This is a genomic window from Pseudomonas sp. G5(2012), assembly GCF_000408945.1.
Taxonomy (GTDB): domain Bacteria; phylum Pseudomonadota; class Gammaproteobacteria; order Pseudomonadales; family Pseudomonadaceae; genus Aquipseudomonas; species Aquipseudomonas umsongensis.
In genome coordinates this window covers 173,014-230,118 of the sequence record NZ_APIO01000039.1, presented here as the reverse complement: position 1 = coordinate 230,118, position 57,105 = coordinate 173,014, and the positions used below count along the sequence as shown (strand labels likewise).

Annotated in this window: 51 protein-coding genes, 2 tRNA genes and 1 pseudogene (2 of these 54 cut by a window edge); 40 read left to right on the top strand and 14 right to left on the bottom strand. The window is 57.4% G+C overall.

The genetic code is table 11. The features are described from left to right. The 10 genes from PG5_RS13685 to PG5_RS13640 all read left to right on the top strand — a co-directional run. Positions 1-1,250, top strand: the 3' portion of a protein-coding gene (locus tag PG5_RS13685) for an N-acetylmuramoyl-L-alanine amidase (protein WP_371106611.1). Its footprint begins 133 nt before the window's first position; the window shows 1,250 of its 1,383 coding nt (coding positions 134-1,383); the start codon falls outside the window, past its left edge; the stop codon is at positions 1,248-1,250. Beyond that, complete coding sequence (gene mutL, locus PG5_RS13680; protein ID WP_020797710.1) at positions 1,247-3,157, top strand: DNA mismatch repair endonuclease MutL; 1,911 nt, start codon at positions 1,247-1,249, stop codon at positions 3,155-3,157. Before PG5_RS13685 ends, mutL begins: the two co-directional genes overlap by 4 nt. Further along, positions 3,157-4,128: a tRNA (adenosine(37)-N6)-dimethylallyltransferase MiaA gene (gene miaA, locus PG5_RS13675; protein ID WP_020797709.1), complete on the top strand. Its 972-nt coding sequence runs from the start codon at positions 3,157-3,159 to the stop codon at positions 4,126-4,128. Before mutL ends, miaA begins: the two co-directional genes overlap by 1 nt. Positions 4,129-4,222: 94 nt before the next feature. Next, a complete protein-coding gene (gene hfq / locus PG5_RS13670; RefSeq protein ID WP_007902656.1) occupies positions 4,223-4,483 on the top strand; it encodes an RNA chaperone Hfq in 261 nt (86 codons plus the stop codon). Positions 4,484-4,495: 12 nt separating this feature from the next. Beyond that, a complete protein-coding gene (hflX, locus tag PG5_RS13665; protein WP_008064113.1) occupies positions 4,496-5,797 on the top strand; it encodes a ribosome rescue GTPase HflX in 1,302 nt (433 codons plus the stop codon). Between the two features lie 96 nt (positions 5,798-5,893). Then, positions 5,894-7,066, top strand: coding sequence for an FtsH protease activity modulator HflK (hflK, locus tag PG5_RS13660; RefSeq protein WP_020797708.1), 1,173 nt, complete (start codon positions 5,894-5,896; stop codon positions 7,064-7,066). Next, complete coding sequence (gene hflC / locus PG5_RS13655) at positions 7,066-7,935, top strand: protease modulator HflC (protein ID WP_020797707.1); 870 nt, start codon at positions 7,066-7,068, stop codon at positions 7,933-7,935. Before hflK ends, hflC begins: the two co-directional genes overlap by 1 nt. Positions 7,936-8,246: 311 nt before the next feature. Continuing rightward, complete coding sequence (locus PG5_RS13650) at positions 8,247-9,434, top strand: ATP phosphoribosyltransferase regulatory subunit (protein ID WP_020797706.1); 1,188 nt, start codon at positions 8,247-8,249, stop codon at positions 9,432-9,434. Positions 9,435-9,488: 54 nt separating this feature from the next. Beyond that, positions 9,489-10,778, top strand: coding sequence for an adenylosuccinate synthase (locus PG5_RS13645; RefSeq protein WP_020797705.1), 1,290 nt, complete (start codon positions 9,489-9,491; stop codon positions 10,776-10,778). Positions 10,779-10,929: 151 nt separating this feature from the next. Continuing rightward, the gene (locus PG5_RS13640) at positions 10,930-12,864 is read left to right on the top strand and encodes a methyl-accepting chemotaxis protein (protein WP_033040616.1); all 1,935 of its coding nucleotides are present in this window, start codon (positions 10,930-10,932) and stop codon (positions 12,862-12,864) included. A 98-nt stretch (positions 12,865-12,962) separates the two neighbouring features. Here the strand turns inward: PG5_RS13640 and PG5_RS13635 are convergent, their stop codons facing one another. From PG5_RS13635 to PG5_RS13620, 4 genes are all read right to left on the bottom strand, one after another. Further along, the gene (locus PG5_RS13635) at positions 12,963-14,528 is read right to left on the bottom strand and encodes an iron ABC transporter permease (protein ID WP_042955394.1); all 1,566 of its coding nucleotides are present in this window, start codon (positions 14,526-14,528) and stop codon (positions 12,963-12,965) included. Beyond that, positions 14,528-15,538: an extracellular solute-binding protein gene (locus PG5_RS13630; RefSeq protein WP_020797702.1), complete on the bottom strand. Its 1,011-nt coding sequence runs from the start codon at positions 15,536-15,538 to the stop codon at positions 14,528-14,530. The genes PG5_RS13635 and PG5_RS13630 overlap by 1 nt, the downstream gene beginning before the upstream one ends. A gap of 241 nt (positions 15,539-15,779) precedes the next feature. Beyond that, positions 15,780-15,866: transfer RNA gene (locus PG5_RS13625), tRNA-Leu, on the bottom strand. 167 nt (positions 15,867-16,033) lie between these two features. Continuing rightward, a tRNA-Leu gene (locus PG5_RS13620) sits at positions 16,034-16,120 on the bottom strand. Positions 16,121-16,345: 225 nt separating this feature from the next. Between PG5_RS13620 and rnr the strand changes: the two genes are divergently transcribed. From rnr to PG5_RS13565, 11 genes are all read left to right on the top strand, one after another. Next, positions 16,346-18,973, top strand: a complete 2,628-nt coding sequence (gene rnr, locus PG5_RS13615; protein WP_020797701.1) for a ribonuclease R — start codon at positions 16,346-16,348, stop codon at positions 18,971-18,973. Then, on the top strand, positions 18,970-19,737 hold the full coding sequence (gene rlmB / locus PG5_RS13610; protein WP_020797700.1) for a 23S rRNA (guanosine(2251)-2'-O)-methyltransferase RlmB: 768 nt from the start codon (positions 18,970-18,972) through the stop codon (positions 19,735-19,737). The genes rnr and rlmB overlap by 4 nt, the downstream gene beginning before the upstream one ends. 303 nt (positions 19,738-20,040) lie before the next feature. Next, positions 20,041-20,463, top strand: a complete 423-nt coding sequence (gene rpsF / locus PG5_RS13605) for a 30S ribosomal protein S6 (RefSeq protein WP_003217491.1) — start codon at positions 20,041-20,043, stop codon at positions 20,461-20,463. A 28-nt stretch (positions 20,464-20,491) separates the two neighbouring features. Further along, positions 20,492-20,722, top strand: coding sequence for a 30S ribosomal protein S18 (gene rpsR / locus PG5_RS13600; RefSeq protein ID WP_002551829.1), 231 nt, complete (start codon positions 20,492-20,494; stop codon positions 20,720-20,722). Between the two features lie 36 nt (positions 20,723-20,758). After that, positions 20,759-21,652 (top strand): hypothetical protein, encoded by an 894-nt coding sequence (locus tag PG5_RS13595; RefSeq protein WP_020797699.1) that lies wholly within the window; start codon positions 20,759-20,761, stop codon positions 21,650-21,652. 19 nt (positions 21,653-21,671) lie between these two features. Next, positions 21,672-22,118, top strand: coding sequence for a 50S ribosomal protein L9 (gene rplI, locus PG5_RS13590; RefSeq protein ID WP_008058981.1), 447 nt, complete (start codon positions 21,672-21,674; stop codon positions 22,116-22,118). A 134-nt stretch (positions 22,119-22,252) separates the two neighbouring features. Then, positions 22,253-23,650 carry a replicative DNA helicase gene (gene dnaB / locus PG5_RS13585; protein WP_008058980.1) on the top strand — a complete coding sequence of 466 codons (1,398 nt, stop codon included), beginning with the start codon at positions 22,253-22,255 and terminating at the stop codon, positions 23,648-23,650. Between the two features lie 189 nt (positions 23,651-23,839). Further along, on the top strand, positions 23,840-26,143 hold the full coding sequence (locus PG5_RS13580) for a YgiQ family radical SAM protein (protein ID WP_020797698.1): 2,304 nt from the start codon (positions 23,840-23,842) through the stop codon (positions 26,141-26,143). 372 nt (positions 26,144-26,515) lie between these two features. Beyond that, the gene (locus PG5_RS13575) at positions 26,516-29,791 is read left to right on the top strand and encodes a DUF2126 domain-containing protein (RefSeq protein ID WP_020797697.1); all 3,276 of its coding nucleotides are present in this window, start codon (positions 26,516-26,518) and stop codon (positions 29,789-29,791) included. 88 nt (positions 29,792-29,879) lie between these two features. Then, complete coding sequence (locus PG5_RS13570) at positions 29,880-32,366, top strand: circularly permuted type 2 ATP-grasp protein (protein WP_020797696.1); 2,487 nt, start codon at positions 29,880-29,882, stop codon at positions 32,364-32,366. Then, on the top strand, positions 32,366-33,256 hold the full coding sequence (locus PG5_RS13565) for a transglutaminase family protein (RefSeq protein WP_020797695.1): 891 nt from the start codon (positions 32,366-32,368) through the stop codon (positions 33,254-33,256). The genes PG5_RS13570 and PG5_RS13565 overlap by 1 nt, the downstream gene beginning before the upstream one ends. 205 nt (positions 33,257-33,461) lie before the next feature. Here PG5_RS13565 and PG5_RS13560 read toward each other — a convergent pair whose 3' ends face one another. Then, the gene (locus PG5_RS13560) at positions 33,462-33,653 is read right to left on the bottom strand and encodes a hypothetical protein (protein ID WP_020797694.1); all 192 of its coding nucleotides are present in this window, start codon (positions 33,651-33,653) and stop codon (positions 33,462-33,464) included. Between the two features lie 69 nt (positions 33,654-33,722). After that, positions 33,723-34,310: a TIGR00730 family Rossman fold protein gene (locus PG5_RS13555; RefSeq protein WP_020797693.1), complete on the bottom strand. Its 588-nt coding sequence runs from the start codon at positions 34,308-34,310 to the stop codon at positions 33,723-33,725. A gap of 343 nt (positions 34,311-34,653) precedes the next feature. Here PG5_RS13555 and azu point away from each other — a divergent pair, with 343 nt between their 5' ends. Then, positions 34,654-35,100 (top strand): azurin, encoded by a 447-nt coding sequence (azu, locus tag PG5_RS13550; RefSeq protein WP_020797692.1) that lies wholly within the window; start codon positions 34,654-34,656, stop codon positions 35,098-35,100. Between the two features lie 188 nt (positions 35,101-35,288). On the opposite strand, the pseudogene nadE reads toward azu, so the two are convergent. Further along, a pseudogene (gene nadE, locus PG5_RS13545) lies at positions 35,289-35,594 on the bottom strand (NAD(+) synthase); the annotation flags it as partial. A gap of 307 nt (positions 35,595-35,901) precedes the next feature. Between nadE and PG5_RS13540 the strand changes: the two are divergent. Continuing rightward, the gene (locus PG5_RS13540; RefSeq protein WP_042955392.1) at positions 35,902-37,557 is read left to right on the top strand and encodes an NAD+ synthase; all 1,656 of its coding nucleotides are present in this window, start codon (positions 35,902-35,904) and stop codon (positions 37,555-37,557) included. 68 nt (positions 37,558-37,625) lie between these two features. On the opposite strand, the gene PG5_RS13535 is transcribed toward PG5_RS13540, so the two are convergent. Next, complete coding sequence (locus PG5_RS13535) at positions 37,626-38,105, bottom strand: helix-turn-helix domain-containing protein (protein ID WP_146023687.1); 480 nt, start codon at positions 38,103-38,105, stop codon at positions 37,626-37,628. A gap of 229 nt (positions 38,106-38,334) precedes the next feature. Here PG5_RS13535 and PG5_RS13530 point away from each other — a divergent pair, with 229 nt between their 5' ends. The 4 genes from PG5_RS13530 (at position 38,335) to PG5_RS13515 (ending at position 40,448) form a co-directional block, all read left to right on the top strand. Continuing rightward, on the top strand, positions 38,335-38,715 hold the full coding sequence (locus PG5_RS13530) for a hypothetical protein (protein ID WP_020797688.1): 381 nt from the start codon (positions 38,335-38,337) through the stop codon (positions 38,713-38,715). 85 nt (positions 38,716-38,800) lie between these two features. Continuing rightward, on the top strand, positions 38,801-39,529 hold the full coding sequence (locus PG5_RS13525) for a metallophosphoesterase family protein (RefSeq protein ID WP_042955391.1): 729 nt from the start codon (positions 38,801-38,803) through the stop codon (positions 39,527-39,529). 108 nt (positions 39,530-39,637) lie between these two features. Then, positions 39,638-40,039 (top strand): hypothetical protein, encoded by a 402-nt coding sequence (locus PG5_RS13520; protein ID WP_042955390.1) that lies wholly within the window; start codon positions 39,638-39,640, stop codon positions 40,037-40,039. A 52-nt stretch (positions 40,040-40,091) separates the two neighbouring features. Then, a complete protein-coding gene (locus PG5_RS13515) occupies positions 40,092-40,448 on the top strand; it encodes a hypothetical protein (RefSeq protein ID WP_020797686.1) in 357 nt (118 codons plus the stop codon). Between the two features lie 651 nt (positions 40,449-41,099). Here PG5_RS13515 and PG5_RS33465 read toward each other — a convergent pair. Continuing rightward, positions 41,100-41,276 (bottom strand): type II toxin-antitoxin system CcdA family antitoxin, encoded by a 177-nt coding sequence (locus PG5_RS33465; protein ID WP_256228289.1) that lies wholly within the window; start codon positions 41,274-41,276, stop codon positions 41,100-41,102. 571 nt (positions 41,277-41,847) lie between these two features. Here PG5_RS33465 and PG5_RS13510 point away from each other — a divergent pair. Further along, positions 41,848-42,549, top strand: a complete 702-nt coding sequence (locus PG5_RS13510; RefSeq protein WP_042955389.1) for an RES family NAD+ phosphorylase — start codon at positions 41,848-41,850, stop codon at positions 42,547-42,549. A 47-nt stretch (positions 42,550-42,596) separates the two neighbouring features. On the opposite strand, the gene PG5_RS13505 is transcribed toward PG5_RS13510, so the two are convergent. The 3 genes from PG5_RS13505 to PG5_RS13495 form a co-directional block, all read right to left on the bottom strand. After that, a complete protein-coding gene (locus tag PG5_RS13505) occupies positions 42,597-43,244 on the bottom strand; it encodes a hypothetical protein (protein WP_020797684.1) in 648 nt (215 codons plus the stop codon). A 441-nt stretch (positions 43,245-43,685) separates the two neighbouring features. Beyond that, complete coding sequence (locus PG5_RS13500; protein WP_052024688.1) at positions 43,686-44,570, bottom strand: ImmA/IrrE family metallo-endopeptidase; 885 nt, start codon at positions 44,568-44,570, stop codon at positions 43,686-43,688. 2 nt (positions 44,571-44,572) lie between these two features. Beyond that, the gene (locus PG5_RS13495; protein ID WP_042955404.1) at positions 44,573-44,893 is read right to left on the bottom strand and encodes a helix-turn-helix domain-containing protein; all 321 of its coding nucleotides are present in this window, start codon (positions 44,891-44,893) and stop codon (positions 44,573-44,575) included. A gap of 502 nt (positions 44,894-45,395) precedes the next feature. Between PG5_RS13495 and PG5_RS13490 the strand changes: the two genes are divergently transcribed. The 7 genes from PG5_RS13490 (at position 45,396) to PG5_RS13465 (ending at position 52,421) form a co-directional block, all read left to right on the top strand. Further along, entirely contained in the window at positions 45,396-46,481 is a 1,086-nt protein-coding gene (locus PG5_RS13490) for a multiubiquitin domain-containing protein (RefSeq protein WP_020797681.1), read from the top strand. Beyond that, positions 46,478-47,872, top strand: a complete 1,395-nt coding sequence (locus tag PG5_RS13485) for a ThiF family adenylyltransferase (RefSeq protein ID WP_020797680.1) — start codon at positions 46,478-46,480, stop codon at positions 47,870-47,872. Before PG5_RS13490 ends, PG5_RS13485 begins: the two co-directional genes overlap by 4 nt. Beyond that, the gene (locus tag PG5_RS34885; protein ID WP_081648157.1) at positions 47,872-48,207 is read left to right on the top strand and encodes a DUF6527 family protein; all 336 of its coding nucleotides are present in this window, start codon (positions 47,872-47,874) and stop codon (positions 48,205-48,207) included. The genes PG5_RS13485 and PG5_RS34885 overlap by 1 nt, the downstream gene beginning before the upstream one ends. Positions 48,208-48,368: 161 nt before the next feature. Next, a complete protein-coding gene (locus tag PG5_RS13480) occupies positions 48,369-49,358 on the top strand; it encodes a hypothetical protein (RefSeq protein WP_042955388.1) in 990 nt (329 codons plus the stop codon). Positions 49,359-49,609: 251 nt separating this feature from the next. Further along, positions 49,610-50,110, top strand: a complete 501-nt coding sequence (locus tag PG5_RS13475) for a KilA-N domain-containing protein (protein WP_042955387.1) — start codon at positions 49,610-49,612, stop codon at positions 50,108-50,110. A gap of 511 nt (positions 50,111-50,621) precedes the next feature. Then, positions 50,622-51,902 carry a DUF5623 domain-containing protein gene (locus tag PG5_RS13470; RefSeq protein WP_020797678.1) on the top strand — a complete coding sequence of 427 codons (1,281 nt, stop codon included), beginning with the start codon at positions 50,622-50,624 and terminating at the stop codon, positions 51,900-51,902. A 45-nt stretch (positions 51,903-51,947) separates the two neighbouring features. Further along, positions 51,948-52,421 carry a hypothetical protein gene (locus tag PG5_RS13465; RefSeq protein ID WP_042955386.1) on the top strand — a complete coding sequence of 158 codons (474 nt, stop codon included), beginning with the start codon at positions 51,948-51,950 and terminating at the stop codon, positions 52,419-52,421. 358 nt (positions 52,422-52,779) lie between these two features. Here the strand turns inward: PG5_RS13465 and PG5_RS13460 are convergent, their stop codons facing one another. Beyond that, on the bottom strand, positions 52,780-52,941 hold the full coding sequence (locus tag PG5_RS13460) for a type II toxin-antitoxin system CcdA family antitoxin (protein ID WP_020797677.1): 162 nt from the start codon (positions 52,939-52,941) through the stop codon (positions 52,780-52,782). A gap of 299 nt (positions 52,942-53,240) precedes the next feature. Here PG5_RS13460 and PG5_RS13455 point away from each other — a divergent pair, with 299 nt between their 5' ends. Together PG5_RS13455 and PG5_RS13450 are read left to right on the top strand one after the other, a co-directional pair. After that, complete coding sequence (locus PG5_RS13455) at positions 53,241-53,843, top strand: hypothetical protein (protein WP_042955385.1); 603 nt, start codon at positions 53,241-53,243, stop codon at positions 53,841-53,843. A 269-nt stretch (positions 53,844-54,112) separates the two neighbouring features. After that, positions 54,113-54,478 carry a histone-like nucleoid-structuring protein, MvaT/MvaU family gene (locus PG5_RS13450; protein ID WP_020797675.1) on the top strand — a complete coding sequence of 122 codons (366 nt, stop codon included), beginning with the start codon at positions 54,113-54,115 and terminating at the stop codon, positions 54,476-54,478. Between the two features lie 111 nt (positions 54,479-54,589). On the opposite strand, the gene PG5_RS13445 is transcribed toward PG5_RS13450, so the two are convergent. After that, on the bottom strand, positions 54,590-54,781 hold the full coding sequence (locus tag PG5_RS13445) for an MbcA/ParS/Xre antitoxin family protein (protein ID WP_020797674.1): 192 nt from the start codon (positions 54,779-54,781) through the stop codon (positions 54,590-54,592). A 195-nt stretch (positions 54,782-54,976) separates the two neighbouring features. Here PG5_RS13445 and PG5_RS13440 point away from each other — a divergent pair, with 195 nt between their 5' ends. The 3 genes from PG5_RS13440 to PG5_RS13430 form a co-directional block, all read left to right on the top strand. Continuing rightward, entirely contained in the window at positions 54,977-55,318 is a 342-nt protein-coding gene (locus PG5_RS13440; RefSeq protein WP_020797673.1) for a hypothetical protein, read from the top strand. 98 nt (positions 55,319-55,416) lie between these two features. After that, positions 55,417-56,673 (top strand): TolC family protein, encoded by a 1,257-nt coding sequence (locus PG5_RS13435; protein ID WP_020797672.1) that lies wholly within the window; start codon positions 55,417-55,419, stop codon positions 56,671-56,673. Beyond that, positions 56,670-57,105, top strand: partial view of an efflux RND transporter periplasmic adaptor subunit gene (locus PG5_RS13430; RefSeq protein ID WP_020797671.1) — the start only. The gene runs 1,049 nt beyond the window's last position; 436 of the gene's 1,485 nt are visible here — the first part of the coding sequence; its start codon is at positions 56,670-56,672; the stop codon falls past the right edge of the window. Before PG5_RS13435 ends, PG5_RS13430 begins: the two co-directional genes overlap by 4 nt.

Sequence of the window (57,105 nt, the reverse complement as noted above, 5' to 3'; positions counted from 1 at the left end):
CGGCCCCGGATCGCCTGGTCATCGACATCAATGGCGCGAGCCTCGGTGCGCCGTTGAACGTCAACTCGTCCAACACCCCGATCACCGCGATGCGCTCGGCACAACGTACGCCGATCGACTTGCGGGTGGTCATCGACCTGAAAAAGGCGGTGACGCCAAAAAGCTTCTCCTTGGCGCCCAACGCCCAGTATGGCAATCGCCTGGTGGTCGATCTGTTCGATAACCCGGCCGATGCCGCGCCACCGCCACCAGTGCCGACGCCATCGGTGGCCACGGTGCCGGCCGTTCCGGTCACGCCATCCGAACCTTCGATCAAGCTGCCTCCCGCACCGGCCGGCAAGCGCGACATCGTTGTGGTAATCGATGCCGGTCACGGTGGTGAAGACCCGGGCGCCTCCGGCTCCCGTGGTCAGCGCGAGAAGGACGTGGTGCTGCAGATCGCCCGTGAAACGCAGCGCCAGGTCAATGGCATGAAAGGCTTTCGCGCGGAGCTGACGCGCACCGGCGACTATTTCATTCCATTGCGTGGCCGTACGGAAATTGCCCGCAAGAAAGGCGCCGACCTGTTTGTCTCGATTCACGCCGACGCCGCGCCTTCTGCCGCGGCGTTCGGTGCCTCGGTGTTCGCCCTGTCCGATCGTGGTGCCACTTCGGAAACCGCGCGCTGGCTGGCTGACAGCGAAAACCGTTCGGACCTGATCGGGGGTGCCGGCAACGTCAGTCTCGACGATAAGGACCGCATGCTGGCTGGCGTATTGCTCGATCTGTCGATGACCGCGTCCCTGACCTCCAGCCTGAACGTCGGCCAGAAAGTGCTGAGCAACATCGGCCGGGTCACGCCACTGCACAAGCAACGCGTCGAGCAGGCCGGGTTCATGGTGCTGAAGTCGCCGGACATCCCGTCGATCCTGGTCGAAACCGGGTTTATCTCCAACGCCAACGAAGCCTCGAAGCTGGCTGCGTCGAGCCACCAGCAGGCGCTGGCGCGCTCCATCAGCAGCGGCGTGCGCCAGTTCTTCCAGCAGAATCCGCCACCGGGCACTTACATTGCCTGGCTGCGTGATTCCGGAAAAATCGCTCAAGGTCCTCGTGACCATCGGGTAAACCCGGGCGAGACGCTGGCGATGATCGCGGTGCGCTATCAAGTGTCCCCAGCGACCCTGCGCAGTGCCAACAACCTGTCGAGCGATGAGCTCAAGATCGGCCAGCACCTGACCATCCCAGGCACTGAACTGGCGGCCAAGGAATGAACGAAGTCGTGAACAACAGCGCTCGCATCGAGCTGCTCAGCCCACGGTTGGCGAACCAGATCGCCGCTGGCGAAGTGGTTGAACGGCCGGCTTCGGTGATCAAGGAGTTGCTGGAAAACAGCCTCGACTCCGGCGCCAAGCGCATCGATGTCGACGTGGAGCAGGGTGGCGTCAAGTTGCTCCGGGTGCGCGACGATGGCAGCGGCATTTCCGCCGATGACCTGCCGCTGGCCCTGGCGCGACACGCCACCAGCAAGATCCGCAACCTGGAAGATCTTGAACAGGTCATGAGCCTGGGCTTTCGCGGTGAGGCATTGGCATCGATCAGTTCGGTTGCGCGCCTGACCCTGACGTCGCGCACCCGCGATGCCGAGCAGGCCTGGCAAGTCGAGACCGAGGGCCGTGACATGGCGCCGCGGGTGCAGCCTGCGGCTCATCCGGTGGGTACCTCGGTCGAGGTGCGCGACCTGTTCTTCAATACTCCGGCACGCCGCAAGTTTCTCAAGACCGAAAAAACCGAATTCGATCATCTGCAGGAAGTCATCAGGCGCCTGGCCCTGGCGCGGTTCGACGTGGCCTTTCATCTGCGTCATAACGGCAAGACCATCCTCAGCCTGCACGAAGCCCGCGACGATGCAGCTCGCGCCCGGCGCGTGGCGGCCATTTGCGGACCCGGGTTCCTGGAGCAGGCGCTACCGATCGAAATCGAGCGCAATGGCCTGCATCTGTGGGGCTGGGTAGGGTTGCCGACCTTCAACCGCAGCCAGGCGGACTTACAGTATTTCTTTGTCAATGGTCGTGCCGTGCGCGACAAGCTGGTGGCACACGCCGTGCGCCAGGCTTATCGCGACGTATTGTTCAACGGCCGGCATCCGACGTTCGTGCTGTTCTTCGAGGTCGACCCGACGGGCGTCGATGTCAACGTGCACCCCACCAAGCACGAAGTGCGCTTCCGTGAAGGGCGCATGGTTCACGATTTTCTCTATGGCACCCTGCACCGTGCCTTGGGCGATGTGCGGCCGGACGATCATCTGGCAGCACCGGTTGCGACAGCCGCAGTGCGGCCTACCGGCCTCGAGGCCGGTGAGTTCGGCCCGCAGGGTGAGATGCGCCTGGCCGCCAATGCGCTGCTGGAACAGCCTCAGGCACAGCCTTCGTTCAATGCGCCCGCCGGTTCGGGGGCAGGGGCTGGATATCAATATCAATACACCCCGCGTCCCCAGTCAGCTGTTCCGGTTGCAGAAGCACAGGCCGCCTATCGCGAATTCTTCGCGCCGTTGCCCGAGGCCAATGCGGTAGCGCTGCCAGCTGGTCAGGACGACATTCCGCCGCTGGGCTACGCGCTGGCGCAGCTCAAAGGCATCTACATCCTTTCGGAAAACGCCCAGGGGCTGGTGCTGGTAGACATGCATGCCGCTCATGAGCGGATCATGTACGAACGCCTGAAAGTCGCCATGGCCAGCGAAGGCTTGAGCGGGCAACCGCTGCTGGTGCCCGAAACCCTGGCACTCAGTCAACGTGAAGCCGATTGCGCCGAAGAGCATGTTGCCTGGTTCCAGCGCCTGGGCTTCGAACTGCAGCGCCTCGGCCCGGAAACCCTGGCCATTCGGCAGATACCAGCCTTGCTCAAACAGGCTGAGGCCAATCGACTGGTGGGTGACGTGTTAGCCGACTTGATGGAATATGGCACCAGCGACCGGATTCAGGCGCACCTCAACGAATTGCTCGGCACCATGGCCTGCCATGGCGCGGTCCGGGCCAATCGGCGCCTGGCCCTGCCGGAAATGAACGGTCTGCTGCGCGACATGGAAAACACCGAGCGCAGCGGTCAATGCAACCATGGCCGACCGACCTGGACCCAGCTGGGCCTGGACGATCTGGACAAACTGTTCTTGCGCGGTCGTTGATGAACCAGTTCCCCCCTGCGATTTTCCTGATGGGCCCGACCGCCGCCGGCAAGACCGACCTGGCCATCGAGCTCACCAAAGTGCTGCCCTGCGAGCTGATCAGTGTCGATTCGGCGCTGGTCTACCGCGGCATGGACATTGGTACCGCCAAGCCATCAAAAGAGCTGTTGGCAGAGTTCCCGCACCGTTTGATCGATATTCTCGACCCGGCCGAGGCCTACTCGGCGGCAGATTTCCGTCGCGATGCCCTGCAAGCCATGGCCGAGATCACCGCGCGGGGAAAAATTCCGCTGCTGGTCGGCGGCACAATGCTCTATTACAAGGCTTTGGTTGAAGGGCTTGCGGATATGCCGGCCGCCGACCCGGAGGTCCGTGCGCAGATCGAGGAAGAGGCTGCACGCCTTGGCTGGCAGGCACTGCACGAGCAATTGGCGGTTATTGACCCGGTTTCCGCGGCACGTATTCATCCGAACGATCCGCAGCGTTTGAGTCGAGCGTTGGAAGTTTACCGTGTCAGCGGTCAGAGCATGACTGCGCTTCGCTTGCGACAATCTGCGCAAAGTACTGAAGCAGCCGCTTCGGGACGGCAACAATTGCCCTATACTGTCGCGAACTTGGCCATTGCTCCGGCGAATCGCCAGGTATTGCACGACCGAATTAAACAAAGATTCACCTTAATGTTGGAACAGGGATTCATCGACGAGGTCCTAGCCCTGCGTAATAGAAGTGACCTGCATACAGGGTTGCCGTCTATACGTGCGGTGGGCTACCGCCAAGTCTGGGATTACCTGGATGGCAAGCTGACGTCAGCCGAGATGCAGGAGCGTGGAATCATTGCCACGCGCCAATTGGCGAAGCGCCAGTTCACCTGGCTTCGCAGTTGGGCTGATTTACACTGGCTGGACAGTCTCGATTGCGACAATCTGCCGCGCGCCTTGAAATACCTGGGGACCATCTCCATATTGAGCTGAGTCCTTGCAATTGCCGTCTATCCTTGGGGGTGGGGCGGCCAAAGCCATCTGATTACCTATTTTTTTATATTGAATCCTTAAAGGAGTGCGGCACATGTCAAAAGGGCATTCGCTACAAGACCCTTACTTGAATACTTTACGTAAAGAGAAAGTTGGGGTGTCCATCTACCTGGTCAACGGGATTAAACTGCAAGGTACGATCGAGTCTTTCGACCAATTCGTTATCCTGCTGAAAAACACCGTCAGCCAAATGGTCTACAAACACGCTATCTCTACAGTAGTGCCGGTTCGTCCAATTCGTCTGCCTAGCGCAACCGAATCCGAAGCAGGTGATGCTGAGCCAGGTAACGCCTGATAGGAGTCTCCTTTGTTCTTTGAGCGCCACGGTGGTGGTGAACGGGCCATTCTCGTTCACTTGGATGGACAGGACCCTGAGGCGCGCGAAGATCCGCAGGAGTTTCAGGAGTTGGCAATTTCGGCTGGCGCCGAGACCGTCGCGTTTTTCAACGTGCCGCGTCATCGGCCATCCGCCAAATACCTGATTGGCAGTGGCAAGGTCGAGGAATTACGCGACCTGGTCAAAGCCGAGCAGGTAGATCTGGTGATTTTCAATCACACCCTCACGCCCAGTCAGGAACGTAACCTCGAACGCGCTTTCGAGTGTCGCGTGATCGACCGTACGGGTCTGATTCTCGATATCTTCGCCCAACGCGCCCGCACCCATGAAGGCAAGCTCCAGGTTGAACTGGCCCAGCTTGAATACATGAGTACGCGGCTGGTTCGCGGCTGGACTCACCTTGAGCGGCAGAAGGGTGGTATCGGCTTGCGCGGTCCGGGTGAAACCCAGCTGGAAACCGACCGGCGTCTGTTGCGGGTTCGCCTGCGGCAGATCAAGGGGCGCCTGGAAAAGGTCCGCAGCCAGCGCGAGCAGTCGCGTCGTGGCCGCAAACGGGCTGACATACCGACGGTTTCACTGGTGGGCTACACCAACGCCGGCAAGTCGACGTTGTTCAACTCGGTGACCGATTCCGAAGTTTTCGCCGCCGACCAACTCTTCGCCACCCTCGACCCGACCTTGCGCCGACTCGAACTCGATGACCTCGGGCCGATCGTGCTGGCCGACACCGTGGGTTTCATTCGTCACCTGCCGCACAAGCTGGTCGAGGCATTTCGGGCTACGCTCGAAGAGTCGAGCAATTCCGATCTGCTGCTGCATGTGATCGACTCCCATGAACCCGAGCGCATGGCCCAGATTGAACAGGTCATGGTGGTGCTTGGGGAGATCGGGGCTCAAGACTTGCCGATCCTGGAGGTCTATAACAAACTCGATTTGCTCGAGGGCGTGGAGCCGCAGATCCAGCGCGATGCCGATGGCAAGCCGCAGCGGGTCTGGTTGTCGGCCAAGGACGGTACAGGTCTGGACCTGCTCAGGCAGGCCGTGGCCGAGCTGCTTGGGGATGATTTGTTTGTTGGCACCTTGCGCTTGCCCAACCGATTTGCTCGACTGCGTGCGCAGTTCTTCGAACTCGGGGCGGTACAGAAGGAAGAACATGACGACGAAGGCATCAGTTTGCTGGCCGTTCGTTTGCCACGCGCCGAGTTGAATCGGCTGGTGAGCCGCGAAGGTTTGCAACCGGTGGAATTCATCGAGCAACACACTTTGCAATAAAAGCCTGAGAAAGCGGTTGTGCCGTGGTGACAGGCATTCTGTAGCATTGGTCGGCGCGCCGTGGGTGCGTCTTTGCTTTATCAGATGGAGAGCGCTATGGCTTGGAATGAGCCGGGTGGCAACTCGAATAATCAGGATCCTTGGGGTGGCAAGCGTCGTAATAACGGCGACCGCAAGGGGCCGCCGGATCTCGACGAGGCCTTCCGAAAGCTGCAGGAAAGCCTGAATGGGTTGTTCGGTGGTGGCAAGAAACGCGGGGATGATGGTGGTGGTTCGGGCAAGAGCGGCGGCTTCGGCGGCCTGCTGGGCATCGGCCTGGTCGTATTGGCAGCCGTTTGGCTGTACAGCGCGGTCTATGTCGTCGACGAGCAGGAGCAAGCCGTGGTGCTGCGCTTCGGCAAGTACTACGAAACCGTCGGCCCCGGCCTGAATATCTACTTCCCGCCGATCGACAAGAAGTACATGGAAAACGTCACGCGTGAGCGTGCGTACACCAAGCAAGGTCAAATGCTGACTGAAGACGAAAACATCGTCGAAGTGCCGCTGACCGTGCAGTACAAGATCAGCAACCTGCAGGACTTCGTGCTGAGCGTCGATCAGCCGGAAATCAGCCTGCAGCACGCGACCGACAGCGCCCTGCGCCATGTGGTGGGTTCCACCGCGATGGACCAGGTGTTGACCGAAGGTCGTGAATTGATGGCCAGCGAGATCAAGGAGCGCCTGCAACGCTTCATGGATACCTATCGCACCGGTATCACCGTTACCCAGGTGAACGTACAGAGTGCAGCGGCACCGCGCGAAGTACAGGAAGCCTTCGATGACGTGATCCGCGCCCGTGAAGACGAGCAGCGTTCGCGCAACCAGGCTGAAACCTATGCCAACGGCGTCGTGCCGGAAGCTCGTGGTCAGGCCCAGCGCATCCTTGAAGATGCCAATGGCTACCGTGACGAAACCGTCTCGCGTGCCAAGGGTGAGGCCGATCGCTTCACCAAGCTGGTCGCCGAGTACCGCAAGGCACCTGAAGTCACCCGCCAGCGTCTGTACCTGGACACCATGCAGGAAGTCTTCAGTAATACCAGCAAGGTTCTCGTGACCGGTAACAAGAATGGCCAGAGCAACCTGCTGTACCTGCCGCTGGACAAAATGGTCGAAAGTGGTCGCAGCACCAGCACCCAGGTGACCGGCGCGGCAGCCACCAGCAATGAAGCGAATGCGCGTGCGGCAGCTGATCTGCAGCAACAGCAAGCACGTACCAGGGAGAGTCGCTGATGAGCAATAAATCGCTGATCGCCCTTATTGTCGGCGTCGTCGTGGCGATCGCAGCCTGGAACTGCTTCTACATCGTGGCTCAGACCGAGCGTGCGGTGTTGCTGCAGTTCGGTCGCGTGGTCCAGGCCGATGTTCAGCCAGGCCTGCATGTGAAGGTGCCTTACGTTAACCAGGTGCGTAAATTTGATGCTCGCCTGATGACGCTGGATGCACCGACGCAACGCTTCCTGACGCTGGAAAAGAAGGCCGTGATGGTCGATGCGTTCGCCAAGTGGCGGGTGAAGGACGCCGAGCGTTTCTACACCGCGACTTCCGGTCTGAAGCAGATTGCCGACGAGCGTCTGTCCCGTCGTCTCGAATCGGGCCTGCGTGACCAGTTCGGTAAGCGCACCTTGCACGAAGTCGTGTCCGGTGAGCGTGATGCGCTGATGGCGGATATCACCGCTTCGCTGAACAAGATGGCTGAAAAGGAGCTGGGCATCGAGGTTGTCGATGTTCGGGTCAAGACCATCGACTTGCCGAAGGAAGTGAACCGCAGCGTGTTCGAACGTATGAGCACCGAGCGTGAACGTGAAGCTCGCGAGCATCGCGCCAAGGGTAACGAGCTGGCTGAAGGCATCCGTGCCGACGCCGATCGTCAACGTCGCGTGCTGTTGGCTGAAGCCTATCGTGAATCCGAAGAGATTCGCGGTGATGGTGATGCTGAGGCCGCTTCGATCTACTCCAAGGCCTACGGTCAGGATCAGGAGTTCTACGCGTTCTACCGTAGCCTGCGTGCCTACCGTGAAAGCTTCGCGAACAAATCCGACGTCATGGTCCTGGACCCAAGCAGTGACTTCTTCCATTACCTGGAAAAAGCCAAGCCTTGATACAACGTTGACCTGATTCATCCCGCCGGGCGGCTAATACCTCTGGCGGGGTGATCCTTTGGGAAAACGTGTGTATGATGCGGCAGCCGGGAAATTCCCGGCTTTTTTGCGTCTGCATGTTTGAATGCTGTTTTGTGCAGGTGCCCGAGCTGAATGCTCGACAGGTTTTTCGAGGAAAGTGATTGGCGAAGCCGGTAACAGGCGTTTCGCTTCGTTGCTCCTGCGCCTGATTTATGAACATGGGCTGATCATTTTCTGCTTCACTCAAGGCTCGGCCGCAGGCTGGCCGCCCGGATACAGGGGAAGGCGTAATGGCAACGGTAGACCGCTGGCTATTGCCAGATGGCATCGAAGAAGTACTGCCACCGGAAGCGGCGCGTATTGAAGTAGCGCGTCGCCAGGTGTTGGATCTGTTCCAGAGCTGGGGTTACGAGTTTGTCGTGACTCCCCATATCGAGTACCTGGAGTCCCTGCTGACCGGCGCGGGCCAGGACCTGGATCTGCGTACCTTCAAGGTCATCGACCCGCAATCGGGCCGGCAGATGGGGTTCCGTGCCGACATCACGCCGCAAGTGGCGCGCATCGATGCGCATACCTTGCGCCGCGAAGGGCCAAGTCGCCTGTGCTACGCCGGTAGCGTACTGCATGCCCAGCCACGTGCCTTGTCGTCCTCGCGCAGCCCGATCCAGTTGGGTGCCGAGTTGTATGGCGATGCCAGCCCGAGCAGCGACGTGGAAGTCATCAGCCTGATGCTCGCCATGCTGCAACTGGCCGATGTACCGGATGTCCACATGGACCTGGGGCATGTCGGTATCTACCGCGGCCTGGCCCGCGCCGCCGGTCTGTCCGGTGAAGTTGAACAGCAGTTGTTCGATGCGTTGCAACGCAAAGCCATCGATGAGGTCATTACCTTGACCGAAGGCTTGCCGGCTGACCTGTCGGGCATGCTGCGCGCGTTGGTCGACCTGTGTGGTGGCCGTGAAGTGCTGGCGGCTGCGCGTGAGCGTCTGGCCAAGGCCCCGGCTGCAGTGTTGGCGGCATTGGATGACTTGTTGGCAATCGCCGAGCGTTTGTCCGTGCGTTTCCCGCAGCTGCCACTGTACTTCGACCTGGGCGAGTTGCGCGGTTACCACTACCACACCGGTGTGGTGTTCGCCGTGTTCGTACCGGGTGTGGGCCAGTCCATTGCCCAGGGTGGTCGTTACGACGACATCGGCGCCGACTTCGGTCGCGCTCGTCCGGCAACCGGCTTCTCTACCGATTTGAAAACCCTGGTGACCCTGGGGCGTGCTGAGATCCAGCTACCGTCTGGCGGTATCTGGATGCCTGACAGTACGGATGCGGCACTCTGGCAGCAGGTTTGCCAGTTGCGCAGTGAGGGTCAGCGTGTTGTCCAGGCATTGCCTGGGCAACCTTTGGCCGCCGCCCGTGAAGCGGACTGCGACCGGCAATTGATTCAGCAGAACGGGCTTTGGCAAGTATCGCCACTGGCTTCTTGAGTTTTCCTGCCGGCTGCCGCCGGCACCAAGTTTGCGCGAATGAGGACAAGTGTTATGGGTAAGAATGTCGTAGTCCTGGGCACCCAGTGGGGTGATGAGGGCAAAGGCAAGATCGTTGATCTGCTGACCGAACATGCTGCCGCCGTAGTGCGCTACCAGGGTGGCCACAACGCCGGTCACACCTTGGTGATCGACGGTGAAAAAACTGTCTTGCACCTGATCCCTTCGGGCGTATTGCGCGAAGGCGTGCAGTGCCTGATCGGCAACGGCGTGGTGGTTGCACCTGACGCCCTGCTGCGCGAGATCACCAAGCTGGAAGAAAAAGGCGTACCGGTGCGCGAGCGCCTGCGTATCAGCCCGTCCTGCCCACTGATCCTGTCCTTCCACGTTGCGTTGGACCAGGCCCGTGAAAAGGCCCGTGGCGAGCTGAAGATCGGCACCACCGGTCGCGGCATCGGCCCGGCTTACGAAGACAAGGTTGCACGCCGTGGCCTGCGCGTGGGCGATCTGCTCAACATGCCGCGTTTTGAAGACAAACTGCGTGAACTGGTGGAATACCACAACTTCATGCTGGTGGGTTACTACAAAGAGCCGGCCATCGACTTCGACAAGACCCTGGCCGAATGCAAAGAGTACGCGGAGCTGCTCAAGCCGCTGATGCTGGACGTGACTGCCGAGTTGCACGACCTGCGTCGCGCTGGCAAAGACATCATGTTCGAAGGCGCCCAAGGCTCCCTGCTGGACATCGACCACGGTACCTACCCGTACGTGACCAGCTCTAACACCACCGCTGGCGGCGTAGCTACCGGTTCGGGTGTTGGCCCTATGTTCCTGGACTACATCCTGGGCATTACCAAGGCTTACACCACGCGTGTAGGTTCGGGTCCATTCCCGACTGAATTGTTCGACGAAGTCGGTGCGCACCTGGCTAAACAAGGTCACGAGTTCGGCGCGACTACCGGCCGTGCTCGGCGTTGTGGTTGGTTCGACGCTGTTATCCTGCGTCGCGCTATCGATGTGAACAGCATCTCGGGCATCTGCCTGACCAAGCTGGACGTGCTCGACGGTCTGGAAACCATCAACATCTGCGTCGGCTACAAAGATGCGCAAGGCAACGCCGTTGCCCCGACTGATGCTGACAGCTACGTGGGCCTGCAGCCTGTGTACGAAGAGGTGCCGGGCTGGACCGAGTCGACCGTGGGTGCCAAAACCCTGGAAGAGCTGCCAGCTAACGCCCGTGCTTACATCAAACGCGTCGAAGAGCTGATCGGCGCGCCGATCGACATTATTTCGACGGGTCCGGACCGCAACGAAACCATCGTTCTGCGCCATCCGTTCGCTTGATAAGCTGTTGATGTAAAACACAAAGGCCCCTCAATAGGGGCCTTTGTCGTATATGTCTGTAGGACGGCATGACCTTTGCTATTACCTTTGCCTAAAGCGTCACTTTCGGGCGTGCCATCAATTTAATGGCGCAAATGCAGAGGGATTTCAAGTGTCAGCTGTTCTCTCGTTGTTACAAAGCCGTTTGTTGCGGCCTGTATTCGTTACCCTTGGTATCGCCCTTTTGGTGCAGGTGCTGGTGGCGGTCGCGCTGACCCGGAGCACTGTGACGGCGCTGGAAGCCGATCTCGCCCAGCGCCTGGGGGCGGACAGTCAAAAACTGTCCGGTGAGCTCGAGCAGGCGGGGCGTGAAGTCACGTCGAGCCTGGACAGCCTGTCTGCCAGTACGCGTCAACGCCTCACGGCTGGCTTGTCTTCGCGATTGAAGGACGAGCAGGCCCAGTTGCGTTCGACCCTGGAAAAAGACCTGAAGGATTCCGCCAGCGACATGGCACAGCTTCTGGCCTCGGTGGCGCCTCGCGCCATGTGGGATAACGACGTGCCGACCTTGTCCGAGTTTGCCCGTCGGGCCCAGCGCAACCCCAATGTCCTGTTCGTGGTGTACGACGACGCCACGGGCCAGCATCTGACGCGTTACCTCAACCGGGAAAACCCGATCAACAAGGCGCTGCTGGAAAAAGGCCAGGGCGAGCGCGCACTGGACAAGGTGCTGGACGCGGCGAAGAACGATCCGTCGGTCTTCTACGTCGAGGCCTCGATCAACCCTAATGGCGTGGAGATCGGCAAGGTCTTGATGGGCGTCTCGACGGCGTCGGTAGAGGCCGACCTGGCGGCACTGGACAAGCGCTTCTCGGCGTTGATTGCCAGTGGCGACCAGTTGGTGGGCGACAGCCTTAAAGGCGCGGCAGCCGACAGCGCAGCGGCCATGGGTGCACGTCTGCAATCGGCGCAGTCCACGGCCGCTGAAATGAAAGCCAATACCACCGCCACCGTGCAGGAGGCCGCGACAACCCTGCGCTGGCGTATTGGAGTGAGCCTGGCTTTGGTGGGCTTTGGTGTCCTGCTGTTGCTGGCGGTCGTGCTCGGGCGCCGAGTCGTCAACCGCCTGAGGATGTTGATTGTCGCCATGGATGACCTGGCGGCGGGTGAGGGCGATCTGACCAAGCGTGTGCAGATCAGCAGCAGGGACGAAATCGGCGATATGGCGTCGGCGGTCAATCGCTTCGTCGACAAATTGCAGCCGATAGTGCGCGAGGCGGGTGATGTCGCCCAGCGTACCGGTGTGGAAATTGGCGCCATGACATTGCGCAACGCGGGGGCGGATGCGGCGGCGGGCATGCAGCGCGATGAGGTGGCTGAAAGCCTGCGGGCCTTGTCACGAATGGCGGATGAGGCGCAGTCGGAAAGCCAGGCCATGCAAGCGGCATTGAAGCAGGTGGTGGATATCCGCCAGGCCACCGACGAAAACACCCGGACTTCGGCGAAAGTCGGCACTCTGATTGAAGCGTTGGCGGGCCAGGTTGAGACTGGCGCGCAAGTGATTGAGCGCCTGGCACAGCAGAGTGAGCAGATTGAGGTAGTGCTGACGGTCATTCATGGGATTGCCGAACAGACCAACCTGCTGGCGCTGAACGCGGCCATTGAGGCAGCGCGCGCCGGCGAAACCGGTCGCGGCTTTGCGGTGGTGGCAGATGAAGTGCGCGCGTTGGCGAGCAAGACGCAAAGCTCCACCGGCGATATCCAGGCGCACATCGTAGCGTTGCAGCAAGGTGCCCGCGAGGCCGTAGCGGCAATCGGCCAGGCCGGGCGCCAGGCCAGTGAAGGCCTGTTGGTTCTGCGTGACAGCGCGCGGTTGCAGCAATCGGTGCAGGCTTCGGTCGAGCAGGTGCACACGGCAATCGGCCTGGCGACCCAGGCTGCCGAGCATCAGGCTCGGGGAGCACAGGCTGTGCGAGGTCGGGTCGAGACCATTCATGTGCAAGCCGAAAAGGCGGCCCAGGCGGTGGTGGAAACCACGGCCAGCGGCAAGGTGCTCGATGGCCTGGCGGCGCAGCTCAAAGCCAGCTTGGGGCAGTTCAGGGCTTGATGTTTTGCCTGGCCTGGCCTGGCCTCTTCGCGAGCAGGCTCGCTCCCACAGGTGATCTACCGAGCCCTGTGGGAGCGAGCCTGCTCGCGAAAGCGATCTCAGCGGCTCAAATACATCCGGGTTGTTAATAGATATACAGGCAGCCCCGACACCAATATCAACAACGCCGCATAAGGCGCCGCCGCCGCAAACTCCACATTCGCGGTATGCGCCCACACCTCAGTGGCCAGCGTGTTGAGCCCGGTTGGGCTCAACAGCAAGGTCGCCGTCAATTCCTTCATCGCATCCAGAAATACCAATGCAAACGCTGCTCCCAGCGCCGGAAAAATGATTGGCAGCGTTATCCGGCAAAACGCACTGAACGAAGATGCCCCCAGCGTGCGCGCCGCCTCTTCCAGTTGCGGCGCAGCCTTGTTCAGTGCTGTGCAAATCGGTGCCTGGGCCAGCGGTAGAAACAGCAGCGCATAAGCAATCAGCAGCAGTGTCGAAGTCTGGTACAGCACCGGCACATAGTGGAGCGCGAAATACACCAGGGTCAGTGCAATCACCAGGCCTGGCAGCGCGTGCAGCAGATACGGCAAACGTTCTGCCCAGATTGCCAGTGGCCCTTTATAGCGCACCACCAGCAACCCCACCGGCAACGCCAGCAGCAGACAAAACGCCGCGCCGCCCAAGGACAGGGCCAGGGAGGAAAGCAGCGCCTCGCTGATCGCGGCGATCGGGAATGCCGCCGACGAGCCCACGGCCAGCCAGTACGCCAGCATTCCCAGAGGAATGCCGCTGCCGATGATCGCCAGCAACAGGCAGTAAAGCTGCCCAGCCATCATCCAGGGGCCCAATCTGACCTGTTCTGCCTGTCGCGCCGCGCCCTGGCCTGTACGTACATGCCGGCCTTTGCCGCGAACGCGCAGTTCCAGCCACAGCAACATCAAGCACAGTGCCAGCAACACCGCCGAGAGCATCGCGGCGTTGGCGTTGCTGAACTCCAGCTCGAATTGTTGGTAAATCGCGGTGGTGAAGGTTTGCAGGCCAATGATCGACAGTGCACCGAATTCCACCAACATGTGCAGGGCAATCAGTAGCGATCCCGCCAGCAGCGAAGGCCAGAGCAGCGGCAAGGTGACGCGGAAAAACACTCCCCAGCGATTCTGTCCCAGGGTGCGGGCAGACTCTTCGAGTGAGGGGTCGAGATTGCGCAGGGTGGCGGCCACCGGCAGGAAGATCAGCGGGTATTTGGACAGGCTCATTATCAGGATCGCCCCGCCGAGCCCTTCGAAATGTGCGCTCAGCGACACCCAGGTAAAACTGCTGACAAACGCCGGTACGGCGAACGGTAAACACAGAATCACGCCCCACAGGCGTCGCCCCGGCAGATTGCTGCGCTCCAGCAGCCATGCCAGCGACAGGCCGATCACGCCGCAAGTCAGTGTCACGCCAATCATCAGCGCCAGGGTATTGCGCAGCAGGCCAAATACATAAGGCCGCCACAGCAAATGCAGCGCCTGGGCCCAACCCGCTTGCCAGGCCTTCAGGCCGACGTAGGCCAGGGGAAGCAAGCTGAGCACGACCAGCAGTAACACCGGCAGAATCAACCAGATGGAAGGCCGCCTGCGCCCTGGTACGTATCGACCGTGCGAGGCGGAGGCGGATAGCGATGCGCTCATCAGTTCAGGCCAACCTCGCGTTCCAGGTCCAAGGCTTCTTCGGCATTGCCGAGGTCGGCGGGCGTGACGTTCGGCGCTTGCAGTTCGCTGAAAGGCTTGAGGCCGCGATCCGATTGCATGCCTTTGTGTAGCGGGTATTCGGCGGTGGTCTGGGTGATCACGCGCTGGCCCTCTTCACTGGCCATGTAGGCGAGCAGTTGCTGGGCTTCTTTTGGATGTTTGCTGGATTTCAGCACGGCCGCACTCGATACGGTAATCAGGCCGCCGACGTCGCCGCCGGTGAAGTAGTGCAGTTTCGAATCGAGCTGGCCCTTTTCGCGCTGCAAGGCGAACCAGTAGTAGTTGTTTACAAGCACCGTCGCGACTTCGCCGTTTTCCACGGCTTTTAGGGCAACCATGTTGTTGCTGTAGGTCTTGCCGAAAGCGCGCAAGCCGGTCAGCCATTCTTCCGCAGCCTCCATGCCGTGCACCTTGATGATCGCCACGGCTTGTTCCTGGAAGGCGCCGCTGGTAGGGACGAAGCCGACCTTGCCTTGCCATTTTGGATCGGAGAATTCCATCACCGATTTCGGCAGGTCTTTTTCGTCAATCAACTTCGGGTTGAATGCGACGACACGCACCCGAGCGGTGACGCCAATCCAGGTGCCGTCAGCGGCGACATAGTCCTTGGGCAGAACGGCCAGCGTGGTGTCGTCGGCCTTGGCCAGAACGCCTTGCTCGCCGAGTTTGTTCAGTGGCGGCGACTCTTCGGTGTAGATCACATCGGCGGGAGAGCGATCGCCTTCTTCGACGACTTGGCTGGCAAGCTGGTTGCTGCTGCCCTTGCGCACATTGACGTGAATGCCTGTCTTGGCTTCGAAGGCTTTGGCGACCGCATCGCCGACTTCCTTGTGTTGGCCGTTATAGAGTGTAAGGGAGACTGGATCGGCAGCCTGGGTGAGGGGGGTGGCGAGTGCCAGGCCAAGCAGAGTGGTGGTCAGGCCGCGGCGCAGGGTATTTCGAAACATCATTCGCAGGGTTCCTCACTGTCGCATTGCAAAATCTTGCAACAATGATAAACGATATTGTTTCTCATATGCGCTCTGGGCGGGGCAATTGATCTGTAGGAGCTGCCGAAGGTTGCGATCTTTTGATCTTAAAAACCAAAATCAAAAGATCGCAACCTTCGGCAGCTCCTACAGGGGCCAGAAACGCAAAAACCCGCTTTCGCGGGTTTCTGTGAAATTCAAGGTCGTGACCTTGAATTTGAATTGGTGCCCAGAAGAAGACTCGAACTTCCACGACCTTGCGGTCACCAGCACCTGAAGCTGGCGTGTCTACCAATTTCACCATCTGGGCATTCATCGCGAGCGTTGCCGCTGTTGATGTGGCGCACTATACGGAGAGCAATTTGATCTGTAAACCCCTGATTTTAAATTTAATTAATCAAGGTCCCAGAATGCAAAAAACCCGCTTTCGCGGGTTTTGTGTGAGCTTTGAAATTGAACTAATCTCAAGCTCGAAATTGGTGCCCAGAAGAAGACTCGAACTTCCACGACCTTGCGGTCACCAGCACCTGAAGCTGGCGTGTCTACCAATTTCACCATCTGGGCAGTATCGGCAACGTTGTCCGTCGTCGATGGCGCGCACTATACGGAGCGTCTTTTTAACTGTAAACCCCCGACACCCAAAAAACCTGAAAAATTTCACCAGCGGTATTTAAATCAACATCCTGGTGTCGATATAGGGCTTTAGATGAGGCGTCTTAGCCTGAAATTTCCCGTTTCATTACGCCTATGCCAAACTAACCCGTATATAGATAAGGTGAAAACTCTCTAATGGCCGATTGGCAGTCCCTCGATCCCGAGGCCGCTCGTGAAGCGGAAAAATATGAAAACCCCATTCCTAGCCGCGAACTGATCCTTCAGCACCTTGCTGATCGAGGTTCGCCTGCTAACCGCGAGCAACTGGTCGAAGAGTTTGGTCTGACCACGGAAGACCAGATCGAAGCCCTGCGCCGCCGCCTGCGCGCCATGGAGCGCGATGCTCAACTCATCTATACCCGTCGCGGCACTTATGCGCCGGTGGACAAGCTCGACCTGATCCTGGGCCGCATCAGCGGTCACCGCGACGGCTTCGGCTTCCTGGTGCCGGACGACGGCAGTGACGACCTGTTCATGAGCCCGGCGCAAATGCGCCTGGTGTTTGACGGCGACCGTGCACTGGCGCGTGTTTCCGGGCTGGATCGTCGCGGTCGCCGCGAAGGCATGATCGTCGAAGTGGTGTCCCGTGCTCACGAGACAATCGTCGGTCGTTACTTCGAAGAAGGTGGCATCGGATTCGTCGTCGCAGATAATCCGAAGATCCAGCAGGAAGTGCTGGTGACGCCGGGTCGTAACGCGAACGCGCAGATCGGTCAGTTCGTCGAAGTGAAGATCACTCACTGGCCGACACCACGCTTCCAGCCGCAAGGCGATGTGGTCGAAGTCGTGGGCAACTACATGGCGCCGGGCATGGAGATCGACGTTGCCCTGCGTACCTACGACATTCCTCATGTCTGGCCTGATGCCGTACTCAAGGAAGCCAGCAAGCTCAAGCCGGAAGTCGAAGAGAAAGACAAAGAGAAGCGCATCGACCTGCGTCATCTGCCGTTCGTCACCATCGACGGCGAAGATGCCCGCGACTTCGATGATGCGGTCTACTGCGAAGCCAAGCCGGGCAAGCTGCGCCTGTTCTCCGGCGGCTGGAAGTTGTACGTGGCGATTGCCGACGTTTCCAGCTACGTGAAGCTCGGTTCGGCACTGGATGCCGAAGCTCAGGTTCGTGGCAACTCGGTGTACTTCCCCGAGCGCGTGATCCCGATGCTGCCTGAGCAGCTGTCCAACGGATTGTGCTCGTTGAACCCGCAGGTCGATCGCCTGGCCATGGTTTGCGAGATGACTATCTCCAAATCCGGCGAAATGACCGACTACTGCTTCTACGAAGCGGTGATCCACTCCCACGCCCGCCTGACCTACAACAAGGTCAGCGCGATGCTGGAAACGCCCAAAGCCAGCGAAGCCCGCAAGCTGCGTGGTGAATACACTGACGTGGTGCCGCACCTCAAGCAGCTGTATTCGTTGTACAAGGTATTGCTGGCGGCTCGTCACGTGCGTGGCGCGATCGATTTTGAAACCCAGGAAACCCGGATCATCTTCGGCTCCGAGCGCAAGATCGCGGAAATCCGTCCGACCATCCGCAATGACGCGCACAAGCTGATCGAGGAATGCATGTTGGCGGCCAACGTGGCCACCGCCGAGTTCCTCAAGAAGCACGAAATTCCTGCGTTGTACCGCGTTCACGACGGCCCGCCGCCGGAGCGCCTGGAAAAATTGCGCGCGTTCCTCGGCGAACTCGGCCTGTCCCTGCACAAAGGCAAGGATGGCCCGTCGCCGAAGGATTACCAGGCACTGCTGGCTGGTATCAAGGATCGTCCGGATTTCCACCTGATCCAGACCGTGATGCTGCGTTCGTTGAGCCAGGCGGTGTACAGCGCCGATAACCAGGGTCACTTCGGCCTGAATTACGAGGCGTACACCCACTTCACCTCGCCGATCCGCCGCTACCCGGACTTGCTCACTCACCGGGCGATCCGCAGCGTGATCCATTCGAAGCAGGACACCCCGCACGTTCGCCGTGCCGGTGCGATGACCATTCCGAAGGCGCGCATCTATCCGTACGACGAAGCAGCCCTGGAGCAGCTCGGCGAGCAGTGCTCGATGAGCGAGCGCCGTGCCGATGAAGCGACCCGCGATGTCGTGAACTGGCTCAAGTGCGAGTTCATGAAAGATCGCGTTGGCGAGTCGTTCCCGGGTGTGATCACCGCGGTCACCGGCTTTGGCCTGTTCGTCGAACTGACTGACATTTACGTCGAAGGCCTGGTGCACGTCACCGCGCTGCCGGGCGATTACTACCACTTCGATCCTGTGCATCACCGCCTGGCGGGTGAGCGAACCGGTCGTAGCTTCCGCCTTGGCGACACCGTTGAAGTACGCGTCATGCGCGTCGACCTCGACGAGCGCAAGATCGACTTCGAGATGGCCGAAAAAACCATCAGCGCGCCGATCGGCCGCAAAAAACGTGGCAGCGAAACCGCGGCACCTGCTGGCAAAGCCGAAGCAGAGCCGGCGCCGGCGAAAACCGGTCGTCGTCCCGCCAAGGAAAAGGCAGTCGAGGCCTATCGTCCGAGCGATGCGGCGGCGAAAAATGCCGAAGTGCGCAAGAGCCGTGAAATGAAGCAGGCGTTGCTCGCCGGCGCGAAAAGCGGCGGTAAAGCGGCGTCTGCGGGAAAGACCAGTCGGTCGGCGCCTGACAAGGCTGTCGGCGGCAAGCCAGCCAAACCGAGCAAGCATCGTAAAGGTCCGCCAAAAGCGGGCTCGGCCCCAGCGAAAAGCGGCGGGGCGCGTAAACCTAAGGCCAAGTCATGAGTCAGTTGGAAAAGATCTACGGCGTACACGCTGTAGAAGCATTGTTGCGTCATCACCCGAAGCGCGTGAAGCAGATCTGGCTGGCTGAAGGCCGCGGTGATCCGCGGGTGCAGACGTTGATCGAGTTGGCCAACGAAAATCGTGTGCAGGTCGGCCAGGCCGAGCGTCGTGAAATGGACGCCTGGGTCGAGGGCGTGCACCAGGGCGTGGTTGCGGACGTCAGTCCGAGCCAGGTCTGGGGCGAGGCGATGCTCGACGAGCTACTCGATCGCACCGAAGGCGCACCGTTGCTGCTGGTACTCGACGGCGTGACCGATCCGCACAACCTGGGCGCCTGCCTGCGTTCTGCCGATGCGGCGGGTGCGCTGGCGGTGATCGTGCCGAAGGACAAGTCCGCAACCCTGACGCCGGTCGTGCGAAAGGTTGCGTGCGGGGCGGCGGAAGTGATTCCGCTGGTGGCCGTGACCAACCTGGCGCGTACCCTGGAAAAACTCCAGCAGCGTGGCCTGTGGGTCGTGGGCACGGCAGGGGAGGCCGAGGTCAGTCTGTATGACCAGGACTTGACCGGTCCGACCATCCTGATCATGGGCGCCGAAGGCAAAGGCATGCGCCGCCTGACCCGCGAGCATTGCGATTATCTGGTGAACTTGCCGATGGCCGGTAGCGTCAGCAGTCTCAACGTTTCCGTGGCGACGGGCGTATGCCTGTTCGAAGCGCAGCGTCAGCGCAGTGTCAAAGCCAAGGCTGCCGCCAAAAAGCCCTGATTGAAAAACCAACTGTAGGAGCCGGCTTGCTGGCGATATCGGAGTAACATTCAGCATCAATGTTGAATGTAGCGCCTCAATCGCGAGCAAGCTCGCTCCTACAGTGTTTTGTGGTGTGGCATGAATTGAGGGTTGTTCAAATAATCACCAATTCCCTTGCGCCTCCCACGCCCCTTCTCTACAATTGCGCCCCTTGCTGTGATGGCAGGCACCAACGTGTCTAGCGTCCACAAGTCCATAAGTGTCATTCACTCCTTGTCTGACCGCTTTTGAGCGGCAGGCTACAACCCGTAAGGAGCATTCATGCGTCATTACGAAATCATCTTTTTGGTCCACCCGGATCAAAGCGAGCAAGTCGGCGGCATGGTTGAGCGTTACACCAAGCTGATCGAAGAAGACGGCGGCAAAATCCACCGTCTGGAAGATTGGGGCCGTCGTCAACTGGCCTACGCAATCAACAATGTTCACAAGGCTCACTACGTGATGCTGAACGTTGAGTGCACTGGCAAGGCCCTGGCCGAGCTGGAAGACAACTTCCGCTACAACGATGCAGTGATCCGTAACCTGGTCATCCGTCGCGAAGAAGCCGTTACCGGCCAATCCGAGATGCTCAAGGCTGAAGAAAACCGCAGTGAGCGCCGTGAGCGTCGCGACCGTCCTGAGCACGAAGGCGCTGAAAGCGCTGATAGTGATGACAGCGACAACAGCGATAACGCTGACGAGTAATCCACGGACCTTTTAAGGAGCCTATCAAATGGCACGTTTCTTCCGTCGTCGTAAATTCTGCCGCTTCACCGCTGAAGACGTGAAAGAGATCGATTACAAAGATCTCAACACTCTGAAAGCTTATGTATCCGAGACCGGCAAAATCGTTCCAAGCCGCATCACCGGTACCAAAGCACGTTATCAGCGTCAGCTGGCCACCGCTATCAAGCGCGCCCGCTTCCTGGCCCTGCTGGCCTACACCGACAGCCACGGCCGCTGAGACCGGGCAGTCGACACGTAGCAAAGGATTGAATGTATGCGTGCCTTAGCTGAGTTCATCATGCGGGGCCGTATGCAGGCCACTCTCGTAGTGGCTGGATGCGCGGCATTGCCGTTGTTGTATTGGTTGGGTGCTGCCGCCGGATGCCTTGTGCTCCTGCGGCGCGGATTGAAGGACGCCCTGGGCGTTCTTGCTCTGGGACTGCTGCCGGCGTTGATCTGGTGGCTTTACTCCGACGACCCACGGGCACTTCTGGTGCTGCTGGGGTCTGCGAGCCTTGCGTTGGTTTTGCGCGCAAGCGAGTCCTGGAACCGCGTGCTGCTGGTCAGCATAGCGATGGGAGTGGTGTTTTCAGTGGTGCTGGGGGCGGTTTTTGGTCCCCAGATCGAGATGCTGGCGCAGGCTTTGATAAAAGTCATGCCGTCGCTACTCGGTGAGGTCTACCAGCAAATGTCGGTAGACGAGCAAGCGCGTTTCGCGTCCCTGATTACACCGATCCTGACCGGCCTGATTGCGGCCTTGTTGCAAATCGTCAGTGTGCTGAGCCTGATTGTCGGGCGCTACTGGCAGGCGTTGTTGTACAACCCCGGTGGTTTTGGTCGCGAGTTTCGCGCCGTCCGAATCCCGCTGGGTCCCGCGATGTTGCTGCTGGCGGGCATGGTTGTGACACCGAACCTTGGTGTCCAGATGTCCATGCTGGTACCGCTGTGCAGCGTACCGCTGGTTTTCGCCGGGCTGGCCCTGATTCACGGGTTGGTGGCGCAAAAGCGACTGGCCAAATTCTGGCTGGTGGGGTTGTACGTCACGCTGTTGCTGTTCATGCAGCTGATCTATCCGTTGCTGGTGGTCTTGGCCATCGTCGACAGCCTGATTGATTTTCGCGGTCGTCTCGCGCCGAAAGACGCCGATGACGCGAACGGTGAAGGTTAAAAGTTAAGAGGATTTTCACATGCAACTGATCCTTCTGGAAAAAGTCACCAACCTGGGCAACCTGGGTGACAAAGTGAACGTTAAGGCTGGTTACGGTCGTAACTACCTGCTGCCTTACGGCAAAGCTACCGCTGCGACCCCAGCCAACCTGGCTGCGTTCGAAGAGCGTCGTGCTGAGCTGGAAAAAGCCGCAGCAGATCGTAAATCGTCGGCTGAAAGCCGCGCTGCCCAACTGGCCGAGCTGGAAGTGACCATCACTGCCACCGCTGGCGACGAAGGCAAGCTGTTCGGTTCGATCGGTACTCACGACATCGCTGACGCACTGACCGCCTCCGGCGTTGAAGTAGCGAAAAGCGAAGTTCGTCTGCCGAACGGCACTATCCGTAACGTAGGTGAATTCGACGTAGCCGTGCACCTGCACGCCGAAGTTGAAGCCACTGTACGCGTTGTCGTGGTAGCAGCTTAAGCAGCACTTGTCGGCTGGCACCCTCGGGTGCTTGCCGGTAACATCGGGCACGATCCTGTTCACAGGTCGTGCCCTTTGTCTTTCTGGTAACGCCCGTTTTCAATCCCTGCTTTTCCTCAAACAACCAAGTGGCCATGAACGAAATCTCTGCTCCCGAGCAATACGATCTGCAAACCGCCGCGCTGAAGGTGCCGCCCCATTCCATCGAAGCCGAACAGGCTGTACTCGGTGGTCTGATGCTGGACAACAACGCCTGGGAGCGCGTGCTTGATCAAGTCTCCGACGGCGATTTCTATCGACATGACCACCGCCTGATTTTCCGTGCGATCGCCAAGCTGGCCGATCAGAACATGCCGATCGACGTCGTGACCCTGTCCGAGCAGTTGGACAAGGAAGGTCAGACCTCGCAAGTCGGTGGCCTGGGTTACCTGGGCGAACTGGCGAAAAACACGCCTTCGGTCGCCAACATCAAGGCCTACGCGCAAATCGTTCGTGAGCGGGCCACCCTGCGTCAGTTGATCGGTATCAGCACCGAGATCGCCGACAGTGCCTTCAACCCGGAAGGCCGTACCGCCGCCGAGATTCTCGATGAAGCCGAGCGGCAGATCTTCCAGATCGCCGAGGCCCGGCCGAAAACCGGTGGCCCGGTGGGTGTGAATGACCTGCTGACCAAGGCCATCGATCGCATCGACACCCTGTTCAACACTGACAACGCCATCACTGGCCTCTCCACCGGCTACACCGACCTCGACGAGAAGACCAGCGGCCTGCAGCCGGCGGACTTGATCATCGTCGCCGGCCGTCCGTCCATGGGTAAGACCACCTTTGCCATGAACCTGGTGGAAAATGCCGTATTGCGCAGCGAGAAAGCGGTTCTGGTTTACTCGCTGGAGATGCCAGGCGAATCGCTGATCATGCGTATGCTGTCGTCCCTCGGCCGAATCGACCAGACCAAGGTACGTTCCGGCCAGTTGGAAGATGACGATTGGCCACGCCTGACCTCGGCGGTCAACCTGCTCAACGATCGCAAGCTGTTCATCGACGATACCGCCGGCATCAGCCCCTCGGAAATGCGTGCACGAACCCGCCGCCTGGTGCGTGAGCATGGCGAAGTCGGCTTGATCATGATCGACTACCTGCAACTCATGCAGATCCCGGGCTCCAGCGGTGACAACCGGACCAACGAGATTTCCGAGATCTCCCGGTCCCTGAAAGCCCTGGCCAAGGAATTCAACTGCCCGGTCGTTGCGCTGTCCCAGCTGAACCGTTCCCTGGAACAACGCCCGAACAAGCGCCCGGTGAACTCCGACTTGCGTGAATCCGGAGCGATCGAGCAGGACGCCGACGTGATTATGTTCGTGTACCGCGACGAGGTGTATCACCCGGAGACCGAGCACAAAGGCATTGCCGAGATCATCATCGGCAAGCAGCGGAACGGGCCGATCGGCTTTATTCGCCTGGCCTTTATCGGCAAATACACGCGGTTCGAGAACCTGGCGCCCGGTAGCTACAACTTCGACGACGACGAATAAGTTATAGCGTCTGCCATGGCCTCTTCGCGAGCAGGCTCGCTCCCACAGGTTCAGTGTGATCTCTGTGGGAGCGAGCCTGCTCGCGAATGGGGGTGGCGCAATTTCCGACCACAGTCGTCGGAATTGGTCAAAATTTGTGCTATATTCCGCGCCCGCGAAATTCAATGAAAGCCAACACCGGTTATCGACATGCAAGCAGCCAAACCGTTATTTGACTATCCGAAGTACTGGGCCGAATGTTTCGGACCGGCGCCATTCCTGCCGATGAGCAGGGAGGAGATGGATCAGCTCGGCTGGGATTCCTGCGACATCATCATCGTCACCGGTGATGCCTACGTCGATCACCCGTCGTTCGGCATGGCGATCATCGGCCGGCTGCTGGAGTCCCAGGGCTTCCGCGTCGGGATCATTGCCCAACCGAACTGGCAGTCCAAGGACGACTTCATGAAGCTCGGCGAGCCGAACCTGTTCTTCGGTGTCGCGGCCGGCAACATGGACTCGATGATCAATCGCTACACCGCCGACAAGAAAATCCGTTCCGACGACGCCTACACCCCGGGTGGCCTGGCGGGCAAGCGTCCGGATCGCGCGAGCCTGGTCTACAGCCAGCGCTGCAAGGAAGCCTACAAGCACGTGCCGATCGTGCTGGGTGGCATTGAAGCGTCCCTGCGCCGCATCGCCCACTACGATTACTGGCAGGACCGGGTGCGTAACTCGATCCTGATCGACGCCTGCGCCGACATCCTGCTCTACGGCAACGCCGAACGTGCGATCGTCGAAGTCGCGCAGCGCCTGTCCTACGGTCACAAGATCGAAGACATCACCGATGTGCGCGGCACCGCGTTCATCCGTCGCGACACACCGAAAGACTGGTACGAAGTCGACTCCACGCGTATCGACCGTCCGGGCAAGATCGACAAGATCATCAACCCGTACGTGAACACCCAGGACACCCAGGCCTGCGCCATCGAGCAGGAAAAAGGTCCGGTTGAGGATCCACAGGAAGCCAAGGTCGTGCAGATCCTGGCCAGCCCGAAGATGACCCGCGACAAGACTGTGATTCGTCTGCCGTCGGTGGAAAAGGTCCGCAATGACGCTGTGCTCTACGCCCACGCCAACCGCGTGTTGCACCTGGAAACCAACCCGGGCAATGCCCGTGCCCTGGTGCAGAAGCACGGCGAAGTCGATGTCTGGTTCAACCCGCCACCGATTCCGATGACCACCGAAGAGATGGACTACGTCTTCGGCATGCCTTACGCACGCGTTCCGCATCCAGCGTATGGCAAGGAGAAGATCCCGGCCTACGACATGATCCGTTTCTCGGTGAATATCATGCGTGGCTGCTTCGGCGGCTGCACTTTCTGCTCGATCACCGAGCACGAAGGCCGGATCATCCAGAACCGCTCCCACGAATCGATTATCCGTGAGATCGAGGAAATTCGTGACAAGGTTCCCGGTTTTACCGGCGTGATCTCCGACCTGGGTGGTCCGACGGCGAATATGTACCGCATCGCCTGCAAGACCCCGGAAATCGAATCCGCGTGCCGCAAGCCGTCTTGCGTGTTCCCGGGCATCTGCCCGAACCTCAACACCGACCACTCGGCGCTGATCCAGTTGTACCGCAGCGCCCGTGAATTGCCGGGTGTGAAGAAGATCCTGATCGCCTCCGGCCTGCGCTACGACCTCGCGGTCGAGTCCCCGGAATACGTTAAAGAGCTGGTGACCCACCACGTTGGTGGCTACCTGAAGATCGCCCCGGAACATACCGAGGAAGGTCCGCTCAACCAGATGATGAAACCGGGCATCGGCAGCTATGACAAGTTCAAGCGCATGTTCGAGAAGTATTCCAAGGAAGCCGGGAAAGAGCAGTACCTGATTCCGTACTTCATCGCCGCCCACCCGGGCACCACCGACGAAGACATGATGAACCTGGCCCTGTGGCTCAAGGGCAACGGTTTCCGTGCCGACCAGGTGCAGGCGTTCTACCCGTCGCCGATGGCCACTGCCACCGCGATGTACCACTCGGGCAAGAACCCGCTGCGCAAGGTCACCTACAAGAGTGACGCGGTCACCATCGTCAAGAGCGAGGAGCAGCGTCGCCTGCACAAGGCGTTCCTGCGTTATCACGATCCGAAAGGCTGGCCGATGCTGCGTGAGGCGTTGACCCGCATGGGCCGCGCGGACCTGATCGGGCCGGGCAAGAACCAGTTGATCCCGCTGCACCAGCCGTCCACCGACAGCTATCAGAGTGCCCGTCGCAAGAACTCGACGCCGGCGGGCAGCCACAAGGTTGCAGGGGAAAAGACCACCAAGATCCTGACCCAGCACACCGGCCTGCCTCCACGCGCCAGCGATGGCGGCAACCCGTGGGACAAGCGTGAGCAGGCCAAGGCGGCGGCATTCGCTCGCAACCAGCAGGCGGCCAAGGAGCGCAAGGAAGCAGCCAAGGGCAAAGGGCCCAAGCCTGCGCGCAAGCCGGTCGTGCCGCGCTAAAACTCACTTGAGCTGAACAGAACGCCAACCTTCGGGTTGGCGTTTTGCATTTCTGTACCGACGACACCTGTGGCGAGGGGATTTATCCCCGACGGGCTGCGAAGCAGTCCCAACAACCGGCACCCACAAATGATCAGGTGAACGACTCTGCGACTGCTTCGCAGTCGAACGGGGATAAATCCCCTCGCCACAGGTTTGGTGCTCGCCACCATCCCCTCGCCACAAATCCGTGCAATCCTCTCCAACCAATTTCCTTCATCGCCCGATTTTGGTGCTGTACTGCCTCCTGCAACGGGAGAAAGCGCCAGCACTGCTGGATGGCATAAGTCTTGCGCGCTTTCCAATACGCTTAGGGCTCGCAGGAGGCACGCCGTGTCGATTCATGTCGCATTGCACCACGTCACACATTACCGCTATGACCGCGCTGTCGAATTGGGGCCGCAGATCGTTCGCCTGCGTCCCGCCGCCCACAGCCGCACGCGGATACTGTCCTACGCGCTGAAAATTTCGCCCGAGCAGCATTTCATTAATTGGCAGCAGGACCCCCAGGGTAATTACCTGGCACGGCTAGTGTTTCCGGAAAAAACCAACGAGTTGCGGATCGAGGTCGATCTGTTGGCGGAAATGGCGGTGTTCAATCCGTTCGACTTTTTCCTCGAGCCCTACGCCGAAAAGATTCCCTTCACTTACGCCACCGACGAGCGCAAGGAGCTGGCGCCATACCTGGAAACCTTGCCCCTGACGCCAAAGTTCAAGGCTTATCTGGACGGCATCGACCGCACGCCATTGCCCGCTGTGGATTTCCTCGTCGCGCTCAACCAGCGTCTTAGCGAAGACATCAACTACCTGATCCGCATGGAACCGGGAGTGCAAACGCCCGAGCACACCCTGGAGCAGGCCTCCGGTTCCTGTCGCGATTCAGCGTGGCTGCTGGTGCAACTGCTGCGTCACCTGGGGCTGGCCGCACGTTTCGTGTCGGGTTACCTGATCCAATTGACCGCCGACCTGAAAAGCCTCGACGGCCCTTCCGGGACCGAAGTGGACTTCACCGACCTGCACGCCTGGTGCGAGGTGTACCTGCCCGGTGCTGGCTGGATCGGCCTGGATGCAACCTCAGGGCTGTTTGCCGGTGAAGGGCATATTCCGTTGGCCTGTAGTCCCGATCCCTCCTCTGCGGCACCGATCAGCGGATTGGTGGAGCCGTGCGAGTGCGAATTCAGCCATGAAATGTCCGTGGAGCGGATCTGGGAAGCCCCGCGGGTTACAAAGCCCTACACCGAAGAGCAGTGGCTGGCGATCCAGGCCCTGGGTCGGCAGATCGATGCCGACCTGCTCGAAGGCGACGTGCGCCTGACCATGGGCGGTGAGCCGACCTTTGTGTCCATCGACGACCCGGACGGTGCCGAGTGGAACACCGCAGCGCTGGGACCGAACAAGCGTCGACTGTCCGCCGAACTGTTCCAGCGCATGCGAAACCGTTATGCCCCGCAAGGCCTGGTGCATTATGGCCAGGGCAAATGGTATCCCGGTGAACAACTGCCGCGCTGGTCGCTCAATTGCTATTGGCGCCGCGACGGCGTGCCGATCTGGCACGACAGCGCGCTGATTGCCGACGAGCAACAAGATTATGGCGCCGATGGCGAGTTGGCCGGGCGTTTTCTGGCGAGTGTCGCCGAGCGCTTGAACATTCCTACGCGCTTTGTGTTTCCAGCCTACGAAGACAATTTCTATTACCTCTGGCGCGAAGGGGCTTTGCCGCAAAATGTCAGCGCCGAAGACTCACGACTCGAAGAGCCGCTGGAGCGTGCGCGTTTGCGCAAAGTCTTCAGTCAGGGCCTCGACAAGGTGATTGGCCAGGTCCTGCCATTAGCGCGCACCGCCAAGGGTGATCAGTGGCAAAGCGGCCGCTGGTATCTGCGTGACGAACATTGCCGCCTGGTGCCGGGAGATTCGCCATTGGGCTATCGACTGCCGCTGGGTTCGCAGCCGTGGGTGAAGGCGGCGGAGTATCCGTTCATTCACCCCAATGATCCCAACCAGGATTTCCCGGCGCTGCCTGGCACTGAGCAAATACAGCGCCAAGGTGCGGCGGCGCTGATTGAAGATCGGGCCCCCAAGGTCGATGAGTCCGCCGATTGGCTGACCCGCACCGCCTTCTGCGCCGAAGCGCGGGACGGCCGGTTGTACCTGTTCATGCCGCCGCTGGAGCGGGTCGAAGACTATCTGGAGTTAGTGACAGCCATCGAAGCCACGGCCCGGGAGCTCGATTGCCCGGTATTGCTGGAGGGATACGAACCGCCGGGCGATCCGCGCCTGGGCAACTTTCGCATCACCCCCGATCCCGGCGTGATCGAAGTCAACGTGCAGCCATCCGCGACGTGGGACGAGTTGGTCGAACGCACCGAGTTTCTTTACGAAGAAGCGCGCCAGACCCGACTCACCACCGAAAAATTCCTGATCGACGGCCGACACACCGGCACCGGTGGGGGCAACCACTTCGTACTGGGAGGCGCGACACCGGCGGATTCACCGTTTCTGCGGCGTCCGGATCTGCTGCGCAGCCTGATCAGCTACTGGCATAATCATCCGTCCTTGTCCTACCTGTTTTCCGGCTTGTTTATCGGCCCGACGTCCCAGGCCCCGCGGGTCGACGAAGCGCGCAACGACGCCTTGTATGAACTGGAAATCGCCTTCGCCCAGATGCCCGGGCCGGGCGAGGAGTGCGCGCCCTGGCTGGTGGATCGACTGCTGCGTAACCTGTTGATCGACGTGACCGGCAACACCCATCGCGCCGAGTTCTGCATCGACAAGCTCTATTCACCGGATGGCGCGACCGGTCGCCTGGGCTTGCTGGAGCTGCGCGCCTTTGAAATGCCACCCCATGCACGCATGAGTCTGGCCCAGCAGCTCTTGCTGCGGGCGTTGGTAGCACGGTTCTGGCGTGAGCCTTATGCACCGCCGAAGCTGGCGCGCTGGGGCACCGAGCTGCACGACCGGTTCCTGTTGCCGCATTTTATCGAGCAGGATTTTGCTGACGTTATTGCCGATCTCAATGTCGCCGGTTATCCAGTGCGGGCAGAGTGGTTCGCGGCGCACCTGCAGTTCCGTTTTCCCAAGGTCGGAGACTACGCTGTCAATGGCATCGCCCTGGAACTGCGCCAGGCACTTGAGCCGTGGCATGTGTTGGGCGAGGAGGGCGCGGTCGGCGGTACGGTGCGTTACGTCGACTCGTCCCTGGAGCGCCTGCAGGTCAAGCTCAGTGGATTGCCGCCGCAACGCTACCTGCTGACCTGCAACGGTATACCTGTGCCGTTGCAGCCCACTGGGCGGGTCGGCGAATTCGTCGCCGGTGTGCGCTTCCGTGCCTGGCAACCGGCCAACTGCCTGCAACCGACCATCCCGGTCCATGCGCCGCTGGTGTTTGACCTGCTCGACACCTGGATGGGGCGTTCGCTGGGCGGTTGCCAGTATCACGTTGCCCATCCTGGCGGGCGCAACTACGAGGCATTGCCCGTGAACGCCAATGAAGCCGAGAGCCGGCGAATGGCGCGGTTTTTCCGTATCGGACACACGCCGGGGAAACTTCCGATACCGAAGATGGAAATTAACGACGAGCTGCCGATGACGCTCGATTTACGACGTTTCTAATTCGTACACGACGCCCGGATTTTTCGTCTATCCGGGTGTCATGAGCGTGCGTTAGTCTGACCGATCACTGCTGTCTGCCGAGCTTTCCATGCCTGACTTGCTAGACCGCTACCCGCTGACGGCGGGCACCTATCACGAACTGCTCGACGACAGCGGTGCCATTCGGCCGCACTGGCGTCGACTGTTCGACCAATTGCAGCGCAGCACACCCGCGCAGTTGGTGCAGCGTCAGGCGTTGCTGACCCGACAAATCCAGGAAAACGGCGTCACCTATAACGTCTACGCCGATCCCAAGGGCGCCGATCGGCCATGGGAGCTGGACTTGCTGCCCCATGTGATTGCCGCCGATGAGTGGGAGCAGTTGTCGGCCGGTATCGCCCAGCGTGCGCGCTTGCTCAATGCAGTACTGGCCGATCTCTATGGCCCTCAACGCTTGATCGCCGAAGGTCTGCTGCCGGCCGAACTGGTATTTGGCCACAACAATTTCCTCTGGCCCTGCCAGGGCATCAAGCCGCCTGACGGTGCTTTTTTGCATCTGTTCGCCGTTGATCTGGCGCGCACGCCCGATGGCCGCTGGTGGGTAACCGCCGATCGCACGCAAGCGCCGTCCGGGGCTGGCTACGCCCTCGAAAACCGCACCATCGTGTCCCGGGCCTTTCCCGAGTTGTACCGTGATTTGAAGGTGCAGCACCTGGCGGGGTTCTTCCGCACTCTCCAGGAAACACTGGCACGTCAGGCGCCAAGCGACGATGACGCACCGCTGGTGGTCCTGCTGACGCCGGGGCGGTTCAACGAAAGCTATTTCGAACACCTGTACCTGGCTCGCCAGCTCGGCTATCCGTTGGTGGAAGGTGGCGACCTCACGGTGCGCGATGCCACGGTCTACCTGAAGACCCTGAGTGGCTTGCGCCGGGTCCACGCGATCATGCGTCGGCTCGACGACGACTTCTGCGACCCGCTGGAGTTGCGCACCGACTCGGCCCTGGGCGTTCCGGGCCTGCTCGAAGCCGTGCGCCAGGGGCGGGTGCTGGTGGCCAACGCACTCGGCAGTGGCGTGCTGGAGTCGCCAGGCTTGCTGGGTTTCCTGCCGAAGATCAACCAGTACCTGTTTGGCGAAGAATTGATCCTGCCGTCCATAGCCACCTGGTGGTGCGGTGAGGCGCCGGTGCTGGCCCAGGCCCTGGAAAAACTACCGGAATTGCTGATTAAACCGGCGTTTCCGTCCCAAAGCTTTGCACCGGTATTTGGCCGCGATTTGAGTGAAAAGCAGCGTCAGGTCCTGGCCGAGCGCATGCGGGCGCGGCCCTATGCTTATGTTGCGCAAGAACTCGCGCAATTGTCCCAAGCGCCGATATGGCAAGCCGAGGACGGTCAACTGCAACCCCGGGCCATCGGCATGCGTGTGTATGCGGTGGCCAGTCGCGACGGCTATCGGGTGCTGCCGGGTGGCTTGACCCGAGTGGCCGCGCAGGCGGATGCCGAGGTGGTATCGATGCAGCGCGGCGGGGCGAGCAAGGACACCTGGGTGCTGGGCGAACGTCCACCGAACGGCGAACAGTGGAAAGCCCAGCGCAATATCGGCGTGCATGACCTGGTGCGCCGCGATCCTTACCTGCCATCGCGGGTGGTGGAAAACCTGTTCTGGTTCGGCCGTTACTGCGAACGCTGCGATGACAGCGCCCGATTGCTGCGAATCATGCTGGCACGTTATGTCGACGGCGATGACCCGCAGGCCCTGGAGGCTGCGGTCGATCTTGGCGAACGATTGATGTTGTTGCCTGACGAAGGTGAGCTGCCGGAGCGGTTGCTGGCGGCGATACTCGGCGATGACTGGCCGTTCAGCCTGCGTTCCAACCTGCAACGTTTGCAATGGGCGGCCTCGCAAGTGCGTGGCAAGCTCTCGCGGGAGAATTGGCAGGCGTTGGTGGAGTTGCAACGCGAAGCGATGGAACTCGAGACCGAAGAACCGGACTTCGGCGAGTTACTCGACTTCCTCAACCGGCTGGTGATGTCCTTGGCGGCGCTGTCCGATTTTGCCCTGGACGACATGACCCGGGACGAAGGCTGGCGATTCCTGATGATCGGTCGGCGGATCGAGCGCCTGCAATTTCTAAGCGCTAGCCTGGCAGCGTTCCTGCGTGGCGCCGGGGCTTTTGATCAGGCAGGGCTGGAGTGGTTGCTGGAGCTGGGCAACAGCAGCATTACCTATCGTTCGCGGTACCTGGCGGTGGCGCAATTGATCCCGGTACTCGACCTGTTATTGCTTGATGAGCAGAACCCGCACGCGGTGCTGTTCCAGTTGAAGCTGGTGACCCGCACGCTCAAGCGCCTGTGCGACGACTTTGGCGTACCTCGCGAAGCGGGCCTGCCACAGTTGGTGGAGCGTCTGGCGCGTTTCGATCTGGGCTGCCTGGAAAACCCGTTGTTTGGCGCCGCCAGCGTGCGTGCTGCCGTCGAAGGGCTGGCTGATCTGCTGCAAGAGATTGCCGATGCGAGCGGGCAGGTATCGGATCGCCTGGCCTTGCGTCACTTCGCCCACGTCGATGATGTCAGCCAGCGCACGGTGTCCGTCTGATGAGCGCTCATTACCAGATTTTCCACGATACCCATTATCACTACGACAGTCCGGTGTCCTTGGCCCAGCAACTGGCGCATTTGTGGCCCAGGCCTTGTGAATGGCAGCGATGCAGCGACCAGCAATTGCAGATCAGTCCGGACCCGACTTCACGCCGCGATGAGCTGGATGTGTTCGGAAACCCGTTGACCCGGTTGGCGTTCGAGCGCCCCCATGATGAACTGCTGGTCAATGCTAGCCTGACGATTGAGGTACTGCCCCGGTCCCGGGTCGATTTCAATCGATCCCCAGCGTGGGAAGATACCCGCAACGTGCTGACCTACAGCAGCCAGGCGCTTTCGCCGCAGTTGCTTGAAGCCTGCCGATACCGGTTCGAATCACCTTATGTGCATCTGAAGCGCAACTTCGTTGAATTTTCCGAGAGCTGTTTTCCGGCGGGGCGGCCGCTGTTGCTCGGGGTCCAGGCCTTGATGGAGAAAATCTTCAGTGAGTTCACTTTCGATGCCGAAGCGACGCAGGTCGCGACCCCCCTGGTGGAAGTGCTGGAGCGACGGCGCGGGGTTTGCCAGGATTTCGCCCACCTGATGCTCGCATGCGTACGCTCTCGTGGGTTGGCTGCGCGCTATGTCAGCGGCTACCTGTTGACCCAGCCGCCGCCCGGTCAGCCGCGATTGATCGGCGCCGATGCGTCCCATGCCTGGGTGTCAGTGTTTTGTCCGGTGTCGGGCTGGGTGGACTTCGATCCGACCAACAATGTGCAACCGGCGCTGGAACACATCACCCTGGCCTGGGGCCGGGACTTTTCCGATGTGTCGCCGTTGCGTGGAGTCATTCTGGGGGGCGGCAATCATGATCCCGAGGTTCGGGTCACAGTGATGCCGTTGGAGTAACGACGATCACCATGTGGGAGCGGGCTTGCTCGCGAAAGCGATCCTTCAGTTACATAAATACTGGATGTGCCGCCGTCTTCGCGAGCAAGCCCGCTCCCACAAAGGAATATGCAGTATTTCGGAATGGACAGTGAGGCCGGCAGCATCGCCGCCAACCCCGGTCACAGATCCGTGGGCCCGATCAAATCATCCGGCCCGGAGGGGCTCAGGCGTCGGGCGCCTGATCTTTCGGTGCCTCTACATCACTTTCTGCCGCCACTTCACCTTCTGCATCCGGGTTCAGTGCCGCTGCGTCTTCTTCAGCCATTGCTTTCTTGCGCTGAAGCTTTTCCTCTTTCTTCTGTTCCTTGGCCAGGTCTCTCTGACGTTTGGCGAAGGAGTAATTGGGTTTGGCCATGGGCGATCCTCTGGGGTCGAAGGTGAGGTTTGAGCGGCGCGTATTCTGCCCTGTATCGGTGTCGAGTCGTTAGTCGGGTTTTTGCTCGACCCATTTTGGCGCAACGGTCGGTTGCCAACGATCCAGGGCGTCGAGCAGCGTCTGTGGCGATTCGCTCACCTGCAGCATGTCACGGTGTGCCGCGCGAACGAAGCCTTCGCCGACGATATGATCGAGAAAACCAGTGAGTTTGCTGTAGAAGCCGTTCACTTCCAGCAAGCCCATCGGTTTGCCGTGGTAACCCAGCTGGCCCCAGGTCCACACTTCGAACAACTCTTCCAGGGTGCCCAGGCCGCCGGGCAAAGCGATGAAAGCATCGCTGAGTTCAGCCATCCGCGCCTTGCGCGCATGCATGCCGTCGACCACTTCCAGGCGGGTCAGGCCACTGTGGCCGATTTCCTTGTCCTTTAGGCTCTGCGGAATGATGCCGATCACTTCGCCACCTGCCGCCAGTGCCGCATCGGCGACGACGCCCATCAGGCCCACCGCCCCACCACCGTAGACCAGGGTCAGCTTGCGAGCGGCCAAGGCCTGGCCAAGCGCCACGGCTGCTTCACGGTAAGCGGGGTTCGTGCCAGTGCTGGCGCCGCAGAACACACAAACGGATGCTAAAGACATGCATTACTCCTGGGTCGATCAGGGCCACAGAGTAAAGGCAGGCGCGCTGCGCTCCAAGGGCTAAACTTCGCGCTTGGGCGTTTCGCAGGTTCCGCTGGCCCCACAGGCATACGCGGCGAGCAAGCTGCACAACAGGGTATTGATAGACACGACAGGCGCTCCGAAAAATGAGGACGCTCTGATGATAGGGCCGGGGCAGACACCTGGCTGGTAGATTGTCTCGATCGGTCCCATAGCCCGAAAGTTGTATACAATTTTTGCTTCAGGTCATAGGAACTTGCGAAGTTTTCAGGCAGTCTTCTGTTCATTCGCATGTTCATTCACCCTGCCTTGGAGATTCACCATGTTTGCCAAACTTGTTGCGGTATCCCTGTTGACACTGGCGAGCAGCCAATTGATGGCTGCCGAATGCAAAGTCACCGTTGACTCTACTGACCAAATGTCCTTCAACACCAAGGCCATTGAAATCGACAAGAGTTGCAAGACCTTCACCGTTGAATTGACCCATTCTGGCAGCCTGCCGAAAAACGTCATGGGCCATAACCTGGTGATCAGTAAAGAAGCCGACATGCAGCCGATCGCCACCGACGGCCTGAGTGCTGGCATCGACAAGAACTACCTGAAGGAAGGCGACGCCCGCGTCATCGCTCACACCAAGGTCATCGGCGCCAAGGAAACCGACTCGGTGACCTTCGACGTGTCCAAGCTCGATGCCAACGAGAAGTACGGCTTCTTCTGCTCGTTCCCGGGCCACATCTCGATGATGAAAGGCACTGTGACCCTGAAATAAGCAGGTTCACCGCGTTATCGTTCTTCGCGAGCAGGCTCGCTCCCACAATTAGACCGCAATCAAATGTGGGAGCGAGCCGGCTCCGGGCGGCGTTCCGACGAATGGGCCATCGGCTTCAACAAATGTGCTGGCCAAAGAAAAGCCCGCTGAGAATCACTCCTCAGCGGGCTTTTTCATTCACTCACGCCTCAAGGCGCAAATGGCATCACGCGCTTGTGATGAGTCTTGTTGTACGTGTCGACAATGATCTTGAACGCTTCCTCGCGCACCGGCTCGCCGTGCAGGAAGGCGTCGATCTCGGCGTACGTCACGCCATGGGACGCTTCATCCGGTTTGCCCGGTGACAGGTCTTCAAGGTCGGCGGTCGGGATTTTCTCCACCAGCGCCTCCGGCGCGCCGAAGCTGCGGGCGATGGCACGGACCTGGTTTTTCACCAGGCCACTGAGCGGTGCCAGGTCGCAGGCGCCGTCACCGAACTTGGTGAAGAAACCCAATGCTTTCCACCCCCCGAAAAAGTGCCCAAACAATTGTAGATGCTAGCGTACAGCCTATCTTGTGTATTGTGCAAAAAGGAAAACTGCACAGCTGGAAAAAAGTGTAAGAGTTTTTCAATCCCTCCTCACCCGCTTACCACTCAGGCCATAGGCTCGAGGAATGGATGAGGCATAATGAACGACAATCGCGAGAGGTGGCTCTACCTGTTGTAGTTTCACGTTGGAGCCTGGCAAGGCAAAACGATCTGATGATGAGGCGGCGAGAGAGCCACATTTTGCGGTACCGCACAAAGGCATAGGAGGAACCATGGCGCAGAGTTTGAGGGTGGTAATGGCCCAGTTGAATATCCGTGTGGGGGATATTCAAGGCAATGTTGAAATGATCATCGAAGCGGCGAAGAAAGCTCGTGACGAACTCCATGCCCAGATCATCGTTTTCCCTGAACTTACTTTGTGCGGTTATCCGCCAGAGGATCTTCTGCTGCGCACTAGTATGCAGCGCCGAATTGAAAAGGCTCTAAATGAAGTTCGTGAAGCCGCACAGGGTATAGCTATAGTAGTTGGCTTCCCTTGGGTAGAGAGTGGTTCTGGTCACGAGGAACTACAAAGTAATCGCTACAACAGTTGCGCTATCTTTGCTGATGGACTGGAAGTCGGACGTTACAACAAGCAAAAACTCCCGAACTATCGCGTATTCGATGAGAAACGATACTTCGTGCCTGGTAAGGGGCCATGCATTGTTGAACTCTTCGGGGTGAAGATCGCTCTCGGTATTTGCGAGGATATCTGGTTCCCAGAACCCTTGAATGAAGCCTGTGCCGCAGGTGCGCAAATCATGCTCACTTTGAATGCCTCACCTTTCCATCGCGGCAAACAAGCGGAGCGCGAAGAGCTTCTTGCGCAGAGAGCAAATGAGTGCTCGATTCCGATGATTTATGTAAACCAAGTTGGCGGTCAAGACGAACTGGTCTTCGATGGCAACAGCTTCGTTGTTGATGGAAACGGAAAAGTTACTCAACGAGCCCCGGCCTTTGAAGAAGGGCTCTTCCATGCTGACTTTGCCATAAAAGAAAATTCCCTCGTACCAGTTGAGGCAGGGAAGGCTGAACTTCTGAGCTTAGAGGCGAGCGTTTACCAAGCATTGGTTATTGGTGTGCGTGATTACGTTCAGCGCAACGGCTTTAAGGGCGTTGTACTGGGTCTATCTGGCGGTATCGACTCGGCCTTAACGCTTGCCGTGGCGGTCGATGCCTTGGGAGCTGAAAACGTGGAAGCGGTAATGATGCCTTACCACTACACGGCCAAGATGAGCCAGGACGACGCGAAGGAAGAGGCCGAACTGCTTAACGTCAAGTACAGCGTGATGCCGATTCAGCCGATGGTTGAGGCTTTCCTAAGTACACTTACACCCGCTTTCGAAGGGCTGCCCAAAGACACCACCGAAGAAAACCTGCAGGCCCGTTGTCGTGGGGTAATTCTCATGGCTATCTCCAATAAAAAACGCTACTTGGTTTTAACCACTGGCAACAAAAGCGAAATGGCAGTCGGATATGCAACCCTCTATGGCGACATGGCGGGCGGCTTCGATGTTTTGAAAGATGTTCCTAAGACCTTGGTGTTCCGCTTGTGTGAATACCGTAACACCCTTGGGTATGTCATTCCTCAGCGAGTTATAGATCGACCGCCGTCAGCAGAACTTGCGCCGGATCAGAAGGATGAAGATTCGCTTCCTCCATATCCTGTCCTCGATGAAATCTTGCGATTGTACGTTGAACATGACTACTCAGCAGACGCCATTATTGATGCCGGTTTCGACAAAGAAGTGGTGCGCAAGGTAATTAGACTCGTTGATATTAACGAGTATAAGCGCCGCCAGGCTGCAGTTGGCCCGCGAGTAACTGAGCGAGGTTTTGGAAGGGATCGCCGTTACCCGATTACCTCGGGGTGGCGCATTGGCGATTAAATAGTCGATATAAGATAGCCAGCTCCAGCAATGGGGCTGGTACTAACAGGCCCAGCCTAAAATCGCATTCAACTATTCCCACTGTGCCAAATCTTATGCACCGTGGACACCGGCATACCCAATTTCACTGAAATCTCTTTTTGAGTCAGTCCATCAGCTTTAAAGCTTAGTACGGCTTTAATTTTGTCTGAAGCAATTGGTGGCTTGCCCGCTTTCGCAGCAACTAATTCTCCGTTATCAAACTTCGCTGGGACGTTTTCCAATACTCGCAAATCACGCAGCTTTTCAATTTCTGACTGAAGATAGGACATGTAGTCCTCAAGCGTCTCTTGTCGGTCGTAGCTGGAGGCGACAGCTAGCAAAGCTACAACATCAACGTCCAAGCGTTCGCTAATGCTTTCCAGCATCTTCAAGGTCACGTTGGACGTACCATGCTCTACGTTGTGCAGATGGCGAGCTTCCAATGCGCTTCCGAGCTGCTCTTGGGAGAGGCCGCGTGCGGCGCGAACGGTGCGGAGTACTGCTGCCAGAGTGTATCGCGATGGCATGAGGCGTCTTCCCGCAAAGGGAAGGATAAGGCCATATCGCAAAATTCACATCCATGAAATATAGTATGCGAATGTGAATCGATGATATGGTGTATCTATCCGTTCCAGCAGGTGGAAGGTGGTGTAGCAGGACAATCGCTGGCAGACGCAGAGTTGTCAATTTACATGCATTGTTGTCAGGGCTCGTCAGTACCGATTGAGCCCGTAAGAGATAGGCGGGAAGTAAGTCGTGTTGGTCACTAATCAGGCAAAACTTCAGGGACAGTTTCTTGCTCAGGACAGCCTTCGCTTGCTGTGGAAATCAGCAAGTCTCAATCCGGACAGTTACTACTTCGTAGTCGAAGGTTGCGGGCTGGTGGATGGTTCCTTTGGGCCTTGGGTACGTCTAGTGTCGAGCGTCGATGAAGTCGATTCCCTGTGTAGGGGAGGACAGGTCGACACGTTGAGCGTGAACAAGATTCAGCTGATGGCGCCGCCCGCCATGACGAAGCAGTCGGGATTTTCTATGCAGCCCTTGTCGGAGATCCGGATCAAGGAAGGTAGTGAAGCCAGTCCTGTCTACGAGTTTGTTACCAAAAGCGGGCAGATCTACTCAAGCGCTAGAGGGTGATGACTGGCGAGGCTGGCTGCAGTTACGAAAACTGCTCATTCAGCAATTCTGGAATGTGCTCAACACTGAACAACACGGCGACGCAATGAAGCTTCAAGTCTACTCAGATCTGCACCTCGAGTTCGCTCGGTTCGAGCCGGCCTCAAGCAATGCTGATGTGGTCATCCTGGCCGGCGACATTGATATCAAATCGCGTGGAGTCTCATGGGCGAACGACACATTCCACTGCCCGGTGATTTACGTCTGCGGAAATCATGAGTACTACGGCGGCCACACCGGGCGCACGCTTCGCAAAATGAAAGAGGCGGCAGCTCCTCATGTCCACGTCCTGGAAAACGAAGCTTTGATCCTGAACCAAACTAGGTTTTTGGCCACTACAGCTTGGACAGATTACTCCTCGACCGGAGATGTCGTTGCCGCGAAACGCGTCGCCTGGGAATGGATGAACGACTTCACCGTTATCAGAACAGATGAGAGTTACCGACGCCTTCGTCCCGATGATCTGATCGCTAAATCTAAAGCAGCTTATGCTTGGCTCACACAGGAACTGGGCAAACCATTTGATGGCAAAACCGTTGTAGTTACGCACCATGCGCCGGCATTGGATCACGTGGCTGATGATCTTCCCGCACACCTGATCGCAGCCTACGCCAACGATTGGCCGGAGCTTCTGGGCAAGGCGGATCTTTGGGTTTACGGACATACACACATTGCAGCGGATTTCTTAAGGTGTGGATGCCGAGTCGTTTCCAATGCTCGCGGATATCCAAATCAACAGACTGGTTTCGATCCGGATTTTTTGATCGAGCTTTGATATGCAGTCGTTCAGTCATGACACTCCGCGGACAGAGTTTCACTGCATGTAGGCGTCGGGCTCCACTATCGGTGTCAGCTGCACCTGAATCGAATTCGAGAAATTTACATGGTTACATTGGAAGAAATTTCCCAGCTCCTTTACGGCGCAGGGGAGGTGATGGCTGGCTGGCAGGGTACCCAGGATGAGCTGATTGCGTTGGCTGCAAAAGCGTTCCCAGGGAAACCATTTTGCGTAGTACGGCAATGGATTTTGATCGACCTTACGGTTAATTCGGGTGAGAAAGAAAGGCTCACCGGACTCGGTCTGCTTCCCGCAACGATGTATGCGCACGAAGTCGTTTTCGATAGTCGAAATCGATTTCAGCCCAGCATGTGGGTACGCAGCAACTTTGGCGTGTCTTTTAGCCAGGGTTGCATGTTTGAAACCAAAAGTACCGTGTATCTCCTCTGGGGGGCGGGCCTGAGAAAAGAGGCCTCCGTCGGTGCAGCTTTTTCGATGTCGGCCTGACGAGTGAAACGCGCCGGCAAATCATCTGGATTCGTTTTGGAGTATTTTCGGGATGTCTGAAATCATCGAAGTCGAATTTCATAGCAAAGAGTTGACCGACTTTCAGCTTTGCCGCCTCGGGCAAGCGAGCATCCGAAAGTATTCGGTGCCGGTCACTGCATTCGTCAGTGACGCCTTCATCGCAGATGACACATGCCTGGGCGTGTCCTTCGATCATGTTGGGCAAGGTGACGCTTTTCGCCCAGCAGATGGCGGCCTTCTTCGTACAGGAAAAATTCAGAGGGCATGGAAAGAGGGGCGTTACTGGCTTCTTGAATCTCAAACCGGCAACTACGTCCTCTGCAGCTTCCTGCGAGATTTTGGACGGCGCAGTTTTCGCGAATTGCTTCGCTCAGGTGAGCGTTGTTGAGGGGTTAAATCAGCAACGTTTCAGTGGCGCAACAGGACGCTGATACTGGTGCACCGGACACATCAGCTGTAAGCCATTTTCAATCTGTAGCTGCGTTTAATATCCGTAGTCAGCCAGCAATTTCTGTAGAAACTCACGTCGGCGCTGGACAACAGCCACACAGCCGAGAGATGAAACGCTCGATATTCGTTTAAGCCAGGCAATCCGACCCGCTCTAGCCGGTGAGAGATGAAAACCTTGATATTCCTCCGAGGCCCGGAGTTGCGTGCCTCAGCAACCCTGGAGTTGAGAGACAGAGCTCTCGATATTCGTATCCGCCAGCTTATTCGCCCGCGCCTTCAGATGGGAGATGAAACTCCTGATATTCGTCTCAGGCCCGCGTTGTCTGCCGCAAACGGCGATGGAGTGTCGAGAGATGAAACGCTCGATATTCGTATCGGTCAGCTGATTTATCCCGCTCCAGCCGGTGGGAGATGAAACTCCTGATATTCGTCTGATGCCCGCGTTTTAAGGCTCAAACGGGGATGGAGAGCCGAAAGATGAAACGCTCGATATTCGTATCGGCAAGCTATTCGGCTCGCGCCACCGGGTGAGAGATGAAGCACCGGATATTCATCTGAGGCTCGTTGTTGCAGGCCGAAAAACAACCAATTAGCGAGAGATAGACATCAGAAGCTCCGTACGTCGTCGCTGAACGCCAGGGGCTTCTACGTCTTCGTTATGGGCATTTACGGCTTCGCTGTTCTCTGTCAGCCATTGTTCGCGCTGTTTCGTCCTCAAGACCTCGGCTAAAGCCGGCCCCAATTGAGATTCTTCCTGAGTTTGCATGGTCTTGTCCTCTCAGCCGCGATACCCAGGCTTACCCTTATCTGTCGCGCTATTTCCTCGAGGGCGATGAACTGGTCATCTGGGCTGTGGTGACGTTCAGCGTGTGAGCGCGTATTCCGACCTGACCTGGCCAAGACACCTATCGCGGTGCTATCGAACAACGATCTGAGTAGGGCGTGATCGCCCGCAGTGCCTGGAGGGGATGGGTAGCAAGACAGCCTGGGATCTTTCCAAAACGAATCCCTGAACGTTGCGCAAGAAATTCAGTGTGGTGATCGAGAAGACAGCTCGTGAACTGGCGGGTAAGCCGAAAGCAAATGCACGCGCCAGATCATCACGTGGTAGTTGGGAGGAGCGAGAAAACATTATCGGAAGGGGAAGAGTCATCTATAGGAAGCCAACTTCCCTCTGGGCGATGGCAGCCAAATAGTAATGCCCACTACTTGAAATGGAAGGGTAGAATTCGCGTGCGCTCGGCGGGTGTCGACGCCGCTGGGTTTCCAGCGTCCTTTTCGTAAGAAACCTTTGAATGGTGAACTTATGACACTACTTTTCTTTAACGAGGTGATTAATGGCTACAGGCGACGACGATATTAAACAAACCGAGCAACTGGTTCAAAAGCTGCACTCTGGAGGTAAGCTGAGCGTAAAACTGCTCCCGGGCGGCTCAACTTCCTACAGGGCTCAGGATTCCGGGCATGAGAATGCGGAGTACTACGGATGCCCTCAAGAGCCTGAAGAACTGGGTAGGTTTAACGATCCCAAAAAAGAAATCGGGATCTGGTATGGGGCTGAACACCCTAGCGGAGCGCTGGCCGAGACGTTCGGAAGGCTTCGGCCCAAGGAGTCGAGAGGGCTGGGTATCGTAATCAACGCCACAGATCTCGAAACAAGGGATATGTGTGTAGTTGAGACGACCCGAGATTTGAAGCTGCTGAATCTGAGGCTATGTCTGTCCAAAATGAACCGGACGGTGGACGAAGTGACCGGCCCTGACTATACGCTTACGCAAGAAATTGTGGCAGCGGTGGCCAGGTTGCCAGGCAACCCTTTCGATGGTATCGCTTACGAGTCACGGCATCACCCGGACGGCCACAGTTGTTATGCACTGTGGACGGCACCAGGTGAGGCCACAACGGTTAAGACCGTTAAGATGACGAAGCTTTCGGAGTTCGAGTACAAAGGAGAACTTCCGGAAGGCTTTGAAGAAGACAGCATTGATGCAGAGGAAATCATGACCGAAATCCTCGGCTATAAGGTGCTTGGCTCTTAAGCTCCGCTACCCTTCACACAGCGCCCCACCTTTGGGTGCGCTGTTTTTTAAGCAGGAGTTGAGCTCATGAAAAGAGCAGCTTCACGCTTGATCGCACTCAACTGTTCCTCATTAGCTCCGCCTTTTAGTACTACATACGGTAACTCTACCTGCCCATCACCGAAGGCAATAGGGTTTAGGAAAAATGTACACTGAGCCTCAGCGCTGACATTTTTTTTCATTAGACCCAAAATTTCTTCGAGGTGAGGCAACTTCACGTCCCCCACAAATTGGAATGCAGGGTAGAGGTAATCGTTTCCTTCCTGGATCGCGATTAAAGTACCTTTCTTCACGTGGTTATTAATGGTTTGCCTCGTCGTACCCAAGGCGCTCGCTACAGCCTGACTTTTCAGTACACCGCCAAACTCTTTGAGTCGTTCGAAGAACTCAATCTTTGCGGCTACGCGTCGAGCTTGCTTTCGCGTCTCCCGAGTACTCAGGGCCCCGGCAATAGATCCGCTGGTTGCAAGCTTTTGGAGAAGCTCTGCATCAGTCAAGGATCCGAGATTTTCCTTGGTTTTTTCCTCAGACCACTGCTGGAACACATTGGTTAGGAGCTTCAGCACGCGCACCGATCCACCTGCTACATCTGGAACCTTTTCCAGGGTAGCGGCCAGGGTATCGACTATTGCATGAATTGATCTGTGCGAGTCCATAAAGCACCTCAGTGTTCTTGGTTGACGATTCACTATAACAATAACTGTAAAAAATCGTCAAACATATTGCTGGTCAGGCGACGGACGGAGCCGCGAGCGTCTGGGAAAACCACGCCCGAGTCGACGTAACCATACGTGGTTTGGGGGGGGATGACTGATCTTCTTGGAAGGGTAAGGATGGGGTTGAGATGCCGAACCTGATGAGGCTTGAGGGCAGCAACTGCATGGCTCCGCTGCCTCATGAGCTGCTGCGGGATACACATCCCGGGATGTCTGTCGCCGTGGCGATTTGTTCATCGGGATTTTCGACCTGGGAATGGCTTCAGCTATGCGCTATCTCATGGGCAAACCCGCTGGGGTAAGATCTTATTGGTGCTTTACGGGAGACTGCGACTCGCCAGTGCTTTGTCATCGTACGTCCCACGCTTCAGCTGGTACCATTCAGCGAAATGTAGGCATGCCCGTAAGAGGGGCCAGTAAATCTTCCTCGTCATCCTCTTCGCGATCCCGCTCGGGCAGCGTCAAGATTCCCAGGGTGTAGTTGTACCCATCACCTTCCACCACAAATGCGTGTTCTGTGATTTCCAGCCCTTCGGGCTCTTTCGGGAACCAAGCTCGCGCATCAACTCGCGCCTTATCTCCCGATGCTGAACGAAAAGAGCGTGTGAGCACCGATGCCGCAGGCACCTCGATGGGCTGCTTAGAGGTGGCTAAGTAGGCTCCGCTTTTGAATGCCCGATCATTCGAAGATGACCAATCGAGGAACCCATCCTTGGCGGCAAGTACGACTACCCGCCCAGGAGCAATCTCCCGCCACTTGAGGGCTGCAGCGGTGAGAGATACGTCATATCGATCCGCACAATGCCTGAGCAAATCTATGGAAAGCTCATGACCGGACACTTGGCTACGGAAGTCGTCAGCGGGCATGAGGAGATAGGAGGCGAATACGTCTGCCTCTGCTTCAATTTTCTTCCCAAGTGCATCCCAGGTGTGCATGTCCTTGGGGGCGCATTGGAAATCCTGCTGCAGATCGCGATGAAGTATGTAGTGAGCGAACTCATGAGCGATCGTGAAGTTTATCCGTCCCGATGAAGCCACATTTTCGTTGACCCCAATGATCCATTTGTCCCCCTTGGGGCTTTTTTTGAGCATGCCTTCAAAGCTAGGGATAGGTACCGGCTTGATAGCCGAAATAGGTGCTTCAGGGCACACAGCTTTCGAGTACTCGAGCGCAACCTCCCTAACCTTGATTGGAAACTGGTCGAATCCAGCAGTACGTAGAACCTTCGTGATTTTGTTTGCTTCATTCTTCGGGTTCTTTTGCATCGTCAGTCTTCCCACCAATCGTCCACGATTTTTCGAAGGCGCTTCTTGTCACCTTCGTCAAGCGCTTGATATTTCCTAAAGAAAGCGCTGTCAGTTTCCACATCTTGAGAAGTTTCTGTAGCGCTTCCGAGCAGTGTTTCAGGCGCGAGATTCAACGCGAGCGCAATCTTGTTCACCTTGTCCATTGACGGATTAGGTTTGTCTCGGTTCTCGAGCTCCCACAGGTAGCTCTTGCTGGAGTCTGTTAGCTCCGCCAAGCGCTCCAGAGAAATGCCGAGCTCTCGCCTCCTGGCGCTGATTTTCATTCCAAGGCTTGATGCCACCGTAATCACCTCCCAAGTCGTTCGGTGAGTGTACCACTGTACCGAACGAAAAAAACCCTATTGACAGGGTGGTTAGATCAGGCGCACAGTGAAGTCGTCGTTCGGTGGCCTGATATGTCAGCGTTCGGTGAAAAGGAATGTAGAGCTTTGTAATATCGTTGGAATGGGCTCTACGTTTAGGCAGGCTGAGGTGCTCATTGGTCAGCTTGGCCGTATGACAATGAGGATAGGCTTAACGTCCGGATGAGCGGAGACGCTACGACGGAAGGGGAATTAAGGGGGCAAGGATGGACTAGCGAAGAAAGAAATTGACCGCTCACCGAGTCGGAGATGCTGGGAATCGCAACTGCAATTGCGCCCCAGCGAGTGCATGAAGAATGCAGGCACAGATTCAGTATCTTCATGCGCCATCGGGTAGTCAAGGCTACTCGCTGCTCTGACGCACTCACGAAGCCCGTCGGGGCACCTGTTCACGCCAGAGAAAAGGCGTGTGGAGATACGTATGAACGAAATTACTCAGAGTCATATTTTCATCGCCGGATTGGATCTTGAATTCAAGCCGGTTCCCATCAACGACGAGACACCGATCGGTACACAGATTGCCCGTGCCGGTGGCTATCTCCCTGATCAGATGCCTACGATTCTCCAGGCACTTCCATCCGGTGCATTCGAAGATATTCGTCCGGACGAGCTTGTGGATTTGGTGGCAACGTCGCGCCGCTTCATCGTGGTCGAATCTGACCGCTCCTACTTCTTCGCGGTCGATGGCCAGCGTTATGAATGGCCATGCAAGATCATCAATGGCCACACAGTCCGGAAGCTGGCACAGATTGCTGAGAACATGCGCCTGGTGCAGCAGCTGGAAGAAGAAGTCGATCGCGAAATCGCAGACGCTGACGTTATCAATCTGGGTGAGGAGGGCATTGAGCGCTTTGTCATTCGCGAGGCGATCTGGAAGCTCAAGATCCAAGGTCGTACCTTGGAGTTCGGCAAGCCACAGGTCACTGTTCGTGAAGCCGCTTTGCGCGCTGGGCTGGATGTCTCCCAGCATTGGAAGATTACCCTCACGGCTGCAGGGCACCATTCCGAACTGCCCAGCATGGACGCGATCGTTGACCTCAGCGCTCCGGGCATTGAGAAGCTGCGCTTCACTCCTAAGGATGTTGGGAACGGTGAGGTCGCAACGGCGCCCCGTCGTGTTTTCAACTTGCTTCCAGCTGACACGGCGTACCTTGACCAGCTTGGCTTGTGCTGGGAAACCTGCATCGGGACAGATGGCCTGCGCTATTTGGTGATCCACAACTATGAACTGCCGGCGGGCTACAACCACCAGTATGTTCAGCTGGCGATTCAAGTCCTGGCAGGTTACCCGGTCGAGCCGTTGGATAGCTTCTACTTGTACCCACATGTGTCACTGGCCACAGGTGTGCTCCCTCCCAACGTGCAACTGACGGCTCAGATCGACGGTTTGGGCTTCCAGGGGTGGTCACGCCACCGGACAACTGTTCCGTGGAATCCGCATGCCGATAACGTCATTTCGCAACTGGCTCTGGTCGAAGGCTGCCTTCACAAGGAGGTTGGTCAATGAAAGCTGGGGCGACGCTCGTAATGACCGAAGCCCTGCACTCCGCACTCCGGGAGCATCTGTTCCCGGGGGACGGTTTAGAGGCAGCGGCCATCCTCATCTGCACGCGACACGAAGGTGAGCGCACCAAGTTGCTCGCGAAATCTGTGATCCCGGTTCCCCATGGAGCGTGTGTCAGGCAGAAGGATTTTTTGAATTGGCCTGGCGAGTACCTTGATCTTGCTATAGCTCAGAGTGAGGAAACTCAGTCCTCAATCGTGCTCGTCCATTCTCATCCAGGCGGTTTCTTGGGCTTCTCAGATCTGGATGATGAGAGCGACCAGATCACCATGCGATCGCTGTACGCTGGAGTGGAAGTGATCCATGGCTCAGCTGTCATGATCCCGGACGGCAGGGTGGTGGCTCGCACGTACGATGATTCGCAATGCCCTACCAATGTACGGCTGGTCTCAGTAATCGGTGATGACATAAGGTTGTATTTCGACGAAGTCGAAGACCATGTAGTCCTGGACGGTAGATCTGGAGCGCCGATGGCATTCACCTCTGAAATGACCCAAGCGTTGGCGAAGCTGAGCGTGGCTGTCATCGGGGTCTCTGGTACTGGCTCAGTTGTGGCCGAGCAAGTTACCCGTTTGGGCTTTGGCGAGATCATCTTGATTGACCATGACCGCGTTGAGGAGAGAAACCTCAATCGGATTTTGAACAGCACCCAGGAGGACGCGAACTACTCTGCATCCAAGGTGGAGATGTTCGCGAGCTCCATCGAGCGTGTGCGGGGTAAAGGAGTGGCCCGCCCGATTGCAAAATCGATCGGGACTCGCGAGGCAGTATTAGCGGCAGCTGATGCGGACATTCTCTTCTGCTGTGTGGACACGCGATACGCCAGGATGATCGCTGATCGAATCGCTAGCCGTTTTCTCATCCCGCTCTTTGATGTTGGCGTGCTCATTCCTACGATGAAGGATGAATCGGGAGTGATGATCGCGGGAGTTTATGGCCGCATAGATTATGTGCAGCCTGGTGGATCATCTCTCGCTGATCGTGAGGTCTACACCGGTGAATCGCTTCGTGCCGAGAGTCTTCTGGCTGCGAATCCTGAGGCCTATCAACAGCAGATTCAGCATGGGTACATTCGAGGGTTCCATGAGGAAGCTCCCGCTGTGATTTCCCTGAACATGCTAGCGGCATCCTCATGTGTGATGGAGTTTTTGGCCAGAGCATTTCCGATGCGTGAAGAGCCAAACAGAAACTACGCGCGAACGTTAATCAAGTTCAGAGAGGCAGAGCAGGAGTTCACCGCAGAAAATGACTTTCCGAAGATCCCGGATCCAGGGCTTGCGCTCGGCGCCGTTGAGCCGCTTCTCGGGATCGCTGACTTGGCAGGTGATGTGTGATGCTCAAGGCCTTAAAGAAAGCTGTTTACCGCTGGTTAGACGGCCTGCTCCCCGCTAGGAAATTGCAGGTCGTGCAAGGCGATGTCCTGCCAAGCCAACTGCCTTTTCGATCTCTAATTCTTGTTAAGGATGGCGCGGAGGACTGGTGCGTTGGGTTCAAATGTCCATGTGGTTGTGGTCGGACGATTGAGCTTTCACTGCCGCCGGATATGACGCCAAGGTGGACATGCAGTACCGATCCCCTAGGGCGGCCAACGCTGCATCCATCCGTGTGGCTAAAAAATGGCTGTAAGTCACATTTCTGGCTGCGAGAGGGCAGGGTCATTTGGGTGTGAAGACGAAGCGGAGCGCTGGCGCTTGGGTCAGTGTTTCGCACATTCGAGGACTAGGACTCGCTGGAGAGGAGGGCTTCTTCACATCTGCCTCTTGGATCTTTCGTTCTGAGTTGGAATCCAGCAGCATCACCGGCTCAGATGCTCGTTAAGGTCAGGTGTTCGTGTCTTACAGTGATTGGGAAAGAAATTGGGCGTGGCTACGTGCCAAGGCCAAACAAGCAAGATGCCTCTCGGCTGAGGAGGAGGAGTATTTAGATCGCGAGCTGGCGATCAAAATTCGTGAAAGGATGGAGCATGAGGCCTCAGTTCGGTGGTGGCAGCTTTTCGGGGTGGAGGGCCATCGTTTGGATTGCATTGAGGCAGAGGCCCAGTTCATCGGCCACTTGGACGAGATTTTTAAATGCCCGCCCGCGAGCCATTTCCTAGCCCCGACAGAGGCGAAGCTGCGACTTCATCATGCCTATCATTTCAGTCGGCGGGGGGTATACCACGGCGTCGAATTTAAGGCGCCTCCCACGACACGTTTGCTTGAGCTCATGCTGTATGGGTATTTCCCCTACGAGGATACCTGGATCTACCTGGACAGGAGATCAGAACTGAGCTCCGACGGGTATAAGAAACCTAAGCAGTGGCTCGCGCTTCCTCGAGGAGAGACCCCTCGAGATAGGCTCGGCATTACCATCGAGATCAGCTTATCTGGCCTCACGCCGATCCGCTCGCAATCACCAGCAACACTGTTCAGCAGCTTGAAGCCTTCGGAGAAAGAGAACCTGGCCAGGGAATATGGGGCGGAAGGCTCTCATCAGCACTGGCTTGAGCAGATCGTGGAAAGCCTGTTCGCTGAAAGAGGTCGTCGAGCCAGAATCAGGATCAGCTATGCAGGCGAGGCAGGCGGTAGTCATCTCCCCCTTGCTGAGTTGATTGCTGAGGGAGGCCGCACTCCAGGTAAAAAGGTGGTCATGCAAGATGGCAATTACCTCAACTGCGAGCCTGGCAATCTCGTCACTCGCTCAAGTCGAGGCAGGACAATGAGCTGCAGAACCTGTCGCCGCCCCACAACCAGAGACCAATCTGAGCTTACTAAGGACTCGGCGGGGTCAAGCCTTCGCGTCTGCCATTCCTGCCTCCGATGGATGACCAAATCCTCTTAGTAGAAATAGTCTCACGAGGGGCTTGCGCAAAATGTACAGTTAAATCAATATAAACCCTATGATGTGGTAATTGCATCATAAAGACATAGAGACCGGCTTTTTGGCCGGTTTTTTTATGTCTTGGTTTTCTCCTATCGCCGCATCCAGCGGCAGTTTGTGTCCCTTAATTTACGTGCCTAATGGCTGAAGAATCGCGAGCACTCGTTCGTGAGACTTACGCACGTCTATAGAAAATGGGCGGAGGCCCTGATATGAAAAATTCGATCCAGATTGATTATCAAAATAAGACCATCGTTTTCAGCTCGAGCGGCTGGTTGAATGCTAGCCACGTCGCGGAGCTTTATTCTGCTTCAGTAGACGGCTGGTTGAGATCCCGTGAGACACAGGAGTATCTGGCTGATGTTGCTACTGCACTAGGTGCCGAAGGGCCTCAGGAGCTCATCCAGATCAGTGGAGATCGAGCGGGTGGCATTTGGCTGCACCCGAAGGTGGCGATCGATTTTGTTAGGGAGATTGATCGTAAGCTCTCTCGCTGGTGCGACTTGACCATCGATAGAATTTTGCGTGGCACCTTTTCAGTGAAAAAGCGTTTCGACGCAGCGTGCAAGGTGTTGGATGAGAGTCGGCATGAGGCGAGCAAGCACGGAAGGGGGCTGATGGAATGGCGCTTGAAGAAACGAGGGCTCGAATATCATGTGGCCCATCTGAAGGATCAATTGCAGCTTACATTGGGGCTTAATAATCCCAACTGAAAAAGACGAACGAAAGCCCGCCTAGTGCGGGCTTCGTCGTTTTTGGAGTCAGCTAAATCGAGACTTGCAGCGGTTATTTCCGATCGCCTGGCGCTTCGGGCTGAGGTCTCACTGATACGTTGCGCCGTAAGCCTCCTCCAGAAGCGGAGGGCTTCTACATCCCGCGCTCAGAGGCGGCCAATACGGCGGGACTTGTACTAACCCTGGCTTATTCGAATCCCGGCGTCATCGAGGTGCCGGATCGCTGGGTTCTGTAAGGTAGCCAGCCTTTTGGTAGAGATTGAAATGCCGCATCATTGCTACAGGGTCGCCGGTACCAAGGTAGAGAGGGCTTGCGCTTTCGTTAACCGGTTTGCTAGATTTATGTCCGCGCAGGGTAGGCGCATCACACCCGTCTTTGAAAGCTGGAAACGGCACTACCTGTTGGTTCTCTTATGCTCAAGGCCATGTTATTTCGAGGCCCTGCGGCGGCGTAGGCGGGTGGCGTTGCATTAGGGGCGGAGAAACCAACATGAGCACCATTCCCGACGTTCGTCCGTCTACCCTTTCCGGTATCAAGCGTAAGGCCAAGCGCATCAATGGCCTGAACCCTGAAATCGTCTACCGTGTTGCTTTGGATCTGTCTGCAAAGCAGTCCGGCTACGAAAGCTACCATCACGCACGCAGAGTGCTGCAGGCCGGGCTGAGTGCTCCTTCACTGCACAGCATTTACCTCTCGGCGTATTGGCGTGACTCTTCGACAAAGCCACGATCAACTGGGCTTGAAGTTCTTGGGATTAAACTCCGGAGGCCGCTGACAGACTTCCTAGGCAAGCATCAATGTCACTTTGCTCAAAATCTACAAGGGTTCTTCGTCGAGTCGTCGGATCATGTCGAAATGAGGAGCACTGTCGACAGCTTGGAGAAAGCAAAGGGGTTGCTGACTCGTGCAGCTCTTTCTCTTCAATTCATGGAAGCTGCACGGCTCCAGCCTGCAACAACGAAGGTTCAGTGGTCAGCCATGGAGAGGGCAGGCGAACTCCCTTCTTCAGATCATATCTCTCGTTGGGTGTGTGCCGACACCGGCGCATGGCTGATGCTTGATGAGCCCTATGGGCATGTACTTGCGCCTGAGTATCAAGCTAGGCGCAACGACTGGTCTAACGAAAATGGCTTCAAGCTGGCAATGCCTGGCTGGGAAGGTTTATACAACCCTGGTTATGCGACGCCGCATTTATTGGGGCACGACGTCGATCTCATAAACCGTGTCGTCGCCACGGTGGAGCACCTCAGTTTAGGTGAGGCTAGTACTTGGGCTTTTCAGTCAGAAAACTTCAGCAGCCAGTTCGTGAGCCCTGCACGAGCGCAGTCTGGGAAGAAGCGCAAGCCTCGTCCTGGTACCACGTACGGATCCAGTAAAAACGCGATCGAATACCGTCGCAAGGAAGGATGGGGTTCCTACTGGCGACCAGCTCAGCAAATGAGCATCGCTGACCATAACGCAATGGGATGGATACTTAAGCGTTTGTACGCAACAGCTATGCCTTTCACTGTCCGCACGCAGCTCTCGGAGCTCCATGCTGAGCTGGAAAACTGGATGGATGCCGAATACAAGGGTGAACGCCATCCAGACTTTGATCCAGATGCCTACTATGGCGGCTACGATATCCCTTGCTACCAAAACCGCATTGAGGTGCTTGAAGCGCTGGATCGTCTCCGTTCGATCATGGCGGGCACGTATCTGGACTCTAAACCTTTGAGAGATCATTTCAGAAAGCTGGATTTGGCACGTCAGCATATCGCTAAGTCGTAAACTCAGGCTAAGAGCTTTTGTTGTTTTTAATTTCGGAGTCCAGGGGTGGAAGGTCATAATTTTGAGCGTTTAAAGGCCCACATATTGCAGTTGTCAGTAGCCTCGGAGTTCGATCGGGCTAGGCTTGAATGGAAACTTCACGCTGTTGAGGTTAGTGAAGAGTTTGATCAGTGTCCGTGCGGGAAGGATATTAAAGAGCACTGCTATATTATAAATTCTAGGAATGGTAACAAAACTTACGTAGGCAACGTGTGTATCAACCGTTTCCTGCAAATCGAGACGGGCAATCTGTTTGCCGGATTGCGGAAAATTACGCTTAATCCGAGCGCGAATGCAAACGAAGATTTAATCGAGTACTCTTGGGAAAAGGGTTACCTGTTCGGTGAGAACGAATACTTGTTCTTGAAACGCACCATGAATAAGCGAAAGTTGTCTCCTGATCAAATTTCTTGGAAAAAGAAAATTAATAACAGAATTTTGAAAGGGACGGTGGTGAGGCGTCGGACAGTCCGAGATTGAGATAGGCTCACCGTAGTAGGTGAGCCCTCTAGGCTGGCTGACGAAAGGAATGATCAGCCGGGCTTACCTTCATTAGCCTAGCCGCTTGCGCGGGAACAAGGAGTTGGGCCGGTGAGGGATTCTTGCTCGATTCGTCCACCTAGCCTCGGTTCGGGAAAGGGCTCGCAGCTGGGACTTGCGTTGTTGACGGCGCTGTAGTCTATCCCGTGAGAATGTCGCTGCTACGGACACGAAGTGTCCGCCTATGCTGTTCCTCCAAGGATGTGCGAGGGAGGGCGATTCGAGGCGTACAGATGAGAAGGGCGATGCGGGTGGGCTGGCATTCACCAATCCGTCGCTCAGGTGTGAGAGATAGGCATCAGAAGCTCCATACGTTGTCGCTGAATACTCCCTGGGCTTCCACATGCTCGTTGTAGGCATTCATGGCTTCGCTGTTCTCTGCCAGCCATTGTTCTCGCTTTTTCGTCCTCAAGGCCTCGGCCAGAGCCTGCTCCGTGTGAGATTCTTCCTGGGTTTGCATGGTCTTGTCCTCTCAACCGCGATACCCAAGCTTACCCTTAAGCAGGCACCTCATTTCAAGGCGGCTAATAGAGCTGTTCCTGAGTGGAACATTCCAGCCCGCACGGATAGCCGCTTACGCGAAGAAGCGACGCTTCTGCTAATGGCACATTGGCGGCAGTTTTTGGTTCCATCTCAAGAGACCCTGGTCAATTTCGGCTCATCCCTCAGGCAGACGTGCTCAATAAATTTTTTGAACCCGTTAAAGGTTCGTAAGAGTTGAGCCGATTGGAATTAGCAAGCCAATTTTTCGAGAGTGCTATGAGCGACAACGACCGTCTGAAATCCCGCATCACCTTCAAGTCGTCTGAGTTTTTCACTTTTCCGGAAACAGACGAGCATTATCGTGCGACTGTCAAACTCACTCCGTCTCGACTCATACGTGTAACCCTAAGCGACTTCAAAGCAAGCTTCACCACACAGCAAGTTTATGAGATCGCAACTGGTCTAATCAACGCAGTAATTAGCTCGTTTGATCACAATCACTCAAAGCCGGATAAGTCTAAAGTCCAGAGTGCTCATGATCATTGGACTGCTCTCATTTTGCGCCATAACCCGTTTGGATCACACCAAACATCTGATCTGCTCCACGTTGTGAGTACTGGTAGAAATTTCCTAATGGAAGGAGCCCTGCTCGATCCCGAGCCGATGGTGGAATTTGGGGATGGTGAAGAGCCTATCTACGAATTTCAGATCAGACTAGACGGCCAATACGTCATAATGAGTTTCGGTTGGGTTAGCTGGAGTCTCAGGCGAAGCGAAGCACAGTGGCTGGCAGAACAGCTTTGGACTGCAGTTTTTTTGGCAACAAAGCCTAAAGCGCAGATTAATCAGGAGCGTGCAAAAGGAGTATGCGCGATCTGATACTTGTTGGGAGCGTATCTTCCGTCATCCCGACACAACAGGCCTCGCCCCAAAGCGGGCGTAGGCCCCTTGAACCTTTGCACTTGCTGCTGACTATCACTTGGGATCGATGGGGCTTTAACAAGCTTTACGGCACGACGCGTGGGCATGAGATCGTTGACTAGGCGTCCTTTTACATCGGCAGGCAGTAACGGAAGTCTGCCAAAAACACCTGATTGAACTGTTGATATTGGTGTATTGTTAGGTGACTAACTACATAGAGATCTATCATGTCTAAACTTGCAGAATATCGCCAGCTCGAAAAACACCTTGCCGAGCAAATCCAGGCCTTGGAAGCCCTGAAGGGTGATGCTGGCTTGAAGCAAGAAATCGAATTTGAGACCAAGCTGCGCGCCTTGCTTGCCGAATACAGTTACAGCCTGCCAAAAGTGATCGCTCTGCTTGATCCTCAAGCTGGCCGTCGCGCTCCAGTCGTCGAATCCAAAGCAGGCACCCGCAAACCTCGTCAAGTGAAGGTCTACAAAAATCCTCACACCGGCGAAGTCGTCGAAACCAAAGGTGGCAATCACAAAACGCTGAAGGAATGGAAAGCGCAGTACGGTTCCGATACCGTGGAATCCTGGCTGACCAACTGATTTTGGTTTGAGTACAAACAAAGGCTCATAAACAGGGCCTTTTTTTGTTGGCGTTGGGACGAACATGGCGCTTGGAAAAGGAGAGTCTGGAATCGCATCAGCTTGCCGGGTTCAAGCGACAGAGCCTTGATTCAATCTCTCAAGCGCTTCTTTCACGACAACGTACCCAGCCTCACTATTTGAAACCTGCAATGGCGTCATCCCACCCAACGCGGTTTTCGGTTTGTTCAGCCAAGCTGCCGCTTTCTCTTTGTCTGCAAAGACTTGCTCTGCTTGCAGCTGAATCAGATCAACATGATCCAACAATCGGGCTCCTGTGAAACCGATCTTCTAGTAAGCTGCAAAATAACCTAATGTGACAGTTAATTGTCTATTTTTTACACGTAATGCTGGCTTAATTCCTATTCGGCGTTATCGCCTACGTCGGAGCCTAACGATAGGTTATTGATGACGCGTGTCCAATTGTAAGAGCCATTTCCAACGACTACACTCCAGCCCATGAAACGCTATCTGCGGTTTTACCTCATTTTTCTGATCAGCCTGGCGCTTCCCCTCAGCGGGATGGCGGGCGTTCAGCCGCCGACAGAGCCTTGCCCGATGAAGACGATGGGCATGGCGATGATGGACGACATGGGGATGGACTGCTGCAACGACATGAAAAGCCCTACCGAACACGGCAAGCCTTGCAAGCTTGGCCAGGAGTGCAAGACGGGCGGCATGTTGCAAGTCTCGATCCTCAAGCCGCTGCTTACCGTATTCAGCCCCGTAGTGCTTTCCTTTTTCAGCGACTCCCTACCTGAACAGACCCCTTCCGGGGTATGGCGACCGCCTCGCGTTTGATTCCAGTCCCACATTGAGCCTCATTCCGCATTAGCGGAATGGACTAGCTGTGCGCACGTCTTTACCGCGTGCAGTGGATGATCACAGGAATCGTAAACATGAACTCCAAGTGCTTTTGCGCAGGCTGGTCTCTCGTGACCGGCCTAGCGGCAAGCGTGCTGGCATTGCCGAGTTTCGCTGCCGCATTGACGCTCGATGAAGCGTTGCGGCTGGCAGAAAACAATGCGCCGTCGCTGACCGCACAAGACGCGAAAATTCAGGCTGTCAGCAGTGCAGCCATCCCTGCTGGTGAATTACCTGATCCCAAGCTCCTGGTGGGCGTGCAGAACTACCCTATTGGCGGCCCGGATCGTTGGAGCATCGACCAGGACTTCATGACCATGCAAATGGTCGGGGTCAGGCAGGAAATGCCCAATAGTGACAAGCGGAAGGCGCGCATCGAGGTCGCCGATGCGGCTATTGATCGCGTCTCTGCGGAACGTCTAGTCGAACGCCTGAAGGTACGCCAGTCCACAGCGTTGGCGTGGATCAGTAGCTACTCGGTTGAGCGCAAAGATGCGCTGTTCCAGGACTTCTACAAAGAAAATCGTCTGCTAACCGATACAGTCCGGGCCCAAATTGCCGGTGGCCGCGCTCAACCTGCTGACGCGGTGACGCCCAAGCAAGAGGCAGCTCAACTGGCAGAACAACAGGACGATCTGAACCTCCAGAGAACGCAAGCACGAGCGGCCCTCAAGCGCTGGATTGGCAATGCCGCTAACGAGAAGCCCGTGGGCCGTTTGCCTGAATGGCCTGTCGACACCTCAAGTTATTCTCATAAATTGCAACACCATCCCGAGTTGGCAGCGTTTGCCCCGATGACCCGCGAAGCGCAAGCCAAGGTTCGTGAAGCCGTGTCGGAGAAGCAGTCGGACTGGAGCTGGGAAGTGGACTACCAGCACCGTGGCCGTGAGTTTGGCGACATGGTCAGCGTGCAATTTTCCTGGGATTTACCGCTGTTTCCTGACTCTCGCCAAAACCCAAAAATCGCGGCCAAACAGGCTGAACTGAGCCGGCTTGAGGCTGAGCGAGAAGTATTATCACGCGAGCACACTCAGCAACTGGAAAGCGAGCTAGCTGATTATGAGCGCCTCAATCGTGCCGTGCGCCGAAACCAGGAAAGCTTGCTTCCGTTGGCCAAGGAAAAGGTTGAACTCACCATGGCCAGTTACCGTGCAGGCAAGGGCGATTTAAACGCCGTGGTTGCCGCGCGGCGTGAGCTCATCGAAGCCCGACTCAAACAGGTTGAAGTGGAAGAACAGCGAGCGCTGACCAGTGCGCGCCTGTATTTTGCTTATGGGGAGTCCAGCCAATGAGCCTCAAAAAATGGAACGGTGCAGTGCTGGTGGGCATCTCGCTCGCATTGGGTGTTGCCGGCGGGTACTGGTTCGCTCAACAGCGCATGAGCGGAGACCCCAGTACCGCCCCGCAACAGGCCCTCAATTCAGCGGCGGAACGCAAGGCGCTGTATTGGTACGACCCCATGTACCCGCAGCAAAAATTCGATAAGCCGGGGAAATCCCCCTTCATGGACATGCAGCTGGTTCCCCAGTACGCCAGCGGTGAAGGAGTTCGGGCGACTGTCACTATTGATCCGCGTCTGACTCAGAATCTTGGGCTGCGTTTTGCGACTGTCACCCGTGGTGTCTTACATTCCAGCCTCAACGTGACAGGCATCCTGGCGTTTAACGAGCGTGATGTCGCCGTGATTCAGGCACGCACCACTGGCTTTGTGGAGCGAGTCTACC

What these genes read in the sequence shown, in the direction of transcription:
- PG5_RS13635 (WP_042955394.1), bottom strand. Translation starts at nt 14,528, where the DNA reads ATGAGCGCATCGCTATCCGCCTCCGCCTCGCACGGTCGATACGTACCA.
- PG5_RS34885 (WP_081648157.1), top strand. Translation starts at nt 47,872, where the DNA reads ATGCTCAAGGCCTTAAAGAAAGCTGTTTACCGCTGGTTAGACGGCCTG.
- PG5_RS13440 (WP_020797673.1), top strand. Translation starts at nt 54,977, where the DNA reads ATGAAACGCTATCTGCGGTTTTACCTCATTTTTCTGATCAGCCTGGCG.
- PG5_RS13460 (WP_020797677.1), bottom strand. Translation starts at nt 52,941, where the DNA reads ATGCAAACCCAGGAAGAATCTCACACGGAGCAGGCTCTGGCCGAGGCC.
- rplI (WP_008058981.1), top strand. Translation starts at nt 21,672, where the DNA reads ATGCAACTGATCCTTCTGGAAAAAGTCACCAACCTGGGCAACCTGGGT.
- PG5_RS13520 (WP_042955390.1), top strand. Translation starts at nt 39,638, where the DNA reads ATGGTTACATTGGAAGAAATTTCCCAGCTCCTTTACGGCGCAGGGGAG.
- hflK (WP_020797708.1), top strand. Translation starts at nt 5,894, where the DNA reads ATGGCTTGGAATGAGCCGGGTGGCAACTCGAATAATCAGGATCCTTGG.
- rpsR (WP_002551829.1), top strand. Translation starts at nt 20,492, where the DNA reads ATGGCACGTTTCTTCCGTCGTCGTAAATTCTGCCGCTTCACCGCTGAA.
- PG5_RS13470 (WP_020797678.1), top strand. Translation starts at nt 50,622, where the DNA reads ATGAGCACCATTCCCGACGTTCGTCCGTCTACCCTTTCCGGTATCAAG.
- hfq (WP_007902656.1), top strand. Translation starts at nt 4,223, where the DNA reads ATGTCAAAAGGGCATTCGCTACAAGACCCTTACTTGAATACTTTACGT.
- PG5_RS13555 (WP_020797693.1), bottom strand. Translation starts at nt 34,310, where the DNA reads ATGTCTTTAGCATCCGTTTGTGTGTTCTGCGGCGCCAGCACTGGCACG.
- PG5_RS13570 (WP_020797696.1), top strand. Translation starts at nt 29,880, where the DNA reads ATGCCTGACTTGCTAGACCGCTACCCGCTGACGGCGGGCACCTATCAC.
- PG5_RS13650 (WP_020797706.1), top strand. Translation starts at nt 8,247, where the DNA reads ATGGCAACGGTAGACCGCTGGCTATTGCCAGATGGCATCGAAGAAGTA.
- azu (WP_020797692.1), top strand. Translation starts at nt 34,654, where the DNA reads ATGTTTGCCAAACTTGTTGCGGTATCCCTGTTGACACTGGCGAGCAGC.
- PG5_RS13490 (WP_020797681.1), top strand. Translation starts at nt 45,396, where the DNA reads ATGAACGAAATTACTCAGAGTCATATTTTCATCGCCGGATTGGATCTT.
- PG5_RS13630 (WP_020797702.1), bottom strand. Translation starts at nt 15,538, where the DNA reads ATGATGTTTCGAAATACCCTGCGCCGCGGCCTGACCACCACTCTGCTT.
- PG5_RS13560 (WP_020797694.1), bottom strand. Translation starts at nt 33,653, where the DNA reads ATGGCCAAACCCAATTACTCCTTCGCCAAACGTCAGAGAGACCTGGCC.
- PG5_RS13645 (WP_020797705.1), top strand. Translation starts at nt 9,489, where the DNA reads ATGGGTAAGAATGTCGTAGTCCTGGGCACCCAGTGGGGTGATGAGGGC.
- PG5_RS13595 (WP_020797699.1), top strand. Translation starts at nt 20,759, where the DNA reads ATGCGTGCCTTAGCTGAGTTCATCATGCGGGGCCGTATGCAGGCCACT.
- PG5_RS13515 (WP_020797686.1), top strand. Translation starts at nt 40,092, where the DNA reads ATGTCTGAAATCATCGAAGTCGAATTTCATAGCAAAGAGTTGACCGAC.
- mutL (WP_020797710.1), top strand. Translation starts at nt 1,247, where the DNA reads ATGAACGAAGTCGTGAACAACAGCGCTCGCATCGAGCTGCTCAGCCCA.
- PG5_RS33465 (WP_256228289.1), bottom strand. Translation starts at nt 41,276, where the DNA reads ATGCAAACTCAGGAAGAATCTCAATTGGGGCCGGCTTTAGCCGAGGTC.
- PG5_RS13510 (WP_042955389.1), top strand. Translation starts at nt 41,848, where the DNA reads ATGGCTACAGGCGACGACGATATTAAACAAACCGAGCAACTGGTTCAA.
- dnaB (WP_008058980.1), top strand. Translation starts at nt 22,253, where the DNA reads ATGAACGAAATCTCTGCTCCCGAGCAATACGATCTGCAAACCGCCGCG.
- PG5_RS13565 (WP_020797695.1), top strand. Translation starts at nt 32,366, where the DNA reads ATGAGCGCTCATTACCAGATTTTCCACGATACCCATTATCACTACGAC.
- rnr (WP_020797701.1), top strand. Translation starts at nt 16,346, where the DNA reads ATGGCCGATTGGCAGTCCCTCGATCCCGAGGCCGCTCGTGAAGCGGAA.
- rpsF (WP_003217491.1), top strand. Translation starts at nt 20,041, where the DNA reads ATGCGTCATTACGAAATCATCTTTTTGGTCCACCCGGATCAAAGCGAG.
- PG5_RS13540 (WP_042955392.1), top strand. Translation starts at nt 35,902, where the DNA reads ATGGCGCAGAGTTTGAGGGTGGTAATGGCCCAGTTGAATATCCGTGTG.
- PG5_RS13500 (WP_052024688.1), bottom strand. Translation starts at nt 44,570, where the DNA reads ATGCAAAAGAACCCGAAGAATGAAGCAAACAAAATCACGAAGGTTCTA.
- PG5_RS13450 (WP_020797675.1), top strand. Translation starts at nt 54,113, where the DNA reads ATGTCTAAACTTGCAGAATATCGCCAGCTCGAAAAACACCTTGCCGAG.
- PG5_RS13455 (WP_042955385.1), top strand. Translation starts at nt 53,241, where the DNA reads ATGAGCGACAACGACCGTCTGAAATCCCGCATCACCTTCAAGTCGTCT.
- miaA (WP_020797709.1), top strand. Translation starts at nt 3,157, where the DNA reads ATGAACCAGTTCCCCCCTGCGATTTTCCTGATGGGCCCGACCGCCGCC.
- hflC (WP_020797707.1), top strand. Translation starts at nt 7,066, where the DNA reads ATGAGCAATAAATCGCTGATCGCCCTTATTGTCGGCGTCGTCGTGGCG.
- rlmB (WP_020797700.1), top strand. Translation starts at nt 18,970, where the DNA reads ATGAGTCAGTTGGAAAAGATCTACGGCGTACACGCTGTAGAAGCATTG.
- PG5_RS13580 (WP_020797698.1), top strand. Translation starts at nt 23,840, where the DNA reads ATGCAAGCAGCCAAACCGTTATTTGACTATCCGAAGTACTGGGCCGAA.
- PG5_RS13435 (WP_020797672.1), top strand. Translation starts at nt 55,417, where the DNA reads ATGAACTCCAAGTGCTTTTGCGCAGGCTGGTCTCTCGTGACCGGCCTA.
- PG5_RS13525 (WP_042955391.1), top strand. Translation starts at nt 38,801, where the DNA reads ATGAAGCTTCAAGTCTACTCAGATCTGCACCTCGAGTTCGCTCGGTTC.
- PG5_RS13505 (WP_020797684.1), bottom strand. Translation starts at nt 43,244, where the DNA reads ATGGACTCGCACAGATCAATTCATGCAATAGTCGATACCCTGGCCGCT.
- PG5_RS13475 (WP_042955387.1), top strand. Translation starts at nt 49,610, where the DNA reads ATGAAAAATTCGATCCAGATTGATTATCAAAATAAGACCATCGTTTTC.
- PG5_RS13535 (WP_146023687.1), bottom strand. Translation starts at nt 38,105, where the DNA reads ATGCCATCGCGATACACTCTGGCAGCAGTACTCCGCACCGTTCGCGCC.
- PG5_RS13485 (WP_020797680.1), top strand. Translation starts at nt 46,478, where the DNA reads ATGAAAGCTGGGGCGACGCTCGTAATGACCGAAGCCCTGCACTCCGCA.